Here is a 57,671-nt window from a genome sequence, read left to right on the forward strand (position 1 = left end):
TATATATTATATAATAAGAGTCAATATTAGCAAACACTGACGAAAGCGAAGTTTATGGCGATGACGAAGATATCCCAACTTGATGCAAATGATGGTCGGGCTGAGTTGATGACTGATGAAGATGTCATTGCTCGTATTTTTGACCATATCGACAATGGTACCACTGACAGGGGGCAATCCAGCTGGAAGGAGCCAGCGGTGAATTATCAATCCGTAGATCGGCTGGATGCTGAACTCGCTCTGTTACGCCATCGCTGGATTGTATTCTGTCCTTCTTCCACACTGGAAAAATCGGGCGATTATATCGCAAGGGATGCTGCCGGGATTCCGTTAATCGTTGTCAGGGGAAGTGACGGAGAAGTGCGCGCCTTTCGCAATGCCTGTCGACATCGTGGGGTCCAGGTTGCGAAAGACGAGGGCTGTACCAGCGTGTTTGTCTGCCCTTATCACGGCTGGTCCTATGGCACTGATGGATCGCTGCGCAGCGTACCGAATGGCGATGGATTTCCCGGACTTGAAAAAGAAACCCGGGGCTTGGTGCGGGTGGACTGTCTGGAACAGGCGGGATTGATTTTTGTCAGGCAAAACGCCGGCGCAGATCGAAGTGAAAGCGTGCCAGATATGCCGGACTTGATCCCGGACAGTTTCCGCGTCGTTAAATCAGAAGCAATGGAAATAGAGGCAAACTGGAAACTGCATCTGGAGAGCGCACTGGAGGGGTACCATATTCGTTCTACCCATCAGACAACATTCTTTCCGGTTCAATATGATAATCTGACCGTTGTTGAAGCATTCGGTGAGAACAGTCGTATTGCCTTTCCCTATCAGGCGATCGAACGATTGCGCGGTAGGCCAAAAACGGATTGGTCAGCAAACGGCCGAATAACCTATGTTTATCACCTCTTTCCCAATGTCATTATTTCTACCTTCCCTGACTGTATGCAGGTCGTTGTGATTGAGCCTCTCGGGCTAGAACGAACACGGCAGCATATGTTTCTTTTGACCGATTGTGCCGAAGGTGGGGAAGTGTTGGAAGCGGTCTTCAAAGGACAGGAATTTGCTGCCAAGGGGGCTATCGAAGATCGTGATGTCGTAATGTCGGCCCAGCGCGGCCTGAAAAGCGGTGCCAATGATTTTCTGGAATTCGGCCTTTTTGAAAGCGCGATTGGCCGATTTCACACGGTACTGAAGCGGGAGATAGAAATTCCTGCTTTCTAATGGCAAAATTTTTGGAACTATAGACCAACACCATATAGGCCCCAAAGATTGCAGTTATCTTCAATCTTTACTGCCCAACTTTAACGTCGGCTTTTGTGCCCTGCCGAAAAAGTTGATAATATTCAATACGTTCAATGTTCGTTTAATCCTGAGAGCAGACATTGGAAAAACCGGCTGATGCACTGCACCAGCCGGTCCCCCGTTCCTCTCCCGAGAACATCATATCACTTTGATTAAAATTCAAAGCGGACCCGTATATTACCCGAGTGAGATTGGTAATCAGAGGCGAAGCGGCCCTGATATTCAGCTCCGATGCTGAACCCGTCTTTGTTGACGAGGTTAAGTCCAGCACCAAGATCAAAGCGGGATTCAGAAGGTTCTGCTGAGTTTAGACGAAAGATGTCGCGCCCGGCATTGAAGCTTCCGTTAACGCCCAGACCATCACCGATAAAGTCATAGACATAGGCGACGTTGGCGTAAGGCACGATGGACAGGTCTTTGCTGTCATCTACCTTACCGGCCAAACGCACACCCAATGAACCTTCGAGGAAGTCTGTACGATCCGTATCCAGAGTTAGCCCCAAACCACCAGTCTCGGTCAACGCATCCTGCGACAGGCTGGCATAGCGCAGTCCGGCATGCGGTGTAATCGAGAACGATCCCGTCTCGAGCGTATAACCACCGTTAACAGCGGCGATAACACCATCTACATTCGATTCACTGGAGATCAGACCGGTAACAGCGTTACGGCGACTATCAACATCGCTGAACGAATATCCCAGTTCGGCATTCACAAAGGCTGCGCCGAGATCCAAACCAGCATAACCAGATATCTGATAGCTGTTTATGTCGCTCTGAGCACCAACAACACCATCTGAATCCACGTCGATATCAGAATAGTTGAGCAACAAGCCAACAGTCAGTTTCTCGTTCAATTTGGTGTCGAGTCCAAGGGTGAAGCCCAAAGCATCGCCATCATAACCAACCGCGCTTTGACTTTGCGCGTCCCGGTCAGAAGTTCGGTAAAATGCCTGGCCCCATATTCCGGTTGCATCACCATCTAAACGGCGTGAGAGCAAGGAACTTGAGAAACGCTGGGTTTCAAAGATTTCCCGTGCAACACCATCATTGATAGCGGGCAACAAGCCAAGCGCCGATGCTTCAAATGCCGCCAGATCAGCCGAACTGTTTAGGCTGTTTGCCACGTCACCGGCCAAACGATTGTTGGACAATGCCGATGTCAGGGCACCTCCAAAAGAAGAAATATTGGCGTCAGCACTCACTGCGGACAGATCAACAGCGGTTGGTGTTACAGTAACCGAACCCAGTTGCACTGTATAATCAAGCAGGAAGTCATCATCTGCCACATTCACGGTTAAGCCGTTATCGGTGAATGTACCTGTTTCCGTAACCACGTTTATCGGAGCGCCAATGGTGAGATTTGTGATATCCGTTGGTGTTTCAATGTTGATCACACTGTCCGCACCAAAGCTGCTATCGCCATTGATGGCTAAGCTGTCATTTCCCAGTTCGAACGCTAGTGTTCCATTGGAGGTAAAGTCACCATCAACGGCCCGAATGCCGGAAATGGCCACTTCTGCTCCGCTATCTACAGTAACATCGACACCGCTTTGCACATCACCGGCCAAAGTCGACAAACCGCTTGCAAAAGAAAGGCTGTCGGCAAAAGCAGAACCGATAAAGTTGCCATTAAGCGCGCCGCCATTTTGAACGAATGTCAATCCGCCCAATGCTGTCGATGCATCAACCGCATTTGTCCCGGCCAAGGTTCCGCTGTTGGTGAAAGTGCCTGTAAAATCGACATTTTCGATCAACAGAGCCGGAGCCGTTTCCGAAGTGATAACGCCGCTATTATCAATGTCGCCATTGACCGTCACGCTTGTCCCAGCACCCGCACCGTTGAACAATCGCAAACCGGCAGTCGCGCCAGATGCCAAAGCATCGCCGCGACCGGAAATCGTTCCCGCATTGGTCAATGAGATATTTCTCACGTCACCGTCCGCATTGCCGAGTTGCAGAGACACACCAGACCCCTGATTGCCGGTTCCGGCATCAATGACACCGCTTGCAAGGTTGTTCAGGGTGAAGTTATTGGCGGTACTGTCGGCATAGACCGTACCGTTACGCTGGTTGCCGGTTCCGAGAATAGAACCCGAGTTGTTTACAACCAGGCCCGTGCCATCAATGTTCAACGCACGGCTGCCTGATGAAATAGTACCGGCGTTATTCACAACAGCGCCGGTGAAATCACCACCGCCTGCTGGCGTTGCGTTGCCGAAATACAAGCCATTTTGAACACCAGAGATGGTGCCGCCCGCCTGATTATCGATGGTGCCCGAGAACGATACTCCGTTTACAAAACGGATACCAGCGGTTGTCCCGCTATCGCCTTCGCTATCGATGGTTCCCGAATTGGTGATGTTGCCCGTGAACAGACCAACACTGCTTCCGTCCAACACTCCGGCATTGCGAGCGCGTTCGAATCGCACTCCATCACCAGCAGCGGTCAGACCAGCGCCGGCGGTACCGCGACCCTGAATGGTGCCCGTGTTGTTAATGTCGAAAGCGTTACCAGCTGCCGAAAGCTCGGTTGAAAAACCAGCACCTTCATTGCCGGCGCCTGCATCAATGATCCCGCTGTTGTTCAGGATAAAGTCTTGCGCAGTGCTATCTGCATAGACCGTGCCATTACGCTGGTTTGCGGTGCCAATAATTTCACCGCCAGCAAGGTTGTTCACAACCAGGCCCGAGCCATCGATGTTCAGTGCGCGACTGTCGGATGAAATCGTACCTGAGTTATTGACAATGCCGCCGGTGTGATCGGCAACATTACCAAAATAAAGGCCGTTATTTGCACCAGAAATAGTACCGCTATTATCCAATGTGCCTTGAAATCCAATGCGATTGGCAAAACGGACGCCAGCGACAGGGCCTTGATTCGATTCAGAAACAATGCTGCCGCTATTTGTGATGTCGCCGCTATAGATATATTCAGGAGCTAATCCTGGGCCAAAAAAACGCAATCCGTCGCCGGCTGTTCCGCCGGTCGGGGCTGATTGACCACGACCTTGAACGGTGCCGTCGTTGACGATCGAACCGCCGCGTGGGGCGCCGCCGCCGCCGACTTCAATCGCGATTCCTGCGCCTTCCACGCCGGCATCGATCAGGCCGGTTGCACTATTGTTGATATTGATATTGTTCGATGTACGGTTGCCGTAAACTGCGCCATTACGCTGGCTGTCGGTGCCACGGATAATACCATCATTATTCAATGTCGCATCGGTACCGTCAAAATTGACGACCCGCGAATCGGCTTCCAAAACGCCGGTCACGCCATTGTTGATCACCGCACCGGTCGTGCCCTGGTTTAACTGAATTGTCTGGGTCACGCCTGTGGTACGCAACGTGCCGTCATTGCTGACGGTTACATCATTATTGTCAACAACAACTACCGGAGCGCCGATGACGGTGCTTGTAACACCAATGCTGGCGGTAATGATTTCGCCCTCTGCGTTGCTGGTCACGGTCATGTTATCGCCGTTGTTAATGATTTGCTGCGCATGCGCTGGCAATGCGGTCATCGCGATGATCAAAGCAGCAGCGGATGCCGAATAGCGCAGGGATAGGGGTCGGGACGCGGAACGGTTAGATATTCCGTTTTGGTTGGAATCGGGGGTCATGAGTTTGTATCTCCAAAAGTTTGCAAAATGAGCTGGCCGGACGGGAATGCCGATCAGGTGAGGCAGCCTTTAAAGAGACAATTTGGACAGCTCCAATTCCAATATGAATTGACTGATATTACCAAATGTAATCGTTATATTATTTATTTATATCAATATCTTATGCTCTATTCATGCATAACAAAGACGCCCGGTAAGAGCACATGATTGAACATAGTTTTGCGGTTCAAATGATTATCGAGCCGGCCTAGAATAGCCGACCGTCGATCACCAAATTTTAGACTATTTAGGTGGCGATAAACGAGATCACATCTTTGGGAAAAGTCTGTTTAACAGCATCGACTATCGGTGGAATTAAAGAAGACCGCGGACAGCCAGTGCGGTGCGCAAAAGCGATTGTGCGATTAAATCGGTCGGAGTCGATTTTGATAAAGCGACAATCCGTTTCATGATTGGTATATCGCTGCACTGCCAATGCAGGCATTAAGGTACAGCCAAATCCGTGCGCAACATATTGGACAACGGTTTCCATGCTAGTGGCTCTCAGGTCCGCCGGAATATCTGCGCCGACAGCGCTGTCCTGGCAGAGGCTGAGCGCCTGATCACGCAGGCAATGCCCCTTATCCAAAAGGATCAGCTCGCTAAGCGGCAAGTCGTCTTCGCTCACCGACGCCGAATTTGCCAAAGGATGATCTTTCGGGGTCACCAGATATAGATCTTCGACAAATAGCGGTACGGTATCAATGCCTTCAACGTTGACGGGAAGAGCAAGCATCGCCGCGTCGATGTCCTTGTTTAGAATTTGTTCAATCAATTGTTCCGAGAACGCTTCGCTAAATACCATATTGATGCCATCACAAGATTCTCGCAACGCCGTACACAGCAGCGGTACCGCATAAGGCGCCAATGTCGGGAAAAACCCAAGCTTGACGGGAATGGTAAGCGGATCCTGACACGCCCGAACAACGTCGGCCATATCCCGCATTTGACACAGGACATCTCGCGCGGAATCGAGCACTTTTTGACCTGCCTGGGTAATTTTTACGCCATTTTGTAATCGCTCAAACAGAACCAAGCCGAGCCGCTCTTCAATTCTACGTACTTGATTGGATAACGCTGGTTGCGTGACGTTACATTGAAGCGCTGCACCTACAAAACTGCCCAGTTCATCAATAGTTGTCAGATATTCAAGATCACGCTGGTTCACTAGAATATAAGTCATGAAAAACTCCCTCAATCACATTCCGGCCGATCAAAAACTAGGTCCCTGATGACCAATGTTCGTGCGAGAAGAGTTTTAGGTTACATTAGTGTTTTTCTAATGCCCGCATTTGCGCCCATCGCCGACGCTAGCCGCCGATTTCGAAAACCAAATATTAGCGTTCTGCAGGCTTTGATCTTCTCGATGAGGAGATTGAAACGCAAAATCTTACATATGACATTCAAAAGCTATATCCATGGAACAAGGGAAAGCTGATCGGACAAAAGGCACCGCTGAAACAACAAGAGGTCAGGGCCATCAGGTTTCCGTTCCCAATATAGCTGAAGAACTTTCGAATGTGGCCCTTTGGTGCGTCGATCCAGTTCTAACAGCTCCATACCTTTGCCAAACCATTCGCCGAACGCCTGATCCTTGGTATAATGGATACGTCCAGTGACCATTATGATGGCGCCTTTGGTGACGTGTTCAGCAACACATTTTCCCATGGCGTTGAAGCGGGTAATACGATGCCATTCGGTATCCTGTTGGCGTTCGCCTTCGCTGTCTTTGCAGGACCGAGTTGTTGAACGCCGTGAACCACAGTGATTATGGCCTGTCCGGTTCAGTCTGGACCCGTGATCTGACCCGTGCCCATCAATGGGTGCGGAAGATTGATTCCGGACAGGTCGCGGTTAATGCCCATGCGGCAGTTAGCCCGGAAACGCCCTTCCCCGGCTTCTGACGAATAGTCGTGTGCTCTAAGAAGATGATGCCAGCACTGCGATAACGGCGATGTATGTCCGCCGTCGAGATATTCCAGCCGCTACGCTGGCGTCCGCTATCGGTACAAAACGAACGTTCGAAATCCGCCTTCTTGAAGTGATATTGCTGATTGATTGAATTGCACCTCTGGCCTTGTTAAGGCTTGAAGGGCTGAGGGGGAGACTGGAATTCGCAAGAAGCTATTTCTTTGGGCCGCACTGCTGGTTCTAGGCCTCGGACTGCCATTTACTTTGCAGAGCCTTCCTGTCATCGGCGGAGTCGATCGGGCTGTTCATGATCTTTACCGGTTTTGGGTAGCGCCAGAGGCCGCCAACGATCCTGATATCACTGTCTTGCTTTACGATGATGCTGTTGCCCGCGAAACCGGAAAAACGACCCCTATTGATCGTGCGTTGCTTGCAAATGCGCTCCGCGAAGTTGAGCTGGCCGGGGCCCGAGCTGTCGGAATTGATATGATCTTCATTCAGCCTTCGGATGATGAATCGGTGTTGATAGACCGGCTGAAGCAGATGCAAATCCCTGTTTACATGGCCTATGCTGATCCTGAATCCGATCGGGCGGCATATTGGGATGGATCCGTTGCTGACGATGCTTCCGAATATCAAATCGACTTTTGGAAACGTATTGGCAACCCCAAAGTCCAGCGCGTGTCTCCAGCAATTGGCGTCGATGAAACCGGCATTGCAAGACGATGGCCGAGCCTGAAGCCAGGAGGAAAACCAACTCTGGCGGCGGCTCTTGGTGCTTCGGAAAAACAGTCCACAAACTATGCTGGAGCGATCGCATTCTCTCGGTTAACCGCAGCCGAAACGGAAATTGGCTTGCAAATCGCAACAGACATGTTCCCAACGCTTCCGATAGATGTCGTATCCGATCCGGACCTCGCGGAATTTTCCCGGCCGCTGCTTAAAGACCGACTGGTCCTGATAGGCGCAGATACTTTCAACTCCGACCAGCTTTCGACGCCAGTTACGCGGTACACAGATCAAACAACTATCGCTGGCGTTGCCGTTCACGCCCATATGTTGCGACAAGTGCTTGATCGCAACTTTCCGCCGCCTCCGCCGTGGTGGGCTATTTTGGTGCTGGCTCTTGTTCTTGCCTTTGCCGCTGCAGCTACCGCCACAATCGAACGCCGTCCGGTTACGCTACTATTGATAATTTTTGTGCAAACTGTTGCGTTGGGACTGTTGCCGATCATTTTGCATTACGCGGGATATGACATACTTTATTTGCCGATTTTCGGATTGTTGTCAGCTTGGCTGACTGTCTTTTTGATTGTCGGCTATGCAGTTCGATCCCGAACCTCGACCGAACGGGCCTTTGCACGCGGTGCATTAGGCAAATTTCTGCCCGAGAACGTTGCGCTTGAAATACTGGAAAAACCTGAAAAGCTAAAACTGGAGGGAGAAGAGCGTCCGCTTTTCATGCTTTTTACCGATTTGGAAGGTTTTACGCGGTTCAGCCATGCTCGACCTCCGCAAGAAACGGCCCGTATTCTTAATCGCTATCTGGAAGAAATGAGTCAGGTTATTCTGGATCATGCCGGCACTATTGACAAGTTTGTCGGAGACGCGATTGTTGCGTTCTGGGGAGCTCCACTGAAGGAGGAAAAAGACGGCCGCAACAGCGTTGCATGTGCCTTGGCCCTTCACAAAACAGCAGAGCGGTTGAGAGCGGAATTGACTGTTGGTGAAGAAAAGCTGGGTCGCACCAGGATTGGCTTGCATTTTGGCCAGGCAACTGTCGGAAACTTTGGTGGGGAACGCAGAATACAATATACTGCAATGGGTGATGACATGAATATTGCTGCCCGTCTTGAAGGGGCGAACAAATATCTTTGCACAGACATATTGGTCAGTGAGGCAGTCAGAGAGCAAGCACCTGAACATTCCTATCGTCCGATGGGTGCAATTTGCTTATCAGGTGTTGCAACGGCTTTACGTGTTTTCGAGCCTGTAGATGATGATCGCAACGCGTACACATCAGACCTGACGGATGCCATGATCGAGATCGAAACAAGAAACAGCGGAGCCGGGCAACATTTGCGTGATCTGGCGGCCAAACACCCGGAAGACATGGCAATTGGAGCATTGATTGACAGGATTGATCAGCTAACATTGGAGAAACCCTATGAACTTGGCGGAAAATAACAACAGGCCGTACGTGCGTGAGATAAGAGTGCGATTGCAGTTCATGGGCGGTGTTGCGGCTTTAAGTCTGATTGTCTCTGGCTGCACGACATCAACGTCCAATGTTGAACCCGTTGTCGCCGCGGAAGAGGTAGCCCTGCCTGCTCCGGTCCAAAGTGATCAGACGGTTGGAATAGAAGAGAATAATATATGCGGGATGGCCGAAGATGAAGCATCCGAGAAAAAAATCACTATTTTGCAGGCGTCTGGCGGAATTGAAACACGCTGTGTTCCGGGGACGAAAATTGCCGATAACGCTTCAATCTGCTTGAAGGAGCTCGAAAAAGTCACGATCTTGAGAAAATCCGATACCCGGTCTCTGGAAGGTCCCGGCTGTTTCTATGTTGCAACCGGGAACAGAGATGCAGCAACAGCAGCAAGACTATCCAAGTTCATCAACTCCAGAGGTTCATCACGAGCCCGCACCGGAGCCATTAGAGGCGAGAGGGGTATTCGCAGGATGCCGGCAACGAAGGCAGTTAGACGGACAGTTGATCTTGGCGAGGTCGTGGTAATCCGAGGCAGCGAGTCAGCCTTAAAGCGTTACAAGCTTAAAGCGACGATTTTAACCGGAACCAAAATCTGCCTAAAACCAAAAGAAAGCCTGACGGTTTTGCGAAAAAAGGGCGGGGTGCTTAACTTGAAAGGCCCGGGGTGCAATATTTTCCGTCGCTCTGGAAAAGTGGAGAATGTCGCAGGTGTGTCGGCTGGAGATTAGAGCGCCACTCTGGTTTCTTGTGCTCACGAACAGAGGCGTCTGCATACGAGAGGTGATTGAGCACAAAAAAGCGGACAGCAGTTCAAGAAATGAAACCTGTCGAGCGTGGGATTGTCGGGGCAGGTAGCGTGCTTACCGAGAATGCTGATCTTCATCGCTCTTCCCTGATTCTGCAGTCTAATGCCACATTTTGATTTGCCGGAATTGTCTCGTCCTCACTAACCCTTTGGTGGGACAAAACTCAGCATCTTCAAACATGAATTTCTCTATGCTTTGTCCGTCAACTGCTTCGTGTGAGTCGTGGATTTTACTTCCCGCGAACCTGAATCAATGCGCCTGCGAATTTATCCGATAGGCGGATAGGGGTATTATAGAGGCAGTATTAGGAGGTCATTTGCGCAAACTTGGAACGAGAACAGGGGTCAACCATCAAATGGGATGTGTTGAAAAAATGGTTGGATTACAGGTTCAGATTTCACGGAGGAAAAAGAAAATGCGCGTTCAGAAGGTCAGTCTTATAGCAATGCTGGCAGCAAGTGGGTTCGTTGTTCCCCAAGCTGCCAATGCTCAAACAACCGATGCAGCGGAAGCCGATGACGGAAATATAATCGTCGTTACGGCTCGTGGCAGAGAAGAGAATATTCAGGAGGTGCCGTTGGCGATCACTGCATTTGATGCCAGTGAAATCGACAGTAGAGGTATTCAGGAGCTCGACGACGTGGCGCGCTTTACGCCCGGCTTCAGTTTTGAGGATTTTTCAGGCGGTTTCGCTCAACCGGTGATCCGCGGCCAGGCTCAAACGCGCGTAACCGCGCTGGAAACAAACGTATCCACATTTCTGGATGGCGTTTACATACCACGTTCGTGGGCCGTTGACCTGGGCACGACAAATCTGGAGCGTGTGGAGGTGGTCAAGGGACCGCAGAGCGCTCGTTATGGTCGTAACGCATTTGCCGGTGCCATTAATTATTTGCCGAAAAAGGCCGAAATCACGGGTGAAGTTTCCGGTGAGCTTGAAGGCACTGTTGGAATAGATGAACGATATGATATCGGCGGATTCCTGAACTTCTCGGTCAATGAGTGGTTTGCTCTTGCCGGTTCGTACAACTATTCAACTTATGATGGTAGTTGGGAAAACTCCCATCCTTTCGCCAATCTGGATATTCCTGGAGCAAGTACCCAAGGCAATGTTGGCGGTTGGAGTAATCAATCTGCCAGCGTTTCTGCCGTTGTCCAACTGGCTGACGGTTTCAAGGTAGAGGCATCTTATAATTATTTTGATGTTAAAAACGAGGCAAGGGCATCGCGTTATATTGCAGATAGTGTCGGCGGAATTTTGGATCCAAGCAGCGTCAGTGCGACGAATACCGGCCTCGTCGGAATAACCAATTGTGGCAGCTTGCGCTTTGGCGCGTTCAGCCCGCTTATTTGTGGTGAGCTCCCGGCTCCCGGTGACACCACGATTGTCGATCCGCGCAGCTTCGGTTCGCAGGCGCAGACTGGTATTTTCCGTGCACATATCGAAGCAGAAATCGTCGACAACTTGACTCTCAATTACACGTTTGGGAACGTGAATGGTGATGTGAACATCGGTACGAGCGGTGAACCAGATCCTATTAACTGTGGCACTCTCGTCGGCCCTGCAGGTGGTTTTGCACCATTGTGTAATTTCCAGCAGACACCGGTTGGGGATATCAACTATGATAGCCATGAAGCGCGTCTGACCTATGACGACGGTTCCATCCGTGCTGCGATCGGCGGGTTTTATTCTGACGGTGTCGACAATAGTCGCTTCAGCAGTATCAATATCGCGCCAATAACCGATCCCAATAATATCGTACCGTTTAACGGGACACCGGTGCCTAACTTTAGTTTCAATCCGGGGCCATTTAATATCTTGCTCACCAACGACATGACCACAACTGAAGTCACATCGATATTTGGTGAGTTTCAATGGACGTCGTCAAATGGAGCGACCCGTATTGGCGTCGAAGGACGGTATTCAGAAACCGAAATTACTGCGACAGACAACAGGCGTAACCTGACAGGCAACGATACTTTCAAGTATTTTACTCCCAGAGTTACTGCGGAGCATGACCTGAATGACGAGGTGCTGGTATTTGCATCTGCTGCGCGAGGCGCAAAAGCAGGTGGGTTTAACCTGACCGGCTCGACGCCCGACCGTCAAACGTTTGATCCGGAATTTAACTGGACATACGAACTCGGTGTCAAAAGCACACTTGCCGGAGGAATGCTCACCTTGAACGGATCCGTATTCTACACGGATTGGAGCGATATCCAGGTGAATGCGGCGGATGAAGATCCAACAAACCCCGCTAACCCGAATGTTCCGAGCATCACACAGAATTTGGGAGATGCCAGAGTATTTGGTGTTGAGCTTGCGGCCCGGTTCCAGGCAACAGATAATCTCAGCTTTGATGCCACGTTCTCGCATACCGATGCGAAATATGACAGCAGTACGGTGGATAGCCGCTTCAGTCGCGGTTCTACCGGTCCGTTTGGTACGGCGCCATGTGACGATGTCGTATGTAACACCAACGGGAACGTTGGCGGGAATACGGTTGAGCGGACTCCGCCAACTCAAGCTTCCTTCGGTGCACAATGGGATGGTGAATTTGGTGACGATGACAGCTACTTCATCCGAGCCGATGCCAGTTGGCAAAGCAGCTTCTATGCAGACAGCGCAAATCTGGGTGAAATCCCAAGTCGCTTTCTGGTGAACGGTAGTGCCGGCGTACAAGTCGACAATTTCTCCGTACGAATCTGGGCTCGTAACTTGCTGGACAAGAAATATCTGTCCAACGCATTTGTTGTGTTGCTGCCTTTCGGAAACACATATGGTGAATTCTTTGGCGAACGCAGGTCATTTGGTCTGTCCGGCAAGGTCGAATTCTAAAACAGCTCTCGTTGCGAAGACCTTATCTTCGTTACGCTTTGCCGGGCATCTTGGGGGAGATGCCCGGCAAAATTATTTGAGGCTCCCTGTCGAGATTTCTTGCCAGAACATCTCAAAAAATCTCCTTTCCATGCCATAACCAATAGCTTTCATCATGCTCGCAACTTGATTTTATGGCGGCATTTGAAAAAGGGTGGCGGTGACCGACAGATGAATATATTTGAATTGTGATCGGGGGTTCCGCGGAAACACTTGATAGTTGTCTCGTTTCAGCCGTCCCAAAAAAGATTCCGTCCAGTCCATTCAGGAGAACCGCCATGCAAGAATTGAAAATCTCCAGCCCCGAACTCGGCGACTCCGCCAGTCGTTTCCTGAAAAAAGATACCCACAAGATGCTGGCTGGAGGGGAATGGTTTGACGCTGGTTCCGGAGAAAGTTTCGATACTCTGGATCCTGCTACCGGAACCGTTATCGGCAAACTCCAAAGAGGGGGCGAGGCAGATGTCGACAAAGCCGTTGTCGCTGCACGCGCTGCCTTCGAGTCTGGTCCCTGGCCCAAAATGACGCCGATGGAACGCAGCCAGATTCTTTGGAAAATTGCCGACGTGCTGGAAGCAAATATTGACGAACTGGCCGAGTTGGAAACAATGGATCAGGGCAAGGCACTCTATGTCGGGCGCTGGGCTGAAATACCGGGCGCTGTGAACCAGTTTCGCTATTTTTCGGGGCTGGCCACAAAAATAGAAGGAACCACGATTCCCACTTCGATCAACTATCAGCCCGAGGGGAAAGAGGTATTCGCCTATACCCGCAAAGAGCCGATCGGGGTTGTGGGAGCTATCGTACCCTGGAATTCGCCCCTCGTTCTGACAGCGATGAAGCTCGCTCCCGCTTTGGCGGCTGGGTGCACCGTCATCCTGAAACCCGCTGAGAATACCTCGCTGACAGCAGTTCGGCTCGTGGAATTGATGGAGGAAGCCGGTTTGCCGGATGGCGTAATCAACCTGGTGACGGGATTTGGGCATGAGGCCGGGGCGGCCCTGGCCGAACATAAAGGCGTCGACAAAATTGCGTTTACAGGATCGACACGCACCGGGCGTGCCATATTGAATGCAGCGCAAGGTAATTTGAAACGGGTGACACTGGAACTTGGCGGTAAATCGCCGGTTATCATCATGCCCGATGCTGATCTGGAGGCCGCGATTGGTGGTGCTGCGAATGCCATCTTCTTTAACGGCGGTCAGGTCTGTATTGCCGGATCCCGATTGTATTGCCACCGGTCGATGGTCGATAAAGTCGTTGAAGGCATTTCCGCAATCGGCCAGCAAATCAAGCTTGGTCATGGCATGGATGCCGAAACCCAGATGGGGCCACTGGTATCGAAGGAACATGGCAGCAGGGTTGCGGAATATATCGAGGACGGCAAAAAGGCCGGAGCTTCAGTGGTTTGCGGCGGTGAAACTGCGGGCCCCAATGGTAGCTTTGTCACTCCCACCGTTCTGACGGATGTCACGCCGGACATGCGGATCGTGCGGGAAGAAGTTTTTGGTCCGGTGCTGGTCGTGACACCTTTTGACGATGCCGACGAGGCGATCGCAGCGGCCAATGACAGCGATTATGCTCTGGCCGCAGGCGTCTGGACGGAAGGTTTGAGCAACGGACTGCGCTTTGCCAATCGGTTGAAGGCCGGGACGGTCTGGATCAACGGGCATGCCATGTACGATGCCGCGTTGCCGATTGGCGGAATGAAGCAATCCGGCTGGGGCCGTGACAGCGGACAGGCGGCACTGGAAAATTACCTCGATTTGAAAACGGTCTGCGCGATTATCTGATCGGTCGCACGGAACCGGATAAAGATTATTCGACTTGTCCCGGGAAATGGGTTTGGTGATTTTCCGCGTACCAGTCGGCGATTTCTTCTCTTGTTGCCCACCAGACGCCGTCCAGTCCCTGCGCATATTCGATGAATTCCCTCAGGGCGCGAATGGTGTACGCGCGGCCAGATACGTGCGGGTGCAGCCCGACATTCATTATCCGTCCGGTCTTTTCGCCTTCCTTGTGCAGAACGGTCAATTCCTCAATCAGCAAGTCGCGATATTCATCCGTTGTCCGCGCGTTGCGGGTTAATATGGTGAAATCATTGATGACGTTGGAATAGGGCGTGGCCACAATCGGGCCGGCATCCGTGCGGATCATGTAAGGCTGATCATCATTCATGATGTCGCAGTAAAATTTAAAACCCTCCTCCACCAATATGGTTGGCGTATTCAAGGTGCCGCGCAGAGATGATGATAGCCAGCCTTTGGGCCGTTTGCCGGCGTGCTTCTCGTACATCTCCACCGAACGACGGATAATGTCGCGCTCGGCATCGATATCATCATGAAAATCGGTCAGCAGTTCACCCTGCTCATGATTATGGGCAATCAGTTCCCAGCCCCGTTCCAGGCAGGCATCGGTCATCGCCTTGCGCCGTTCAAACGTCACGGCATTGGTTGTACAACCCGCTTTGGCACCAAGTTCGTCGAACAGGTCAAACATGCGCCAGATGCCCACGCGCTGGCCATATTCGCGCCAGCTATAATTGGGATAATCGGGTATCCGCCCGGCAAGAGCATTGGGCAACAACGCCGGACCGCCAGCATAATAGGGTTGATCCGTGTCCTTCACCAAATCCCAGGTTTCCAGATTGAAAGTGAACATCAACGCCACTTTTGCGCCATTTGGCCATTTCAGCGGTGCGCGCTCGGGCAAAGGTACATAATCATAATCAAACATCTGAGGATCTTCCTAAAATTCTTCCATCAAACGACCAAAGCCGTCGACCTGATCGCCTATACCGTTTTGTCGCAACGCATTCCAATAAGTTGCCGTGTTGATCGCAATCACCGGTTTGCCAAGATACATTTCGGCAGCTGCGGCCAGGCGCATCATCGATAAATTTGTGCCGACCTGAACAATCGCATCCACATCATCACCGTCCAGTTTTTGCAGTTCATCGCGCAATGTCGATGTCGGCACTTGGGCGATGGCTGTCCAGCTCGGGCATCGCAGGCAGGTATCGCGGACGACCTCTATTCCATGATCGGCCATAAAATGGGCAACATGTGCATTGGCGCTGGGATAATAGGGTGACAGCACGACAATCTTCTTGATCCCGCCATATGCATTGAAAGCTTCGATCAGTGATTGGGAACCAGTGCACAGTTTTAGCCCGGCTTCGCTTTCGATATTCTGGCGCCACGTCTGGGCCCCTTCTGCCCCGCCGTAAAAGGTGACCGCGGACATACCCATTACCAGGTAATCAGGATTGCAGGTCAGCACCCCGCGGACAGCATCCAGCGTGTTGCGGGAAATCTCGAGCGTACCTGCCATGAAAGTTTCGTCAGATATGGCCTGGGCATCTTCTACCACGATGCGGCTGTAATGATTGGTCACGCCGCGGACCCGCAAGTCGTCAAAATCCGGCTGCACCACGGTATTGGTCGACGGCCCCAGCACGCCGAACAGTTTGCGGTGGCCCAGAGCATCCGGATTGGGGCGTGGGTTCAAAGGCATCAGGCGACCTGTTTTTCCTGCTCCAGGCTTTCGATCATCGACTGACGCAACAGGAACCCGCGGCGTGCTTCCGGGTCATCGTGAACCCGCTGCATTTCGGCTTTGCGCCGACCATGCTCGCCGCTTTCCCCTTCCGCCAGATATTCCATGTTCCGGATCGTCTGTGCCTGAATGAAATCATGGGTCGTCGTGTGCCGCTGTCGTTCAAAAATACCCAGTGACTGGTCGGCATCTGCGCCGCTATTGTAGATACGATCAAATTTGTCGCACAGATTAAATGCATCGTGGATTCCGCTGTTCATCCCAAATCCGCCTATCGGATTATTGAGATGGGCGGCATCGCCAATGATGGCAACGCGGTCGTGCATGAACTTCTTGGCAACCCTTTGATGGACGCGGTAAATCGTCCGATGCGCTGTTTCCACTGCTTCTCCGTTGCCAAGCAGGCGGCCAAAAACATCATTTTTTTTCTCATCCGCCAGAAGTTCTGCGTCGGGTTGATCTTCCCTGGCAGGCACCAAAACTCTCCAGAGTGAGGGCACTTTCAGCAACACCATCCACTCTTGCGGGTCAGAAACATAATTGACGTGGCACAGATTAGGTAGTTTTTCTTCCAGCGGTTCCGTGGTCGTGAAGCACAGGAATTTTTCTGGATAGGTAAATCCGTCAAAGTCAGTATCCAGCCATTTGCGAATGATGCTGTTCGATCCGTCAGCTCCAATCAGATAATCCGCCCGAATTTGCACAATCTCATGAGGCGTTTCTGCGTAGACGTCGACTCCGGTCTGGTCCTGGTTGAAACCGACAACGCGATGATCAAATCGTACATCGGTGCCGGGCAGATCTCTGACACCGTCTGACAGCATGCGCGATAGATGATATTGTTCACATTGGATACGATAGGGAAAACGCGTTTGATCGGCAATTTCTGTCATATCGAAATCAATGACCGCTCCGGTCTTGCGTTCGCGAAAGTGATAGACCGGCGCTTTCAGACCCTGTTTGATAAGCCTTTCGGTAATTCCAAATTGATCGAGCATTTCAAGCGTTGGGGGATGGAATGTCGAGGCTCTCAGATCGAGGGCGCAATCAGCGCCGGATTCCAGCAAGATGACATCAATGCCCTTGCTGGCGAGGTAATAAGCAGCCACGCTTCCCACCGGGCCAGCGCCCGCTATGACAATCTGCGTTTTCAGATGCTGCATTTAACTACTCCAGCGTTGATCCGGAACTGGGCATGGAAAATGAACCAGCCCGCGGAACAATTTATTGGCCCAATCTGCGTCCTGCGGTAACGATCTTGCCAAAACTATCCGTCGAGTGGATATTGAGGCGTCCGATCCCCAGTTTATTTTTCTGGCAGACTAACAGGGAGTCACATTCAAGAGGATATTGAACAATGGCTTTAAACAAACGTCCCCTCAGGGAAGTGACGCAGCAGGATATCGATGACTATGCCCGAGACGGCGCCGTTTGTCTGCGCAGTGTTTTGGATCGCGACTGGATTGATCTGCTGGAACCGATCGCCCGGGAAGTCATAATCGATAAAAAGGATGTCGGCCTGTTGCCTACGATTCCGGGCCGGTACATGGCGCGCTGCATCGAGGAATATCGCAAATTTGTTTTCGAGTCACCCATTGCCGAAGTCGCCGGACAAGTGATGCAGTCCAAAGAAATCCGGTTCTTCTTCGATGAGTTTTTTGCCAAGCCTCCCCAATCAGATGCCAAGACTCTCTGGCATTGCGATCGCATGGGATGGCCCGTCACCGGTACGATGGTGCCATCAATCTGGATTCCTCTGACTCCGATTGTAAAAGCCAATTGCCTGGAAGTTCTGGCTGGAACACAACATGATGATGTGCCCTACTGGCTCTTCTCGCCAAATGCGCGTCAAATGATCAAACCTGACGATCGGGTTCCGCATCCTGAAATTGAAAGCAAGCGTGGTGATCCGGATCTGAGATTCCTGACCTGGGACATGGAGCCAGGTGACTTGCTGATCGTTCATCCATGGGTCTTGCATTATTCGTCCGGCAATCCGACCGATGACTGGCGCGTTGCGATTTCGGAGCGGGTCTTTGGCGACGATATTCGCTGGGCGCCGCGTCCCGATTGCGTCAATCTGGCGGGGGTCAGTTTTGATGAAATGCTGGAAGGTGAAAAACCTAAAGGCAGTCATTTCCCGCTGCTCTGGTCAGAAGATGGGCGCGCAGATGGCGATGCTCATTTTCCGGCCGGCTTTGCAACGCGGTGGCCCAAACGCGAAATGCAGGGCGTGAACGAATATAAGGCTTTCAGGGAACTAAAGGTGAAGGAAGACGCTGGAGAACTGTCCGGTAAAGACACTGCTCCGGCAAACTAGAGATTTGAAATTTCAATGGGAATAGCGGCAAAATTGCGCGCACGGTTGCAACAGTCCGAAATTGTCGTGGCACCCGGCGTATATGATGCACTGAGTGCATATCGGGCCGATACCGCCGGATTTGAGGCGGTATTTGTATCCGGTTCGGCATTGGCAGCAACACATCTCGCCCGCCCGGATATCGGATTGCTGACCGCCAGCGAAACTGCCGAGATCGTGGCGCGGATCGCGGATCGCATAGCTGTTCCGATGTTTGTCGATGCTGATCAGGGCTTTGGGAACCAGTTCAGCGTCGCTCGCACGGTTCGGGCGCTGGAGCGTGCCGGAGCCGCAGCCATCCAAATCGAAGATCAACAGGAAGTAAAACCAGCTGCCAAGCCTTTGTCGCGGCCGCTGATTGCCAGCGAAGCCATGGTCGACAAGATCCGGGCGGCCCGTGATTGTCTGCACGATTCAGAAACAATCATCAGTGCGCGGAGTGACGCGATGTCCACAGAGGGTTTTGAACGGGCTCTGGACCGGGCTCACGCCTATGCGGACGCCGGGGCTGACATGATATTCGTCGAATCATTGACCACACGAGATCAGATGGAACGATTGGTCTCTGAAATGGGCGGGAAAGTACCATTGCTTCACAACCTGCTCCGCGCTGATGATGAGGTGACGGATGCACAAACCGTCGAAGCAATAGGTTTTAGCGTGGCTCTTTTCCCCGGTACGGCGCTGGCGGCTGTTGGTGCTGCGCTGGACGATGGCTTCGCAAAATTAATATCTACCCCCCGGCTCGACATGGCCGGATCTGCCGTCGATCGGGTCGGTGCAGCGGAATATCTAAACCAGAGGAAACGTCCATCATGAAACTTTTCTATTCCCCGTTTCACACCTTTGTTCACAAGGTTCTCGTGACCGCGCACGAGTGCGGCCACTGGGACGATATCGATTTCATTCCGACCTTTCCGTTCAAGAATCTGGACGGGGAGGACCAAGGGGATGCTTACAGCATTGTGGAGCTAAATCCGCTCGGCAAGGTGCCGACGCTGGCGACCGGGACCGGCCAGGTGATATTTGGCAGTCAGGCAGCGTGCGAATATCTTGATAGCAATAGCAAAGCGCGCAAGATGTATCCCGCGCCAGGCCCGCAGCGCTGGGACGCGATAACCCGGCTGGCCGTAGGCGACACTATTTTCGAAACGACCGTGCAGATGGTTGCGGAACAATGGCAGGAGCCAGAGCAATGGAACATGCGGGTGTTTGAATCCCTGTGGCCAAAATATATCCGGGCGCTCGACAAGCTGGAAGGTGAAGCGGCGGGCTGGAACGAGTTTGATATCGGTCATGCCGCATTGCTGCACGCGATCAGCTATCTCGGGTTCCGGGCGGAATTTTATGAAGCAAAGGATCCGATCCATCCCAATTTCAACTGGCGCGATGGCCGTCCTGCACTGTCGGACTGGTTTGATCAGGCGATTGAACGTCCGTCCGTGAAAGCACATTATAACAAGGACTTCGCAGGCGATACCAGTGCCGAGCGCTGTCAACAGGCGGTGCGTGATGTGCTGGCCTTGCAAAAGGAACATAGCGCATGATCGACTTCTATTACTGGCCTACGCCAAACGGTCACAAAATTGCAATTGCACTCGAAGAATTTGAACTCGATTATCAGGTCAAATCGATCAATATTCTGAAGGGCGAGCAACATGTGCCCGAGTTTCTGGCGATCAGCCCGAACAACCGGGTTCCGGCCATTGTCGATCATGATGGGCCAGAAGGAAAAGCGCATGCTGTTTTCGAGTCCGGTGCGATATTCCTGTATCTTGCGCAAAAAACTGGAAAATTCTGGCCATCAGACCCCGTCCAGCAGTCGGTTGTGACGCAGTGGCTGTTTTTTCAAAATTCCAGTATCGGGCCGATGTTTGGACAGTGCGGTTATTTTAATGGCTATGCTCAGGAACGTGTTGAACATGGCATCGAACGCTATTGCGGGGAAACCCGGCGGCTTTATGGCGTTATCAACGAGCGGCTGGCAGACAATGAATATCTGGCAGGAAACGAATATTCTCTCGCTGACATGTCGACTTTCCCGTGGATGACCGCAAAGCAACAAAGCCTGCACGACATTGATGTTAACCAGTTCCCGAACGTCCAACGTTGGCTTGCCAGGGTTGGAAAGCGTCCTGCAGTCGGGCGCGGTCTTGCGGTCATGCAGGATGATCTCAAAGTCGGAAATCCTACGGAAGAATCCTTCGAGGCAATGTTTAATCAAAAATAGGCGTGTTAGCGCACGAGGCCATCAAGGATCAGGTTGACGATTTTGGCATCGTCATAGGCGAAGTTGACCTGTCCTGTCCGGACGATCGTAAGGCCTCTGGATGGAACGACATAGACGCGCTGTCCCCCAAACCCGTCAAAGAATACCACATCCTCGGCGAGAAAGGGCGCGCCGTGAATGACCGCCAGCGGGTTTTGCTGGCTGTATCGGCGCTTGGGAACATAGGGCGAGCCCAGCCATGTGTGCAGGCCGTAATTGGGATTGGTTGACGAAGGCTGGACCATGGCCTTGATCCATCGCGCGGAGACAATCTGTTTGCCTTGGAAGGCCCCTTCATTACGGATTAATTCCCCGATCCGTACCCAGTTATGCGGTGTTGTAAATAGCGCTGAGAAATAGTGGGGGGCACCGCCTTCTCGGTCGAGCCAAAGGTCTGCCTTGCCATTGCCAAGGGGACACCAGAGTTTCTGGTTCAGATAATCGGCATAGCTGTCATGGCCGTTTTTCCGGAGCGCGCGTTCCAGCGCTATACCGGCGACCTGGCTATTGACGTTGTTATAGCGAAATTCTGCACCGGGTGCGTCGGCTAACGGATAGTCCAGTGCCACCGCGTTAATGTCGGCTCCCAGCAGCAGTTCCATCGATTTGCCATCAGGATCTGAAAAATCATAAAGCTTCAACCCGCTCTCCATATTGAGAAGCTGTTTCAGCGTAATCTGTCCGCGCGGATCGTTTTTCCACTCGGTGATATAGCGTTCGGCACGATCATCCAGCGACCCGATAATACCTTCATCAATTGCGATCCCGTAGACCAGCGCCAGCACGGATTTGTGCATGGAATAGCTGTCCGTGGGGGTCGCGGCGCTGGCGTCGCCAGTATAGCTTTCGTGCAAAATCTTCCCGTCTTTCAAAATGACGAGGCCGACACCTTTCTGCTCTTTGGAATAACTGGCTGCTGCGGCAACGGCTGTCGCGACACTGGCCGGGATTCTGGCAGCATCATTTGCCAGCGGTCGACGGGTGCAGTTGTCGCCAATGGTCACCGTGGGCTGAAACAGGCCTACATCCAGAACCGTTGCACCCTTCAGAGCTTCTGACGCGGCCGCGATGTCGCGCTGCGGAACCGGATTGTCAGCCGGCGTCATGCACGCGACAAGTGATGAAAGCAGCACTGTCAAGAATATCACCTGTTTCGGGCGCATCATTATCTAGTCCCTTGTCACTTCAACACCCGCCAGTGGCGCAGGATGTTCTGCAGCTTCAGCCGACTTTAAATGAATATCCAGAAAGTTTATTGTGGTGGCGATCGCGTGATCAAAACGCGCGGCGATAATCGGACGTTGCGATCCAGCTCGCCCGAACAGACCATCAAAATAATGGTCAACCTCTTCGCCAACCCATAGCCACCGTGTACCCTTTGGCGTTGCGGCATATCCGGCCTTGTGCAGTCGCCAGTCATCGATGAATCCCGGCAATATATCTGCGGTGCCGGTCACGGTCAGGCTCGGCACATCAATGGATGACCAGCCATCACTATCGATCACCTTGCTGACAGGTCCGGGAGGTGAAAAGGCTATAAGCGCATCAACACCCGGAATCTTGCGGTTTGGGCGAGTGCCATCCGGTTCCGTCGCCACAGCGCCCGCACCCAGCTGCGCGATGAGCGCGCCGTAGCTATGGCCGAGCAGTGCCATGCGGGTTTTGTTCATCTTGATTTTATGCCTGTCCAGCAGAGTAACCAGTGATTCGGGGACAGTCGCAAGATAGGCCAATTCAGCATTGCGGGTCTTCCATACGGTTTCCGATTTTGGTTTGGGATCAAGTGCCAGTATTTCCGCATCGAGATGTGTCGGCGCAAGGATGACGTAACCGGCTTCCGCGATCGGCTGGAGCATATTGAGGTAACGGTCGGGGCTTGAAAATGCGCCGGCAGAAAAAATTATCACCGGAAAGCAACCTGACCGGGATGGTGAGAATATCGTAACCGGAAAACGATGACCATTGCCAGTCGTGAGTTCCGTCTGAACCTCAACCGCAGTGGATGCAGGCGCCGGACCGGATGTCTTGTCTGCTACCGGACCCGCAAGCGCCGGGCCGGCATGGACCAACAGCAATAGCCAGGCAGCGCGGCCAAGCAGACTGCGCCGTTCGATCATCTCGTACCCGTAAGATCACTGACGATCGTCTTGATAATCGCCCCCGTACGTTCATCCAGCTGGCTCTGCATTGCTTGGTCAGGTTGATAGGTGTCTACCGCATCGGCAACGTCGATCCCCTTGTCGGCGAGTATTTTTTCAAGCACCATCTGCCGGTCGGTCAGCACGCAGATCTCGCGGGTCAGACTGATCAGGGCGCGACCAAGATTGTCTATGTGTCTGGGCCGCAGCAGATCGCCGTCGGGAAAGTTGAAGCTGGTGGGATTGTCGCGATTTGGCGTGCTCATGCCGGTTTGCGTCCTTTCACAACATGCGGATAGGTCCCTTCGGCGGTCACGTCGACAAAACCGACCTTCCTTGCGACTTCGGCGAGGTCGAGGCTGGCAGTTTCGCGCCAGAACGGTTCGCCGCCATATTTGGCACCGCGATCTGCTTTCCACACACTCAGCTTGTCGAGATCGGCATAGCGAGTGGCATCTGACATGATCATGTCGCCGCCGGGTTCGAGCACACGAAATGCTTCGGCAAATACCTGTTCCACAACATCGGCAGGAATTTCGTGGATCAGAATGTAAGATGCCACCAGATCAAAGCTGGCATCTTCAAAGCCGCAATTTTCTGCTGCCCTTTGATAAAGCTTCCAGTTCCAGCCATTGGCATTGGCGGTGCGATAGGCGTGCTCCAGCATTCGCGCGGACAGATCGATACCGGTGATTTGCGCGTCTGGATAAGCATTCGCCAGCCCGCATGTGAAATGCCCACTCGAACAGCCCATGTCGAGAATTCGTTCATAGCTGTCACGCGGTGCCATTGCCGCAACCGCGTGGCGCTGCTGGAAAATCCCGCCCGGAAAAAAGCGAGCCACCATTTTCTTGTGAATTATCTCACCATGAACGTAACCCATGTGTTCGTGGCCATCCCAACCGCCGCTTGTGCGGTGGAAATGTACACCGTCCCAGTAAGCGGGAAGTTTCAGATCAGGATCAAGCTCCAGACTTGCCGGGCCATTGGTTGTTGCATCCAGGGTGGATTGCAGGTCCGGCAAGATCTCTTCAAATGCTTCGATCGCAATCTGGCCGTGGTTGCGCCCATGCCAATCGCCCATAAGGCGCTGCGTTGCATAAGCGGATGATTCTGACAGCGCGCTATTGATCGTCTGGTCACGGGCATCGAGGTCATCCGGCAGATTATCTGTGTTGATCTTTTCGGCAATCTCTCCACCTACTTTTTGCAGGACCGGTCCTGCGGCAATGCCCATCTGCGCAAGAAAATCGACCGAGGCACGGCCTCGCTGCTTCAATTTTGGGTCATGAAGTTCCATCATGATTTCTCCTCTTGATTGGGTTCACTGGCAGAGCTGCTGCGGAAACCATTAGCTTGCAATTCCTCTTCTGTCAGCTTGTAGCCTGACAAAATCCATACGGCGACAAGTCCAAAAATTGCTGGCAACCAGCTCACGGACATCAACAGAGCCGTATCGACATTTCCGCCCTGCGGTACGTCGAAGGGGAGCTTGTTGTTAAAGCCTGCAATTGAAAGTGCGAAACCTACTATCAGGGGACCGACGGCACCGGTGAGCTTCTCTACAAAACTGTATAGCGAGGTGAAAGCGCCCTCTCGCCGCACGCCCGTTCGGTTAGCATCGGCATTGATAATATCTGTTAGCATCGACATCGCCATGACCACATTGCCGGTAAAGGCGATTCCCACTAAAGAGCCGCGCAGAACGATCGACCAAACGGGTTCGCCTTCGCTCGCGAGTGACCAGCTCAGTGCGTATAATATGTTCACGCTAGCCGCCAGATAGTAGGTGTTTTTCTTACCATATAACTTGGAGAACTTAATCAGCAACGGAGCAAATATAATTGTTGAGATCGTAACCGTTGTACCGAATATCGCCAAAACGTTGAAGTCACGTCCCAGGCTCTGCACAAAGAAATAGGCAAATGCCGCGCCGGATGTCTGCACGCCGAGTAATTGTGCAAATTTTACACCAATCAGACGCAGGAAGTGGCGGTTGCTGCGAACTGCATTAAACTCGTCGACAATTTGCGCAGCATTGCTTTTGGTACTTTTTGCCTCTCCCTTGGTGAAACGCGCGGAACCAGTGGCGAAATAGGCGATCAGAGTACTGATCAAGATCAGTACCGCACAGCCAATACCCACAATCGCATAGCTCGATGGTTCGGTTTTCCCGAGCGCTTCAAGTACCACTTTCACTCCTGCGGTCGCGATGAATGAACCAAGTGAAATAAACACCATGCGATACGCGTGGATGGAAGAACGCTCATGGTAGCTGTCGGTCATTTCCGCTGGCATCGACATGTAGGGAATATTGTAGATTGTGTACGCGAGCGCGTAGAAACTTAGAACGATGAAGATGTAAAATGCGGTGAGATACTGATTCTCGAAGGACGGTGCTGTAAAGATCAATGCAAAGCTGACTGCCCCGGCAATCGCGCCCCATAACAGAAACGGCCTGCGTCGTCCTCTGGACGAATCATGGCGATCACTCCAGACGCCAACGACCGGATCAGTGACCACGTCGATTAGCTTGGCAAGGAAGATGACGAGACCTGCCAGCCACGGTTCGATCTGCAGGATACTTGCGGTGAAAAGCAATATCAAACCGGAAACGCCATTCATCAATATGGCGATGCCGAACGCCCCGGATCCCCAGCCCAGTTTCAGGGAAACGGGAAGTGTGCCGTCGGCCTGGCCAGACGGGGTGTCGATCACGGTTGCCATATTCGACTAGTTCCTCTCTTGCGGAACCGGTGCGGTATCGCCCGGTCCTCTCTCGATCGCATCAATGATCAGGTTGGGAATGTAACTATTGTCCCATGGTTTGTCCTTCGTCGGACGTCCGCCTGTTCGCACGATGACCAGTTTCTGTGATGGTACAATGTAGACGACCTGGCTGCCATTGCCGTCAAACAGAAACAGATCTTTGTCGGCATAGGGTTCGCTGTGCAGGGTTTTTCCCGCATCAATCGACGGATTCAGCGGACCGCGGCCTTTGACATATTTACCGGCAATCCAGACACCGAGACCAGCATGCGGATTTTCAGCGCTGGCGGCGCGCATTTTGCTGACATAGCCTTCGGGGAGCAATTCTTTGCCTTCCCAGAGACCATTGTTGAGCAACAAGATGCCCAGTCGCGCCCATGTCTGGCCAGGCAACTGGATGCAACATCCCGAATGTGCCGTGCCGCCAGGCCGGTTGACCCAGACAGTGCCGCCTTGTGCGCCAATCGGGATCAGAAGCGCATCGCTGACATAGTCGTGGTAGCGCTGGCCCGTCGCGCGTTCGATCAGCGGCGCTACCAGCTCCGAATTGGCATTGGCATATTCATACCGGCTACCCGGTTCGTTGACGAGCGGATATTCATTGATGATCACCTCGTCATGGCGCGGATGCAAATAGGCCCGGTTAAGCACGTGCTCTGGTCCTTCGCCAAATCCCTGCGGCAACAAGCCGGTACGCATGTCGAGAAGATGGCGTATACGTATTTTTGATTTGCCGGGATCATTTTTCCATTCGGTGATGAAATCGGCGACAGGCTGATCGAGTGATTTCAGATGGCCCTGCTGGATAGCACGTCCGATAATAATCGCCGTCAAGGGCTTGGCCAGTGATTTTGAATTGACCAGATAGTTGCGGTCAGCTCCCGCGAAATAGCTTTCCATGACCAAGGCTCCATCATGCCAGACGAGAAAAGTTGAACTCTTGCGCTCCTCCGCAAATTTTTCCGCCTGAAGCAGGGCGTCAATCCCGATACGTCCTTTCGCGCTCGGCAGCGGCAGATAACTGGCGACGCCGCGCACATGTTCCAGTGGATCATATGCAGGAAGCCCGCCGCCCTCGATCGCAGCACTTCTTTGTGCTTCAAAGCGTTTCATATAAAGCGCTTCGTCGGCGGCCGGGTCCTCTGTTGGAGTGACAGCAACGGTGTCCTGCGCAGTTGCACAGCCTGCAATGACAAGGGCGAAGGGCAGAATCAGAAGTTCGGGTTTAGTCCAGAAGGTCAATGGTTACTCCTCCATCTTCGGTTTCGGCCAAGCGCCAGATGGCGTGCGCGGCGGCCAAATCCTGTGCGGACACGCCCAGGGATTTGTAGATGGTAATCTCCTCGTCGCTTTGGCGTCCGGCGGTTTTTCCATCTGCTACGGCTCCAATTTCGCCGACAATATGGTCTTCCGTCACCACGCCGCGCTCAATAGCGCCCAGCAATTCTCCGGCTGCGGCCATCGCCGCATCATGATAATCTACATAGAATCGCGACCGTGCTACCGACGCGTCATCGACTTCGGCGGTGGTGGGAATGGCGGAACCGACCAGATTGATATGCTGGCCGGGACCCAGATCCGCACCCAATAATATTGGTTTTTTGGCTGACGTGGTCGTGCAGATAATTTGCGCTTCGGCAACAGCACCGGCGGCACTGTCATGAGCGATGGTTTCGATGCCTGTCGCTGCTGCGACAGCTCCGGCAAAGGTCTCCGTGCGGGTTTGGTCACGGCCCCAAATGCTGATATGATCAATATCGCGCACGGCCCGCATCGCGTGGACGTGGCGCATAGCCTGTTCACCATTGCCCAGGATAGCCAACCGTGTTGCATTTTTGCGTGCGAGTAGATCGGTGGCCAGAGCGCTGGCCGCAGATGTTCGTATCGCGGTGAGCGAGCTACCCTCAATCATCGCTAGCGGGATGCCTTTTACGCTATCAAACAGCATCACCATTCCGACATGCGTGCCCAGAGGATCGCCATGAGGTCGGTCATATTTACACACCAGTTTGATTCCGAAACATGCCGGATCACCCAGTGTTCCCGGCATGATCGCCAGTTTCCCGGCCGCGTCCGGCACCGGCATAAACTGTCGGATGGGTAAAGTGACGTCTCGGCGCGAAGTGGCAATCATCGCCTGTCGCATCACGTCCACGCAAACACCAACCGGCAAAAGACGTTCGACCTGGGATTGCGTAATGATACGCATCAACCGGCGTTCCTTGGTGGCAGAAAGCGCATTTTATCCATCACTTCCTGAACATTATCCGGTCGGTCGAACGGTTCCGGCATGGGTTCTCCAGGCTTGCGATCCTTGCCAATTGCGTAAAACCAGTCTTCCAGCCCCGGGGGAAAGAAAACCCAGAACATTTTCATGTCTATGTCGCCGGTATTCTTGATCCAGTGTGTGCAATTGCGAGCGAACAGGATGGTCGTGCCGGGAACGAATCTCGAAACCTCACCATCAATATCCACTTCACCCGTGCCTTCGTAGACAAAGACAAGTTCGTGATTTTGTTTATGCCCGTGCTCGCGCACCATACAGCCAGGGGGCAAAAGCTGAATCCCGCTGGAAAAGGTATCATAGGGCATGTTGTCCGGCGTCAGATTGACATCGACATAGCCGCGTGACGGCATGGGTTGCCAAAGCGAACGTCCGCCATCCGGTCCGATTATGACCGATTTTCCCTTGGTAATGTCATCCGCCATGACGATCTCCTATCGCGTCAAAAATTCCCGCACGTGTTTGTTGTATATTTCTGTTGAGACAATCGGACTGAAATGTCCGCCGCGATCCAGTAAATGTGTTTCTGCACCTTCGATCAACTGTCCCATCTCTTCGGTAAATCCCGGAGGGGTGATCTGGTCATCGGCAGACCCGATGCACAATGTTGGTGTTTTGATATGATGCAGGCGGCTGCGCAGATCATGCGTGTAAACCGCATTGATCCGGGAAAGCTCGACCTCGAGTCCGGGGAATGCCGCCAGACGTTCTTCCATGAATGCCCGTGCCGATGCCATTTGCGGTTGCAGATGGGAACTGGGCATGGCGAGATATGTGCCCACCGTGAGATAAGCGAGTGGTCCGCAACTGATCAGGATTTCCCGCCGCGTCCTGAACAGTTCGGTGAGATAGGTGTCGGGACCAGCCCAGCTGCATGAAAGAACCAGCTTTGCCAGTCGGTCCGGATGGTCGAGCGCGATATGTTGGCCGATTGCGCCGCCAGTGGAATGTCCCACAAGACTGGCCTGCGCAATGTTCATGGCGTTCATCAGCGCAAGCACGTCTTTGGCCATATGTTCGGCGCCGTAAACAACCTTGTCCGGTGTGCTGTTGCCGCAACCGCGATGATCGAATGTGATCACACGAAAGTCTGTCGCAAAGGCCTGTATCTGGTTGTTCCAGAAAGCGCCGCGCCCGCCAAGGCCGGCAACAAGAAGTAAATCCGGTCCGCTGCCGGTGATTTCGGCATGGATTTCAGCATCACCGACATCAATGCGCTGGGTCTCGGTTGGAATTACGCTCATAGGGCCATGAACACCGTCTTTGTGTTGAGATAATTTTCGAGGCCGTCCTTGCCATTTTCCCGGCCAATGCCGGACTGTTTGTAGCCGCCGAGCGGAACATCCCAGTCGGCCCCCATGACGGAGTTAATGCACATGATACCGGCCTTGATCTTGCCGACCATGCGATGGGCGACAGAAATATCCCTGGTCCACACCGCGCCTGCCAGACCAAATTGCGTGTCATTGGCCAGCGCCAGCGCTTCTGCCTCTGTCTTGAAACTTTGAGCCACGAGGACCGGGCCAAAAATTTCTTCCTGCACAATCTTCATGTCATTATTGGTCTGGTCAATGACGGTTGGTTCAAGGAAATACCCTTTCTCACCATGACGCACACCGCCCGATGCGATTTCTGCACCCTCTTTTTGTCCCGCTTCGATATAGCCACTCACGCGCTCAAATTGCTTCTCCGAAACCAGCGGACCCATCGTGCTTTCATCATCCAGGCCCGGTGCCAGCTTCATGGATTTGCCGAAATCCGATATGCCCTTGATGACCTCGTCCTTCACATCTTCATGCACATAGATGCGCGATGGTGCGGTACATGTCTGGCCGCTATTGAAGAATATTCCCATTGCGGAAGCGGGAATGGCTTTCTCCAGATCCGCATCAGGCATGATGATGTTCGGTGATTTTCCGCCCAGTTCAAGAGTGAGTTTTGTAAGGTTCTCCGCTGCCGCATGGGCAATGATTTTTCCGGTGGCCGTGGAGCCGGTAAACGCGATTTTGTCGATACCGGGGTGATTTACCAAGGCATTTCCAACCGAGTGGCCATAGCCCGTGACGATGTTCAGCACGCCTTCGGGCAAGCCCGCTTCCAGTGCGATTTCCCCGAGCCGCAGAGCAGAAAGCGAAGTGTCTTCTGCGGGTTTTAGCACTGCGGTGCAGCCTGCTGCGAGTGCTGGCCCCAGTTTCATTGCAGCCATCACCAGCGGATAATTCCAGGGCACCACCAGCGCAACCACGCCAACCGGTTCTTTCACCGTGTAGACATGGTGATCGCCAGGCAGGTTTATGGTGTGGGTGGTGCCCTGAATCTTGTCTGCCCAGCCTGCATAATAGCGGAACGCGCCGATGGATGCGGCGACATCTCCGCGCGCGAAATTGATCGGCTTGCCATTGTCGAGTGTTTCCAGTTGCGCCAGTTCTTCGGCATGTGCCTCCATCAAATCCGCGATTTTGTGGATGACCCGCGAACGTTCACCCGGCTTCATCTCTGGCCATGCCCCGCTCTCAAAAGCGGCACGCGCTGTGACGACAGCATGGTCGACATCTGTATGACTGGCATTCCCAATGCCAGAAATCCGCGAACCGTCAGCAGGGTTGATAACATCGATTTGCGCCTCGGTTCCGGCATCGAGCCATTTACCACCGATCAGCAGTTTCTGATCCCGGTCAATGAAAGACCGGGTTTCGGGAGCGAGATTGATCAAGGCCACTAAAGAGACTCCGTTTCGATTTTCTGTATCATAATGCGATATGGCTTCAGGGCCAGTATCACGAGTGCCAGTCCGACAAGCATGGTGGCAGGCGGCGCAAGCGCGAGTGACTGGTTGATTGCATCAGGCGAGCCAAAGACATTGTCGGTGAGCCATGCGACCAGCAAAGGTCCGGCCGAATAGCCGAGAAGATTTGCGATCAGCAGATAGACCGCGATGACCTGCGCGCGCATGCGGTTGGGGGTGATCAGCGGAAATGTCGATACACCGGCACCAAAAGGCACTGTGCCAAAGAACAGGACGAGCGCCAGCAACCCCAGTGCCAGCCATGGAGAAGTCACCAGCGGGAAAGCGATGGCAAAGGGCAGAGCGCACAGGACAGCCATAATCGGGAGCCGAAGCGTCGCGTCCTTGCTGCCGCGGCCAAGCATGCGTTCGGCCGCAAAGCCGCCTGCGATCACGCCGGCAACACCACCGAACATTACGACGGGACCGAAAAACTGGCCTACCTCGAGTTGCGTCCATTCGTGGACCCGGATAAAATAGCTTGGTGCCCATGCGCCGATGCCAAATTGTGCGCCGGCAAAGCAAGAGAAACCAAAAAAAAGCGGCAGAAAAACTCTGGCATTATCCTTGATAAAGCTGATGATTTCCAGCGCGGGTGGAGCGTCTTCGGCCGCGAGAACCACATTGCCTTCCCGCCTTACCGGTTCGCGGATCAAAAGGAGGAAGAGAAAGACCGGGACGCTGAGCAGCGCAACAGCAAAAAATGTCATTTGCCATGGCTGAAAGGTTCCAAACGGCAATGTCGTAGGCCCCATTTCAACCAGTTTCGCATAGAGATATCCGCCAATCACGAGCGCCAGTCCAGAGCCCAGAAAGCCGGTGCCGGTAAACACGCTGATCGCGGCGGGAAGTTTCTCTTTCGGAAAATAGTCACTCAGCATTGAAAAGCCTGCCGGAGACAAGGTCGCTTCCCCGACACCCACCAGCATGCGCGCGAAGAACAGAAAAACAAAACCCATCGCCATGCCGCTGCCGAACGTTGCCGCAGACCAGACAAGGACACCGGCCAATATTACCCATTTTCTATTATAATGATCTGCCAGCCAGGCTAGCGGAATTGCCATGACGGCATAGAGAAGCGCAAAGGAAAACCCCTGTAACAGGCTGATCTGAACATCCGATAGCCCGAGATTTGCCTTGATCGGGTCGACCAGCAGATTGATGATCTGGCGGTCGATATAACTTACGATACCGGCAAAGGAGAGTGCTGCCACGACCAACCACGAACGAACCGGCGACCAGCTCGCGCTGTCGCTTGAAACTTCCGCGACCGTTTCATTGGGTTTGATTGGTGGTGCGACTGTGGTCATATATGTGCAAGCTTATGATTTCATTGCTTCCGTGACATTACAAGAAGCGTGTTTAACCGTCAGCCGGATAACAAGTTTGCTACTCTCGCCTTTGCATCCATGCTACCGCATCACAACAGGATGACAATGGAAGCGAGCACGTCAAATCACGGAGAAAGCGATCTGCTGGAAAAGCTCATTGCTATCTGCGGTGCAGATGCGATCAGTACCAGCGATGCGGACCTGCGTTTTTTTTCCCAGGATCTGTTTTTTGAAGGCGCACTGCCGATTGCCGTGGCTAGTCCGTCGACCCCTGCAGCGGTTGTCGAAATAGTGCACCTTTGCCGGACATCAGGACTTTCGATTTTCCTGCGTGGCGGCGGCATGTCGTATACGAAGGCGTTTCAGCCGACTCACGATAACGCAATCATGCTCGATTTCTCGAATCTGTCGGCCATCCGCGAAATTTCTGTGCAGAATCAAAGTGTAACAGTGGAATCGGGTTGTACCTGGGCGGCACTGGATGCCTCGTTGGCCAAGCATGGCCTGCGCGCCCGGTTCTGGGGACCGATGTCGGGCGGTTCGGCAACAGTCGGCGGCTCTATGAGCCAGGGCACGGTGACATTTGGTTCAGGCACAACCGGTGCATCGGCCAATGCCGTGAAAAGTTTTGAAATCATATCGGGTGCCGGAGAGCTAATCCGTACGGGTTCGGATGGATCAAAAGGAACTTCGCCGTTCAATCGCAATTTCGGACCCGACCTTACCGGAATTTTTGCCAATGACGCCGGCGCTCTCGGTATCAAGACTGCTGTCACGCTCGAAACGGAACCCCGTCCGCCGCATGTCAGCGGCTTGTCCTTTGCCTATGATGATTTTGACAATATGGCCGAGCTGTTTTCTGAATTGTCTGCCCGGCGGCTCTCCTCGGAAATGATTGCGATGGATGGCGACGTTGCGCGGCAAAACGCCGGACCGGCCAATCTCGTTGAAGACGCAAAGGCGATGTGGCGTATTGGCAAAGCAGCGGGCAATCCGGTCGCTGCTGTTGGCCGGATGGCGAAGATCGCAATGGGAGGTCGCCGTTTCCTGGACAAAGCCAAATATACCGCTCATTTTGTTGTGGAAGGCCGGGACAAGGCAGAATTGAAAAGCCGGATCAACGCCATTCGCGGCTTTGCCAGATCAGGCACGGAAATCGTCAACACGGTTCCCTTGATGACGCGGGCTGATCCTTTTCCCGTACTGCCCGTGACTCATCCAGATGGCCGCCGGATGCTGCCCATTCACGGGGTATTCCCAGCTTCCGCACTGCATGACTTTCACCTGGACTACAGCGCGCTCAAAGCCCGCTTTTCTGAAAAAATGGATGCTGTTGATGTAACCGTCGCCGAGTTTTTCGCCGGAATTGCCGGAGTTGGATTGCTCTACGAACCGGTCTTTTACTGGCCAGATGCGCTATACGAATATCATCGCCGCCGTACGCCCGAATATCTGGATGGCCAAATGTCTGTCTATCCTGAAAATCTGCCTGCCAGAGAGCTGGTTGGAGAGTTTGTAGAAGCTTTCAATATCCTTGTTCATCGGCATGGCGGTGGCCACTTTCAGATCGGACGACTTTATCCCTATGCCGAAAACCGGGAAGGCGGAGCTGCGACGTTGCTGCGTGACCTGAAGCAGGCACTGGACCCTGACAATATCATCAACCCGGGAGCTTTGGGACTTTGATCAACAAGGAATTGAACATAGCAATCATCGGTGGCGGTATTGGCGGTCTGACTGCGGGTATCGCACTGCAAAAGGCCGGATTTGCTCCGCGCATTTTTGAACGCGCGCCTGAATTCGGGGAAGTCGGAGCCGGCATATCCATGTCACCCAATGCGACTTTGGGGCTCGAATCACTGGGTTTTGCTGACTTTCTGAACGGCCATGCGAATGAACCGCTCGAACAGCGATTATATCATGGGGAAACCGGAGAATTGTTGCAGGCGATCGATCGCCGGGATTGCAGGGACACCTACAAAGCTGCCTATTGCCAGCTCCATCGGGCCGATCTGCTTAACATGCTGATTGACGGGTTTGGCCGCGAGAATTGTGCCATGGTCAAGTCACTCACTGCTATTGAAAGCGGTGATGATGGGGTGACGCTGACATTTGAAGACGGAACCAGCGAACGGGTCGATGTGGCGATTGCGGCGGACGGACTACGGTCTGTTGTGCGTGATAGCCTGTTTGACAATGAGCCTCCTGAGTTCAGCGGTCATGTCGCTTGGCGCGCACTTGTTCCGGCCGAAAAGCTGAGCGCGCTGTCGGTTGACCGGTTCAATATCAATCATCTGGGGACCGGCCGCAACATTGTGAGCTATCCGGTTCGCGGAACACAATTGGTCAATATTGTTGCTCTGACCAAGGCCGATGAGTGGGCTGAGGAAAGCTGGAACGCCAAAGCCGAGAAAAGCGAGCTGGCGCAGCATTACGAAGGCTGGGCAGACTACGTGCAGGATTTGCTGGAAGCGATTCCGGGCGATGAGTTATATCGCTGGGGACTATTCGTTCGCAAACCGCTGGACACATGGATTAGTGGCCGGACCGCTTTGCTGGGCGACGCGGCGCATCCCATGCTGCCCTACATGGGGCAGGGGGCGTCATGCGCAATCGAGGACGGCGTCATTCTTGGCCGCGCCTTTACGGCTGCGAACACACCGGATGAAGCGTTGAAAATATATCGAGATACACGGATCGAGCGGGCATCGCTTTTGCAACGCGAATCCAATCTTGGTGGCGAAAGATTGCAGGCGATCAATCCCGATGCTTTTCGCGACACACCGATCAAAAACGAAGATTCCCTGGGTATCTTTGCTTATGATCCTGTGACCGTTCCGCTGGTTGTATAGCTTATGCCGGTTTGGTCGCGATCAAAGATTGCAGGAAATCATTGGTTACCGCTGGCCCTTGCTCCACGGTGAAACCGGTCGCTTCCAGGATGCCCTTGAAATCACTCGCCACAAAGGCAGGAGAATAAGGTTCGCAATTGTCGCGGCTGTCATTGTCGATCATGAAGCGATAACCGGCAGGCACCTGGCCCTTGTCATTATTTGGAAATTCCAGAATCGAAAAGACACCGCCGGGTCGTAAAATCCGGAACAGTTCGGCGACAATTTCCTTCATCTTTTTGACCGGTACTTCGTGAAAAAGAATGTAAGCGAGTATCATGTCGAAATGATCGTCCGGATAGCCGCTATCTTCGGCCAGCGCCTGTTTGAAATGGACATCCTTGCCCTGTTGAACGGCCCGCATGTGGGCATAGCGGATGAGCGGTAAACCGACATCCAGGCCCCAGACTTCGGCGTCTGGATACAGGTCTTTCAGTACCGTTGTAGATTGGCCAATGCTGCAGCCCACATCCAGAATGCGTTCGATCTTGCCATCGGCTGGCTTTGTCGTTTTTTCTGCATGCTCAATGTGCAGCTCATCCTGATCGTTGAAGCCTTCATAGAAGATTTTGGTACCGTAATGGAAAACGGCACCGCCCAGGGGATCATCCGTATAGCCACCTGGCTGACAGTGGATTTCACAGCGTGTATATTTCGGGGGCTCGAAAGACGGGTCATAATGAATATTGTCAGGGTGGGATTTCTCCGCCGCATCCATATCGGCCATGATCTTGTCGGCATTGCGGAAGAAGCTTTTGCGAGTCCCGCGCCACATCATTTCCTGCTGAGAGCGAACAAAGCGCTGCCAGGTCGGCGTAAATGGCACTTTTGAAAAAACCTTCTTGATCTCGTCGAGGGACAATTCTTCGCCGTCAGCCGGTTTTTTTACTTCACCGCTTTCCAACGCCTTGCCCAGCGCCGCTTCGCCATTGGCTGACATAACCGGAAAACCCTTTTGAATGGCAAATTTCCGAAATGAAGTCACAAATTCCAGATAGCTCTCATCCGCCAATTTTGTCGGGCGAGGCAAGACGCCAATATGTCCACGGTCCATCGATAAACTCCTTTTAGATATCTGCTTTTTCAGCCAGATCATGGGTGGGGCGGCGCAAAAAGGCACCGAAAATTCGTTCAACGAACGCATCCCGTTCCACGGCCCGCGCCGCTATTTCTGCTTCGTCAGGCAAATGCGCTTCAATTTCTTCGCTGACCTCAATGCCTTTCGCAGCGAGAATTTTTTCGAGCACGATCACGCGATCATGATGGGTCCAGACCGTTGCCGATAATTCCAACAGGGCGTCGAGCAGATTGTCGATGACAACATTCTCGAAATAGACGCGACCATTGCCGCCAATCTCGTCACCCAATTCTTCAGGAACTTCCATTTTTTGCGACTCATCATTCATTTTCTATCACCCGGATCATCTTGCTTAGGTTATGCCTGTCAGCAGTCGATCGCTCAAAGGCGACCATAATTATATCCGCGCAATGGATATGAATAACAGTCAGAGTAACTTATCACAGGAAATCGGCAAGGGAGAGGATATGACCAGCACATTCGACAATTATGCCGATCTATACGGTTTCGCTGCAGAACAGCCTGAGAAATTCTGGGGACAGGTGGCCGAAAAGCTTAGCTGGACGAAGCCGTGGGACACGCTGGTTGGCCCCGGCGACGGGCCTATCCCGCGCTGGTTTGGCGGTGGCGAGCTGAATGCCTGCTATAACTGCGTCGATCGTCATGTTGAAGCGGGTTTTGGCGATCAGACCGCGATATTTTATGAGAGCCCGGTAACCCGGATATCCGAGCAGCTCAGCTTTGCAAGTCTTCAAAACGCAACGGCAAGACTTGCCGGTGCGATGCAGGCGCGGGGAGTGACAAAGGGCGAACGCGTCCTGATCTACATGCCCAATTCGCCACAAGCGGTGATTGCGATGCTGGCTTGCGCACGAATCGGAGCGGTTCATTCAGTCGTGTTTGGCGGTTTTGCCGCGAAGGAGCTGGCTGTGCGTATCGATGATGCCACACCCAAGCTGGTGATTGCCGCATCCTGCGGTATCGAAGGCGCGAAGATATTGCCCTATCAGCCGATCCTCGAAAATGCTTATGAACTGGCGGAACACAAGATAGATGCGACCATCTATTGGCAGCGAGAACAGAACGAAGCAGATCTGGGGGCGGAGACCAATCTGGACTGGGCACGGGAACTCGCCAAAGCATCGCCGGCTGCATGTGTTCCTGTCGCTGCCACCGATCCGCTTTACATTCTTTATACATCCGGAACGACGGGACAGCCCAAAGGCATTGTTCGGGATACCGGCGGATATCTGGCGGCGCTCACATGGACGATGGAGGGCCTGTACAACTGCCCGCCGGGCGAGACCTATTGGGCTGCCAGCGATGTCGGTTGGGTCGTCGGTCACAGCTATATTGTCTACGGTCCGCTCCTCAACCGCAATGCGACGGTGATTTTTGAAGGAAAGCCGGTCGGAACACCCGATGCCGGAATATTCTGGAAAATTATTGCAAAGCACAAAGTTCGCAGTTTTTTTACAGCACCGACAGCCATTCGCGCGATCAAGCAGGTCGATCCGCAAGGTAATCTGGCTTCCGGACATGATTTTAGCGCGCTTCAAGCGGTCTATCTCGCGGGCGAGCGCACGGATCCCAGCACGCTGGACTGGATCGGGAAGCTGCTTGGAAAGCCGGTTGTGGATCATTGGTGGCAAACGGAAACCGGCTGGGCGATATGCGCCAATCCGCTGGGTATAGAGGAATTGCCGCTCAAACCGGGATCGACCAGCGTCCCGATGCCGGGTTGGCAGATCGAATGTCTGGGTGATGATGGCAAGTCGGTAGAAGCCAATGAAACCGGTGCAATTGTGGCAAAACTTCCGCTTCCACCAGGTGCTGCCACCACGCTCTGGAACGCTGAGGATCGCTATGTCGATGCCTATCTCGAGCGCTATGAAGGCTATTATCTTTCCGGGGATGCCGGATATATTGATGAAGACGGGTTTGTATTTGTGATGACGCGGATCGATGATGTGATCAACGTCGCCGGACACCGGCTGTCGTCATCTGCGATAGAAGAAGTACTGGCCGCAAACAGGGCCGTGGCGGAATGTGCTGTCGTTGGCATCCACGATGATTTGAAAGGTCAGGTGCCTGGAGGTTTCGTGGTGTTGAAAGCTGGTGCAGATCGTGATCCGGGCGAACTGGCGCAAGAGCTTGTTGCCGATGTCCGGCGAGAAATCGGTCCGGTTGCTGCATTCAAGCAGGTTCATGTTGTCAGCAAATTGCCCAAGACCCGATCAGGGAAGATCTTGCGCCGTAATATCCGGCAGATTGCCGATGGCGAGGAACCAAAAATACCTGCGACGATTGAAGATCGTGCAGTGCTCGATGAGTATTTCAAGCTATTTGATCAAGGAACCGGTGCCGAATGAGTGGAACAGATCTAAGAGCGAAACTGGCAGGCGACAATATTATCGCAGCACCCGGTATCTATGATCACATGAGCTTGCTGATGGCCAATGAAATGAGCTTTGATGCGCATTATGCATCCGGCTATTGGGGCACGGCCTCTGCCATGGGAGAACCGGACGTCGGAGTCGCAGGCTATAGTGATTTTCTGCGTATATTTTCTGGCTTTGCGGCCAAGAGCAAAGCGCCGATCATTGCGGATGCAGATACCGGTTTTGGCAGCCTTGCCAATCTTGCGCATGCGGTAAAAGGGTATCAGACAGCCGGAATTGCCGCGATGCAGATTGAGGATCAAGGCTTTCCCAAAATCTGCGGTCATGTCGGCCAGGCTGTTTCGGTTGAAGCGGAAGAGATGATCCGCCGGATGCATGTGGCGGTAGAAGCCCGGGGAGAAGGCGATATCTTGATTATTGCCCGTTCCGATGCGCGCAGAACCGAAGGCCTTGATTCTGCGATCACCAGATTAAACGCTTATGCGGACAATGGCGCGGATATCCTGTTCCTGGAAGCGCCGAAAAATCTGGATGAAATCAGAGAGGCTGCGAGCCGGGTCAGCAAGCCGTTGCTGGTCAACGCTGCCCATGGCGGATTCACGCCAATCCTGGCTCCGGCTGATTATCAGGCACTGGGTGCAAAGCTCGTCATTTATCCCGCTGGCGCACCGCTGGCTGCAGCGCAAGCAGCGAAGAATTTCTATGCGAACCTGAAATCCGGTGATGCCAATGGCGACGGTGTCGGGCATTTTGATTTTGGTGACATGTCTCGTCTGCTCGGTATCGACGACGTTGTCGCGTTGCAGAAAAGGCATGGCGGTGCCTAGGGAGATCAGAGCTGCAGTTAGCGCGGGCAAAGGCGCAGCTCCGGTTATCGAGCAACTTCTGCTGGATGATCCGTTGCCTGATGAACTGGTGATCGCAGTAAAGGCTGCTGCCATCTGCCACACGGATATCGGGATATCCGAATGGTCAGAAACTCCCCGGGTGTTCGGGCATGAAGGCGCCGGGGTCGTGGTGGCAACCGGCGAAGACGTTACCAGGTTTCAAGCCGGAGACCGTATCGTGGCGACATTCGGTTATTGCGGTCATTGCCGTAACTGTGCGGATGACCATCCGGCCTATTGCTTCGACAATATCGCTTTGAACATTGAAGGCCGGCGCGTACGGCCGGCGCTGAAACGTCCGGATGGCACAGAGATTGGTGGAGCCTTTTTCCAGCAAAGCAGTTTTGCAACCCATGCCCTGGTTACAGAGCGAAACGCCATTCTGATGCCGGATGACATGGAATATACGACCGCCGCGCCATTGGGCTGCGGCATCCAGACCGGAGCCGGAGCGGTCATCAATAATTTCGCGGCCCGGGCAGGGCGGCCGCTGCTTGTCATCGGTTGTGGCGCGGTTGGTTTGGCCGCGATCATGGCAGCCAAAATCGCCGGATGTTCACCGATTATTGCCAGCGACTTGCACAGGGACAGGTTGAAGCTTGCGCAAAAATATGGTGCACATGAGATTATCAGCGGCGATGATCCGGAGTTTGTGGAAAAAACACTGGCTGCTTCCGAAGGCGGAGTGTCCTATGCGCTCGACAGCGCTGGCACGCAGAGCACCTTTGAAGCGGCCATTGCCTGTCTCCATCCCGGCGGCAATCTCGGCATCCTGACATTGCCCGGCGGTTTTGAAGACCCTGTCTCACATCCGGGCGGACTGCCTTTCATGACCACCAGCATGACCGGCATAATCGAAGGTGATAGCGTCCCCGACAGCTTTATTCCGTGGTTGATCGAGCAGCATCGGATCGGACATCTTCCCTATGATGAACTGATTACAGAATATTCGTTCGAAGACATTGCTGCCGCGTTTGAAGCGCAGCGCAGCGGGACCGTGATCAAGCCGGTTCTGACTTTTTCCTAATTCAATGCCCAAAGGTAATGATGCATGAGCAAGATTGAAGTCATTCGCACCGAAAATGTGAAAACGATCATGGACATTCCGGTCGTTATCGTCGGAGGAGGTGGAACGGGTCTTTGTGCAGCTTTGGCAGCGCGCGATGCCGGAGCGGAAGTCCTCGTCATCGAGCGCGATCGTCAGCCTCTCGGGACGACAAGCATGTCTACCGGTCTCATTCCAGCGGCCGGTAGCAAAGCACAGATTGCCGGGCAAATCGAAGATAGTCCTGCCATATTTGCGCAGGACATTATTGCCAAGACCAAAGGCAAGGTGGATCACGCGCTCGTCCAGCGTCTGGCAGAACAATCCGCGCGGACGATTGACTGGCTGATGGACGACCATGAGATCGGGTTGAGCCTCGTCGAAGGCTTTACCTATCCCGGACATAGCGCGCTGCGAATGCACGGAATGCCCAGTCGCTCCGGCGGGGAACTTATGGGCGCGCTCGCTGCCGCCTGTGAAACTGAAGGCGTCGATATCCTGACGGATGCCACAGTTGACATACTCTATGTCAATGCCGCCAATCGCGTGATTGCAGTGGCAGCCACCCGCCCTGACGGGGGGCAGGACATTGTCGGTTGCGGCGCCTTGATAATGGCTTCCTGCGGATTTGCCGGGAATCAGGAGATGGTCGCGGATCTGATCCCCGAACTCGAACATGCAACCTTTCACGGCCATCCGGGAAACAAGGGTCATGCCATAGCATGGGGCAAGAAGTTGGGGGCCAGCATGGCTGATCTGAGTGCCTATCAAGGCCATGCCGGGCTGGCTGCGGGATTTGGTATTCCCATACTCTGGCCGTTGATTGTCGAAGGCGGCATTCAGGTGAACCGTGCCGGACAGCGCTTTTCCAACGAAGCTGCCGGCTATTCGGAGCAGGCGGTGAAGGTTCTGGAACAGGAAGGTCATGTGGCCTGGAGCATTTATGATGAAACCCGGCACCAGATCATGGAGCAATTTGACGATTATCAGCAGGCCAAATCAGCCGGCTGTCTGATGACTGCGGCCACCCTTGAAGAACTGGCTGAAAAAGCTGGCGTGGATCTGGCCGGACTAAAAGCCAGCGTGGAAGAAACATGGGCCTTGATTGACAGCGATGCGCCCGACAGATTCGGGCGCAGTTTTGAAGGGAAGCGGAAGTTGTCCCCGCCTTATTATGCCGTACGCGTCACCGGTGCGCTCTTTCATACGCAAGGCGGTCTGGAAGTCGATGGTGATGCGAGGGTGTTGCAAGAAGACGGATCACCCTTTCCGAACCTTTATGCAGGAGGCGGTGCGGCGCGCGGCATTTCCGGTCCCGGTGCAGATGGTTATATTGCGGGCAATGGTCTGCTGACCGCAACCACGCTCGGGCGACTGGCTGGCGAACATGCTGCTCGCCAATCTACATAGACAGGATTTCGAATTAAGCGCCGATGTCGCTGTTGAGACTGGCGGTGATGGCCCGGGCTGACTGTTGCATTACGGGCAGGAATTCAGCGACCGCCTGGTCCGGTTTAAGTGCAGATGCGAAATAGATCAGCGCCAGGGAACCCATAAGTTCGTTCTTGGCGTCATTGACCGGCACTGCCAGTGAAGATGTTTTTCCGGGTTCTTCGTTGTAGAAATTGCGCGCCTGCATCGCAAAGCCATCGCTCCGAATCTTGTCGAGCACCACATCATCGGACACCATCAACAATCCCATTTTCGAAGTTTCATTGTCGGTCGCTTCCCAGGCTTCGATTATGGTCTGACGTTCTTCGTCCGAACAATGGGCCAGATAGGCCTTGCCGGTCGCACATTCTGCTATCGGAAGAGTATAGCCTGGATAGTAATTCGAGAAAGTCAGCGATGTCATTTTATGGGTGGAGTCACGCACCATCATCCGGGTGCCAACCCGTGTTGCCAGCGAGACCGGCCAGCTGACTTTGCGACAAAGTTCTTCCAGATGAGGCCGTGCGACCGAGACCAGTTGATCTTCCGCTTGAAAACCAGTGGCGAGGGTTTGGACAAGAGAGGTAACCCGATACTTCTTGCGCGCGGGTTCTCGTTCAATGAGGCCCTCATGTAATAGGGTCTGCACAATGCGACAAGCAGTAGGATAGGGTACATCTGCACTTTTCGAGATGTTCATCATGGTGATCGGACCGTCCCGACTCACCGCGGACAAGACAGCAATTCCGCGTGAGATCGCTCTAACTGGTACACCGCGCTCCATATGACCTCCCTATCCGTCAGGCGGATAGATAAGCCAGTTATCGTGCATCTAGCAAGTGCTATTATCCGGCGGAAAATTCGCCCATCCGTCGGGATGAATATGAAGCCTTCAATTGTTGTTGTCACAACTGTATTCAATAGCGGCAGGGCCGTGGTGATACACGCAACAGAAAGAAGCTGACCGACTATGCCGCAGGAAATTATCGTTGCCGATATTGGCGGAACGCATGCGCGGTTCGCGATTGCGGTGGTCAGGAACGGCCGGGTTATCCAGCTCGACAACCAGATCACCATGAACAGCGCCGACCATGCCAGTCTTCAAATCGCCTGGGCAGCCTATAGCGCAGCCATTGGGCGTGACCTGCCGGTCGATGGTGCCATTGCCGTTGCTGCACCGGTGGGTGGTGATGTGCTGCATTTGACAAATAGCAGCTGGATGATCCGCCCCCAGCTCATATGCGAAACACTGAAGCTTGAGCGTTTCAGCCTCGTCAATGATTTTGGCGCTGTCGGGCATGCTGCGGCATGGCCGGGTGACGATCAGTTTGAACATATTTGCGGTCCGGAAAGTCCGATAAGCGAAAAACACTCCATCACCTTGATTGGACCCGGAACCGGCCTGGGTGTGGCCCATATTTGCCGGAAGGGCGATAAATATCACATCACTGAAACGGAAGCAGGCCATATTGATTTTGCGCCCCGAGATGATTTTGAAGACCGTTTGCTGCATAGCCTGCGCAAGCAACATGGCCGGGTATCGGTAGAACGCATCGTCGCCGGGCCGGGGCTGCAACTGCTCTACCGCATGGTCGCGGAAATGGACGGGCAACAGCCGAAACAGCTGGATGACAAGGCTTTATGGCAATTGGCATCCAGTGGAGAAGACAGCCTGGCAGCGGCGGCTTTTGAGCGGTTCTGCCTGTGTCTGGGAGGATTTGCCGGTGATATGGCGCTTGCGCATGGCACGGATGCAGTGGTCATCTCGGGCGGACTCGGCAACCGGATTGCGCATCATCTGCCTTCATCAGGCTTTCACAGTCGGTTTGCTGCAAAGGGGCGCTTCGGGGGCCTGATGGATCAGATTCCGGTGAAACGGTTTTTACGTGAAGAGCCAGGCCTATATGGTGCAGCCGTGGCATTTCTGAAAGAACATGAGATAACAAGACCGGCGGGAAACAGTAAATGACGTCTCCCTGCAACAATATTTGCAAGATTGACGAACCCAGCGGCTATTGCATTGGATGTGGTCGTACCATGGCGGAGATAGCGCAGTGGCCCGGAGCCTCGAGCGACCAGAGGCAGCAGATATTGTCGCTGTTGCCAGCGCGAATGCAGGCAATGGCCGAGAACAAAATTTCGCCGGACTGATGGAATGAAGGTTCGGGCTGCTTGTTATTTTCGCGCTGTCGGTCCGCTATTTTTCTGACGCGAAAGACAGGCATGGCAGGGACTTGCACAATCTTTCTTTGAAGGGGCACCATCGCGTTCCAGCGGTATCGTTACTTCCCGGACTTCACCCTCGGAATTGCACAATTCCAGCGTCATCATCCCGCTGGCAGGAGCGGCTGGAAATGCCGCCAGCGTCATCAATGCCAAAGCCGCCGGCAAACTTGTCGTTCCCGCCCTTCTAAATCGCTTCATCATCTGGGCTCGTTTCCGCTTCATCATCAATCAGCACCCGGTGGGCTGCGCCTTCGAGATCTTCAAACTGGTCGTTGTGCATTGCCCAAAAGAAGAACGCCAGTCCGCATAGCCCCATAAAAAGCGCGACCGGAATCAAGATTGCGAGGCCACTCACTTTGCCGCTCCGCGAAGTCGCAGGGCGTTGCCGACGACAATCAGCGATGACATTGACATCGCTATTGCGGCGATGAGCGGTGTCACCATGCCGGCAATGGCCAATGGGACGGCAAGAATATTATAGCCGATGGCCAATGCGAAATTCTGGCGAACATTTTGCATTGTTTTGCGGGCCACTTTCACTGCAATGGCTGTAGGCAATAGCGAGTCACTGGTGAAAACGGCATCGGCGGCCTGCTGGCCGACATCGCTTGCTGATCCTGGAGCAATAGAAACATAGGCAGCTGCCAGCGCAGGGCCATCATTGAGGCCGTCCCCTACCATCAAGACATTGCAACCGGACTGCGTCAGACGCGTGATCGCCTCGACCTTGTCCTCCGGACATGCGGATGCCTGCGCGGTAATGCCCAGTTTTCGCGCCACAGGCGCCACAGCTTCGAGCTTGTCGCCGGAAAGAATGGACGCTGACAGACCCATTTTACTAAAAAGATCCACTGCCAGCCTGGCATCGGGCCGTAACTCGTCGTTGAGATATATAATCTGCAGGTCGTCACCGATCGTCAGTTCGGTTGTAATCTGCTGCATAGCTTTTTCTGCACGCCCCAGCCGAACCGATTTGCCTTGCCAGACGCCGTTTACGCCTTCTCCGGGAACCTCTGAAATATCTTCAATTTCCGACAAAGGCATGATTTCTTCCTGCACCAGCGCCTTGCGGAGAGCCTGGCTGACAGGATGACGACTGGATTGGGCCAGGGTCAGCGCCACAGCTTTTTGTACGGGGGACAGGCTATCAAGATTTTCGGGCAGCGCGGCCCCCATTGTCAAAGTTCCGGTCTTGTCGAAAACCACCCGGTCTGCCTGCGCGAGCCGCTCGAGGGCGCTGCCATCTTTGACCATGACACCTTGCCGCATCAATGCACCAGAGGCCACGACCTGAGCAGCAGGAACCGCAAGGCCCAGTGCGCAGGGGCAGGTGATGATCAGTACTGCGACCGCTATCAATAGCGATTGATGCCATCCTGCTCCGGCGATCATCCAGCCGATGAACGATAAAAGGGCCAGACTATGTACAGCAGGGGCATAATAGCGCGAAGCGCGGTCCGATACCCGAATGTAGAAAGACCGGTGCTGACCGGCTTCATCCATCAATCGGGCTATGTCCGAAATGCTCGTATCTTGCCCTGCGGCGGTGACCCGGACATTGACAGGTCCGGTGAGATTAAGTGTTCCGGCAAGTACGCTGTCACCTTCACCGCGCATTTGTGGATCGCTCTCACCGGTTAGCATCGATATGTCAAAACCGCTGCGACCTTTCATCACGATGCCATCAGCAGCCAGATTCTCACCCGCTGCGACATGCATGATCATATCAGGCAGAATATCCTCTGCTTTGGTCCAGCGCGTCGTGCCATCGTCCTGCACAATCATCGCGCCGGTTGCGGTTTTCTTCAGCAGCGCTGAGATACCCTCTCTGGCGCGATCCTTCATCATTCCATCAAGCACGCGTCCGGTCAGCAAAAAGAAAATCAGCATGACCGCACCATCGAAATAGGCATGAGCCCCGCCCGTTGCCGTTTCATAAAGACTCAAGCCGGTGGCCAGCAATATGCCGATGCTGATCGGAACATCCATATTGGTGCGCATGTATCGCAGCGCCATCGCCGCCGAAGCGAAAAAGGGGCGTCCGGAATAGGCGATGACAGGAACAGCGATCAGTGCCGAGAGCCAGTGAAACAGATCTTTGGTAACGCCTATTGCGCCCGACCAGACACTGACCGACAGCAGCATGATGTTCATCATGCCAAATCCGGCGACAGCTAATGCGCGAAGCAGGCGCTCGGTATCGCCGCGATCTTCTGCCAGCGGATTGTCGGCCAGCAATTGTGCTTCAAAGCCAAGTTTCTCGATTGCCGAAAGCAAGGCGTCTCCGCCCAGTTCAGGCTCGTGTGAAACCGCGACTTGCTTGGTAGAGAAATTGACGCGCGCGGTGACGACGCCGGGAATTTCAGCCAGCCCCCGTTCGATTTTTGAAATACAGCCGGCACAGCGCATGCCAGGCACGACAAACCGGCTGTCCTCGCACAACATGGCGACGTCCAGATCACGGGATGCCAGCGCGGCGGTCACTTTATCTCATCCAGAAAGTTAAACGCTTGTCCGTCTCGTAACGCACGGACTTTCAACTTCCAGCGACCGGCAGGGACGGCTTCGATACTGCGATATTGTCCTGGCGCGGTTTCCCCGAATGTCAGTTCGAACGTTTCAGTTCGTCCGACCGGATGAGAAACTTCTGCAGACAATGTCATGGATTCCAGCGGGTTTTGATCCTCTGCAATTGCCGAAAAAATCAACTGTTCACCGGATCGTGAAGCTTTGGAAAAGGACCAGCCGTGACTCGCCTGTTGCCGGCCCTCCTCGAGCCATTTATTATAATTCTGGCTGGCGACATAGCTGTTGTCGACCACAGTTCCGCCAAAAGACGAAACCGCGAAACGCGCCATCAGCATGTTGACCGCGAAGATGACTCCGAAAAAGGCAATAAACATCCAGGTGGCGTGAAAGCCATTTATTCTGCGGGGCGTGGGTTTGGGTTTGCTCATTCTATTTTTCCGGTCGTTCAAAGAACAGTGTTTCGGTATCGCTCGGTGTTTCGTCGTCAATGCCCCGAACGCTCATGTTGAATTCCGATCGCGATTGGTCGTTTGACGGTGCGGCTACAAACAGCCGCAATTTGGCTACGCTGTCCGCGGGCACAGTCGTTTTTATCATGCTTTGGCTTGCCGGTCTCTGGTTTCCGCCAGACCAGATGGTCGCTCCGTCGAGACCGGAAATCGAAACTTCCATTTCGCGCGGTCGATTTTCCATATTGCGAATCTTGGCGGTGTAACTGTTTCGGATATCGCCTTCCGAAAGCTGGACATAGACCGGATTGCGATCATGCTGCACAGCCAGATCAAGACGGGTGCGATTGCCCAGCGCGAACAGCATGCCGAGACCGATGCCGGTCCACGCCGCAAAATACAGGATTGTCCGGGGGCTGAGCAAGGTTTTCCAAACGGGTGGAGTCGGTTCACCGACTTGCTCGCGTTCCGCATTGTCAGATGTGATATAGTCGATCAATCCACGTGGACGCCCGACCTGTTCCATCACCTTGTCACAGGCGTCGATGCACAGCGCACAAGTGATACAGCCGATTTGCGGCCCTTCGCGAATATCGATGCCGGTCGGACATACGGCGACACATTGATTGCAATCGATGCAATCTCCAAATTCTCCGGGATTCGCCTTTGCCTTTTTCATGCTGCCGCGTGTTTCGCCGCGCCAGTCCCTGTATGTGACCAGCAGGGAGTTTTCGTCCATCATCGCAGTCTGGATACGAGGCCACGGGCACATGTAGATACACACTTGCTCGCGCATGAAACCGCCAAAGATGAACGTCGTTGCGGTTAATATCCCTACCGTTGCATAGGCGACAGTTGCGGCTTGCCCGCTCCAGAAATCAACCACCAGTGTTGGAGCATCTGCAAAATACATGATCCAGGCACCGCCAGTCCAGAAGGACAAAAAGAGCCAAACCGACCATTTGGACAGACGTTTGCCAATCTTCTTTGGTCCCCAGGGCGCATCCTGCAACCGGAACTGTGCATTGCGGTCGCCGTCAATCCAGCGTTCGACATGCTGAAACAAATCGGTCCATACGGTTTGCGGACAGGAATAACCGCACCATGCCCGACCCACTGCCGATGTGACGAGGAACAGGCCGATACCTGCCATCACCAGCAATCCCGCGACATAGTAAAACTCGTGCGGCCAGATTTCGATCCCAAACATGTAAAAGCGGCGATTGGCCAGATCTACCAGGACCGCCTGGCTGGGTGCATAAGGTCCCCGGTCCCAGCGGATCCACGGCGTCACGTAATATATCGCCAATGTGACCGCCATGATCACCCACTTCATCCGCCGGAAAAATCCGTCTACGGCTTTGGGATAAACGCCCTTGCGCTTTTCATAAAGCTGCAGTTCCGGATCGAGAAGTTCGTCAGGACTGCCCATCATCGGCACTTTCGGTCATACCGGTTTCGCTTTCGGCCTGTTCTGCAGGTTGCGGATTGGCTTCACCACCGCCCAGAGAGTGAACATAGGCGGCCAGCATACGGATGGTAACCGTATCGAGCCGCTGGTTCCAGCGCGGCATGACACCATATCTGCTGTTGACAATGGTCTCTGTCAGGCTGTCTCGATCCGTCCCGTACAGGGAGATGGAATCCGTTAGATCAGGGGCACCCTGGATGCGATCACCTTTGCCGTCAGCTCCATGGCAAATTGCACAATTGGCTTCGAAAAGCACGGCCCCGCGCTGCGCCGCACGGCTGGTTTTTTCTTCGCCGGTCAGCGTGCGGACATGGGATACCACATCCTGAATTTCATTGGGCTGCAATATTCCGTCCTTGCCAAATGCGGGCATCAGGGAAAAGCGGGTCTCGTCATGATCCGGCTGCCGAATGCCATGCAGCAATGTATATTCGATGGCTTCGAGATCGCCGCCCCACAACCATTCATCATCGTTCAGATTGGGATAGCCTTTTGAACCGGCTGCACCTGAGCCGTGACATTGCACGCAATGAACCTTGAAGGCAGAAGCGCCGCCCTGAACGGCCTGTTGCATTAATTCGGGATTATCCGGGAGCTTCTGAACGGCAGTGCGTTCGATCGCTGCATGAATGGGTGCCAGTTCTGCATCCCGTTCAGCCAGTTCTGCATCCAGTTCTCCGAGACTGGTCCAGCCAAGCGTGCCTTCGGTTGCGCTGTTGACCATGGGCCACGCAGGATAGAGAACGACATAAACAAGAGCCCAGATTATTGTCGCATAAAGCGTCCACAGCCACCAGCGCGGCATCGGCGTGTCCAGTTCTTCGATACCGTCCCATTCATGGCCGACAGTTTCGGTTCCGGTGGGTTTGTCGATATATTTATTCTCGGTCATGGTCGGCCCCTTCTTCCTGGCCATCGTCAAAGATCATATGCGCGAGGTCTTCATGCGTCCGGCCCGAACCGGGGCGGAACGTCCAGCCGACGAGGCTGAGAAACAGGAACCCCATGAAAACCAGGCCCCAGCTATCGGCAAAGTGGCGCAGGTCCTCGTAGTTCATCGCGGTTGCTCCTGGGCTTCACCCGTTTCGAAATCGACCAATGTCCCAATCATCTGAAGATAGGCGACCAGCGCATCCATCTCGGTCAGCTTGTCAGGATCGCCATCAAAGTCGCGAACCAGCGCCTTGGGGTAGCGTTCCTGCAATTCTGCTGCACTGCCAAATTCGTCCGCTTGCAGTACCAGGTCTTCATTGGCCCTGGCCATGGCGTCTTCGGTGTACGGAACGCCCAGTCGATATAGCGCCCGCAAGTGAGCGGTCATGTCACCGGCTTTCAATTCGCGGCCTGCGAGGAACGCATATGGCGGCATGATGGATTCCGGTACAACGCTGCGCGGATCGATCAGATGTTGGACATGCCACTCATCCGAGTAGCGCCCGCCTACGCGTGCCAGATCCGGCCCGGTCCGTTTCGAACCCCACTGGAACGGATGATCATACATGCTTTCTGCTGCCAACGAATAGTGACCATAACGTTCCACTTCGTCCCGGAAGGGACGGATCATCTGGCTGTGACAGGTATAACAACCTTCGCGGATGTAGATGTTGCGCCCCGCGAGTTCGAGCGGTGTATAGGGCCGCACACCATCCACTTCCTCCACCGTACTGTCGATCCAGAACAGCGGCGCAATTTCGACAATCCCGCCGATAATCACAGCGATGAAAGAGAAGACCGCAAGCAAAGTGACATTGCGTTCGATTTTTTTGTGTTTTTGCGTGAGACTGGTCATGATTTTCTCTCCCTCACTCGGCCGGTACGGCGGTTATGGGTTTGTCGGCGGCTTCGTCATAAGGCGTCTCCGTCATCGACTTTTCATCACGCACCTTGCCGGCGATCGTCATCCAGACATTGTAGACCAGCACCGCAGCACCAGCGAGGTAGAGCAGGCCGCCCGCTGCGCGGATGAGATACATCGGCAACATCGCAGAGACCACTTCGCTGAATGAATAGACAAGATAGCCATCGTCACCATATTCGCGCCACAACAAGCCCTGCATGATTCCGGCAACCCACATCGACGCGGCGTAGAGAACGATGCCAACGGTCGCGAGCCAGAAATGCCAATTCACCATGCGCAAGCTGTAAAGTCGCGGACGACCCCAAAGGCGTGGAACCAGATAGTAAAGAGCTGCGAAGGTAATCATCCCGTTCCAGCCCAGCGCTCCGCTGTGCACATGTCCGATGGTCCAGTCGGTATAATGGGACAGGCTATTGACTGCCTTGATCGACATCATCGGCCCTTCAAATGTGCTCATCCCGTAAAAGGCGAGGGCAAGGACCATCATGCGGATGATCGGATCGGTCCGGATTTTGTCCCATGCGCCGTTCAGCGTCATCAGGCCGTTGATCATCCCGCCCCAGCTTGGCATCCACAGCACGATCGAAAAGACCATGCCCAGCGTTTGTGCCCAGTCGGGCAACGCCGTGTAGTGCAGGTGATGCGGACCGGCCCAGATATAAAGGAAGATCAGCGACCAGAAGTGGATGATCGACAGCCGATAGCTGTAGACCGGGCGCTCGGCCTGCTTGGGCACGAAATAATACATCATGCCAAGGAAGCCCGCGGTCAGGAAAAAGCCAACGGCGTTATGTCCGTACCACCACTGGGTCAGGGCATCCTGCACTCCGGCAAAGGCGCTGTAGCTTTTTGCACCCAACAAGCTGACCGGCATCGCCAGGCCGTTGACGAGATGCAGCATTGCAACCGTGAGAATGAACGCCAGGAAAAACCAGTTTGCGACATAGATATGGGGTTCGGACCGTTTGGCAATCGTTCCGATATAGACCGCCGCATAACTCACCCAGACGATGGTCAGCCAGATATCGACATACCATTCCGGTTCGGCATATTCCTTGGATTGGGTAACGCCGAGCAGATAGCCGGTGGCGGCCAGCACGATAAACAGCTGGTACCCCCAGAAAACAAAACGGGCGAGGCCGGGGAAGGCCAACCTCGCCCTGCAGGTGCGCTGGACGATGTAGAAACTCGTCGCGATCAGCGCATTGCCTCCGAAAGCAAAAATAACTGCAGAAGTATGGAGCGGACGAAGCCGCCCGAAAGTCGTGTATTCCAGGCCCAGATTGAGAACCGGGAAGGCGAGTTGCAGCGCGATGTACAAACCCACTAGAAACCCTGCCATGCCCCAAAATATGGTTGCGATAACGCCCCATCTTATGGGGTCATCATCATAGATGCCCTGATCGGCAGGGGCATTGATAATACCACGGCCAATGGCGGCATAATCCGCCTTGCTGATCGTAACCCACAAGCCGATCAGGCAGGCTATGACGATAATCGCCATGTGAATGGCGAAACCGCCGTCGACAGCTAGAACCATTGCGGCAAATGCCAGAAATGCTAACGCCAGCCAGCCGCTGGCCCTCATCAAAAGAATATCCATATTGTCCTTCCCCGTTTCGGCGACACCGCATGCCGCTCTCCACGCAAAGGACTCTGGAACGCCGTCAGAACGAAAACATTGATCCAAATCAAAGAAAAAAATTTACTGTTAACAATGCCTCGAAAGCGATGCCGGGCGACGCTTTGGTCGCCCGGCAAAACGGCAGATTTTGGTTTAGATGCGGCTTGTCGCCGTCTCTCTAGTCGAGGTAAAAGTTCACGGTGGTGACCACGCGCACTTTTTTATACGGCGTATCGGTCACACCGTAACCACCGCCATCACCATCCCGGCTGTTGATCGAAAAATAACCCTGGGTCGCAGATTTGATACCGCCGACATCGGTGCCGCTATCCTTGGCAAATTGCTCCGCCGACTTGCGGGCATCCTTGGTCGCTTCGGCAACCATTTCCGGTTTGATTTCGTCGAGCTTTGTAAACGTGTAGCTCATCCCCGAACCATCTTCGAGAACGACCCCGCGCCGCACCAGATCAAACTGGCGTGCGACAGCTGCCTGCGCTTTTTCAATATCATCTGTCCGCAGGGAGAGCCGTTGGCGGATCGTGTATCTCGGAATCCCATTGCTGCTATACTGGTTCACATTGGCACCGGTCGGTTTTAGTGCATCCGCCTTGAAACCGAGTTCTTTAAAGAAGACCGTGATTGCCGCCGTATCCTGATCCATGTCTTGCTGGGCGGCCTGCAAATTGGTGCTCTGGGCCGAATAGGCGATGGTCCAGGTTGCCAGATCGGCAGTGACTTCCCGTTCGGCCAGGCCGCGCACGGTGACGCTGCGATCGGCCATTTTGGCGCGCAGCAGCCCGTCGCCCAGCAAATAGCCTCCGACAATAAGTCCCAGTGTCAATATTCCCGCACTGGCCAGCCAGACATTGTTTTTCTTGTCCAGAAATTTTCCGTTCTCACCATTCTCCGTCATATCTCTTTCGCTTTCCCATCTTGCCATCTAAACAGATTCCAGCAACCCGGTTCGGCTTTGCGACGTCTGCGATGAACCGTTTCTGAATAGCGATGAATGGAGTTTTATCCCAAAATGGCGATCCAATATCTACACAGCATGCTGCGCGTTACCGATCCTGACGCCACGATCCGGTTCTTCAATCTGCTCGGTCTCGAAGAAGTCCGGCGCTATGACAGTGAACAGGGCCGGTTCTCGCTAATCTTCCTGGCTGCTCCCGGACAAAAGGATGTTGCAGAAGTAGAATTGACCCACAATTGGCCGCCAGAAGATGGCAGCGCACCGGAACAATATGACGGTGGACGAAATTTTGGGCATCTCGCCTATAGCGTCGACAATATTTATGACCTTTGCCAGAAACTGATGGATGCCGGCGTGACGATCAACCGCCCGCCTCGTGACGGACACATGGCATTTGTGCGATCCCCGGATAATATCTCTGTGGAGCTGCTGCAGTCTGGTGAGAACCAGCCGGTTCAGGAACCTTGGGCAAGCATGGAAAATATCGGTGAGTGGTGAAGTTCGGCCTATGCCTTGGCGACATCGCCTTCGTGTGATCCCGGGCGTTCGGTCAGATCAAAACTGACCACCTGATTGCGGCCATTATTCTTTGCATTGTATAGGCGTCGATCCGCAACCGCCATTACCGATTTTAACGACGCGCGCCTGGGAATTGAGGAGATACCCGCGGAGAAGGTCACGGGCTGTTCGATTTCCGGAACGGCTTCATGCACTGCTCTGATCAAATCCTCACAGACAGCCGTCATGACTGATGCCGCGTTTTCGCTGCGCATCATCCGCTCGTCTACCTGAAACAGCAACGCAAATTCCTCTCCGCCAATTCGGGCGGCAAAATGATCTGTTTCGGCGAGTTTTCGGCCAACAACCCGTAACACTTCATCACCGATCTCGTGCCCGTAACGGTCATTGACCCTTTTGAAGAAATCGATGTCCAGTATCGCGATATGGCTATACTTCCGGTTGGAAAGATTGTCCTTGAAGGCGCTTTCAAAGGCGCGGCGGTTGCCTATCGATGTCAGGCCGTCTGTTTCGGCAAGCAGGGTAAGCTCAACCTGTTTTCGAAGCGTGTTTTCATGTTTGCGCCGCAACTTCATGATCCGGGTTGCAACACCAAAAGCCAGGACGATTGTTTCCAGCACCAGTGCGAAATAGAGCCCGTAGTCCAGCTCGTGAATGCCAATGTACACGTCCATCCCGCGCGCAATCCGATCCAGGCTGAATATGATGATCGGCGTCCATGCAGCGATCTGAAACCAGATCGCCTTGCTGCCCCGCCGCAAGGCATGGCCCATAGTATAAAGAACAATCAGCAGATAGGGGAGGAACGAAGCATGATAGAAGTTACGGATATTCGTGTCATATCCATGGGTGGTTTGAAAAATCCAGGCCGTTACAAACACTGGCAATACCGCTGATACCAAAAGTAGCGGGCGCAGCCATCCTGCGATTTTCCCGGTCTCGACAAAGCGATCGAGGAAGAAACCGCTGGCGGCGATAGCTATTGCAAGCGTCCAGTAGTTGAGCAGGAATTTGGTCGTTAGAGTTGTTTCGGGGAATACAAGGAACATTAACCCGGACGAACTGAACGTATAGACGACCGTCCCCATGATCATGACGCTGTGCCACAGCATGAAACTGTACCGCAGGGCGCCGTAGAAAAAGACATTATAGAAAAACGGCATTATCGCCATCCCGCACAGCAATGCAAACATCGCCGATAGCGGCAATTTGAGATCATCCCATTTCTGTTTCGAATTGAGCTGCAACAAGGTGATGGAGCTTGCGACCCTCGGATTGTCGAGCGACACATAGACTGTTTCAATCCGGTTTCTGATCGAAGGGTCTCCGGAGCGCGGTATTTCCAGTCCGTAGTGGCCTTTGGGCCGCCAACTGTTGATGACTTCCTGTTCCGAAAAATAACGGGATTCTATGCTGCCATCCCGCAATACCGCATGGACAGCCATCGATGTCAGACCATTATTGTCACCCTGAATCTCGACAGCACCGGTTGGAATCCGGCTGGCTTCGAAAGGAAACCTTATCCAGAGTTTTGATCCGGAGAAATCAAATTTCTCAGATGAACAGTCGAACTTGTGACTGGCCGCAACAACATCGGAAATCTGGCCATTGAGCGCAGTCCCCATTGTGCACAGGTCATCGGACAGACGGACGGATGCATTCGCCGGTATCGACAAACAGAAAAACGCGATAAATGCAGCAAGAATGCGCAAATTTTGTCCTTCCGGATTCGATCCTCAACAAGCATTGTGAACTAATGTAAAATCCTTATTTTACAGTTAAGCATCGACAGCATTGTCTTAAGCGCGTAATTTGCCAAAATGCTTGAAATAATCAGAATCCCCGTGCTGTCCGACAATTATGTCTGGCTGGTCCATGAGTCCGTTTCGAAAGAAACAATGGTCGTTGATCCTGCTGTGGCCGATCCGGTTCTTGAGGAAGCTAAAAATCGTGGTTGGAAAATCACGCAAATCTGGAACACGCATTGGCACCCCGATCATACCGGTGGCAATGCTGCGATACAGGAAGCGACGGGTTGCCATATTACCGGGCCAGAAGCCGAGAAGGAACGCATTCCGACGCTTAACACCATGGTTAGTGGCGGAGACACCGTTCGGCTCGGCGACGTTGTTGCAGACGTGATCGATGTGCCAGCCCATACCGCTGGGCATATCGCCTTCCATATCCCGTCCGAGGACGCGATTTTCGTCGGGGATACGCTGTTTGCAATGGGGTGCGGACGTCTTTTTGAAGGAACGCCGTCCCAGATGTTTGAAAATATGCAAAAACTGGCAAAGCTGCCCGGTGAAACGCACGTCTATTGCGCGCACGAATATACCCAGAGCAATGGGGAATATGCGCTGGTGGCCGAACCTGAAAATCAGGCGATCCGCGATCGCATGGATGCCGTTCTCGCCGCGCGTGCGGTAGGAGAAGCAACTGTCCCGACAACCATTGCACTGGAACGGGCGACCAATCCCTTCATGCGGGCGGAATCTATTGCGGAACTGGCAGATCGCCGGACCGCAAAGGATAACTTTTAGCCGGAAATTTCGTTTTTACCGCTTTTTATGTTACATAGTTTCATTGATGGGGGCATCACCAGGAGAAACACAGTGAAAAAGATGATTTTCGCACTACCCATGGCACTGATTTTGGCCGCACCTGCAGCGAATAGCGGCGTCAAGGAACTCACGCTTAACGAAAAAGATCAAACGAGATTCGATAAAAAGATTGAGGGGCGCGTCGCTGGAGAACCGGTCAGTTGTATCAGCCGGATCGATCAGAAAAGGCTGACAGTAGTTGGTGACAAATATCTGATCTATCAACGCAGCAGCAATCCAAAGACTATCTATATCAACGAACCCTATGGCGGATGCCGGGATGCCGAAGATAACACGTTGGTGACCAAGCGGTTCAGTTCCAGATTGTGCAGCGGAGAAATTGCCGAAGTAACAGACCTGTCGACCGGCATTCACTATGACAGCTGTTCCTTTGGTCGCTTCGTTCCCTATACCAAAGAGGAAAGCTGATATCAGTCTTCGGTTGAGACGGATCGCGATCTACTTCTTGTAGAGGGAATCCAGTCTTTCCTGATAGCGTTCCCGAATGACGTGACGCCGGATTTTCATGCTGGGCGTCAGTTCTTCGTTTTCGATCGCAAATGGCTCATCTGCAAATTCAAATCGCCGGATCTTTTCGGTAACAGACAGATTTGTGTTGATGCGGTCAACCGCTTCGCGGACTGCTGCCTTGAATGCGGGGTTTGCCTGCAGTTTCAGGAAATCGTAAGTCTTGCCTTCATTGCGGGACCATTCCAGTGCCCATTCCGGGTCCGGAACAACCAGGCCCACCATATAGGGGCGCTTGTCGCCAACGATCATGGCCTGCAGAATTTCCGGTTGCAAAGTCAGCATTCCTTCAAGCTTTTGGGGTGCGACATTTTCGCCCTTGTCGTTGACGATAAGGTCTTTTTTGCGGTCGGTGATTGCGACACGGCCGGCTTCGTCAATCAGGCCAATATCACCGGTATGCAACCATCCATCCTTGATGACCTTGTCTGTTTCCGCCTGATTGCGCCAATATCCTTTCATCACCAGTTCGCCGCGGACCAGGATTTCGCCGTCTTCGGCAATCTTGACTTCCGTATCGATCATCGGCGGGCCGACGGTATCCATTTTCAGGCCGGTGCGGGGACGGTTGCAGGCAATGATGGGGCCCGACTCCGTCTGGCCATAGCCTTGCAGCAATGTCAGGCCCAAAGCCTGGAAAAAGACGCCAATATCGGGATTAAGTGGTGCGCCGCCCGATACCATAGCCTTGATCCGACCGCCGAACCGTTTCTGGACCTTTGGACGCAAGGTCCGATTGAGGAACAATTCCATGGGCTTGTCCCGTTTCCGTTTCTTGCCGTCCGCTTCCCGTTCGCCAATGGCCAGAGCTTTACCCAGCAGGTAATTTGGCATCTTGCCCTGCTTTTCGACGGTCTTGATCAGACGCTGGCGAAGGACTTCAAAAAGTCGGGGG

The 57,671-nt window shown here is 53.6% G+C and carries 52 protein-coding genes (1 of these 52 cut by a window edge); 20 read left to right on the forward strand and 32 right to left on the reverse strand.

The features are described from left to right. The first annotated feature begins 60 nt into the window (after positions 1 to 60). Entirely contained in the window at positions 61 to 1,218 is a 1,158-nt protein-coding gene (locus tag ABJI30_RS01960; protein ID WP_348015211.1) for an SRPBCC family protein, read from the forward strand. Positions 1,219 to 1,451: 233 nt separating this feature from the next. Here ABJI30_RS01960 and ABJI30_RS01965 read toward each other — a convergent pair whose 3' ends face one another. The 3 genes from ABJI30_RS01965 to ABJI30_RS01975 all read right to left on the reverse strand — a co-directional run bounded on the left by ABJI30_RS01965 (position 1,452) and on the right by ABJI30_RS01975 (position 6,779). Beyond that, complete coding sequence (locus ABJI30_RS01965) at positions 1,452 to 4,919, reverse strand: autotransporter domain-containing protein (protein WP_348366651.1); 3,468 nt, start codon at positions 4,917 to 4,919, stop codon at positions 1,452 to 1,454. 286 nt (positions 4,920 to 5,205) lie between these two features. Further along, entirely contained in the window at positions 5,206 to 6,141 is a 936-nt protein-coding gene (locus ABJI30_RS01970) for a LysR substrate-binding domain-containing protein (protein ID WP_348015231.1), read from the reverse strand. Between the two features lie 227 nt (positions 6,142 to 6,368). Then, positions 6,369 to 6,779 (reverse strand): single-stranded DNA-binding protein, encoded by a 411-nt coding sequence (locus ABJI30_RS01975; RefSeq protein WP_348015631.1) that lies wholly within the window; start codon positions 6,777 to 6,779, stop codon positions 6,369 to 6,371. Between ABJI30_RS01975 and ABJI30_RS01980 the strand changes: the two genes are divergently transcribed. From ABJI30_RS01980 to ABJI30_RS02000, 5 genes are all read left to right on the forward strand, one after another. After that, complete coding sequence (locus ABJI30_RS01980; RefSeq protein ID WP_348015632.1) at positions 6,713 to 6,862, forward strand: aldehyde dehydrogenase family protein; 150 nt, start codon at positions 6,713 to 6,715, stop codon at positions 6,860 to 6,862. The two genes, ABJI30_RS01975 and ABJI30_RS01980, sit on opposite strands and share 67 nt — an antisense overlap. 271 nt (positions 6,863 to 7,133) lie before the next feature. Beyond that, on the forward strand, positions 7,134 to 9,056 hold the full coding sequence (locus ABJI30_RS01985) for an adenylate/guanylate cyclase domain-containing protein (RefSeq protein ID WP_348015232.1): 1,923 nt from the start codon (positions 7,134 to 7,136) through the stop codon (positions 9,054 to 9,056). Further along, positions 9,037 to 9,813, forward strand: coding sequence for a hypothetical protein (locus ABJI30_RS01990; RefSeq protein ID WP_348015233.1), 777 nt, complete (start codon positions 9,037 to 9,039; stop codon positions 9,811 to 9,813). Before ABJI30_RS01985 ends, ABJI30_RS01990 begins: the two co-directional genes overlap by 20 nt. 493 nt (positions 9,814 to 10,306) lie before the next feature. Then, entirely contained in the window at positions 10,307 to 12,730 is a 2,424-nt protein-coding gene (locus ABJI30_RS01995) for a TonB-dependent receptor (RefSeq protein ID WP_348015234.1), read from the forward strand. A 317-nt stretch (positions 12,731 to 13,047) separates the two neighbouring features. Further along, positions 13,048 to 14,562, forward strand: coding sequence for an aldehyde dehydrogenase family protein (locus ABJI30_RS02000; protein ID WP_348015235.1), 1,515 nt, complete (start codon positions 13,048 to 13,050; stop codon positions 14,560 to 14,562). A 25-nt stretch (positions 14,563 to 14,587) separates the two neighbouring features. Here ABJI30_RS02000 and ABJI30_RS02005 read toward each other — a convergent pair whose 3' ends face one another. Genes ABJI30_RS02005 through ABJI30_RS02015 form a run of 3 tightly spaced genes read right to left on the reverse strand, consistent with a single transcriptional unit; the run spans position 14,588 to position 17,490 of the window. Then, complete coding sequence (locus ABJI30_RS02005; protein ID WP_348015236.1) at positions 14,588 to 15,505, reverse strand: polysaccharide deacetylase; 918 nt, start codon at positions 15,503 to 15,505, stop codon at positions 14,588 to 14,590. A gap of 12 nt (positions 15,506 to 15,517) precedes the next feature. Beyond that, on the reverse strand, positions 15,518 to 16,285 hold the full coding sequence (locus ABJI30_RS02010; RefSeq protein WP_348015237.1) for an arylmalonate decarboxylase: 768 nt from the start codon (positions 16,283 to 16,285) through the stop codon (positions 15,518 to 15,520). Further along, entirely contained in the window at positions 16,285 to 17,490 is a 1,206-nt protein-coding gene (locus tag ABJI30_RS02015; RefSeq protein ID WP_348015238.1) for an NAD(P)/FAD-dependent oxidoreductase, read from the reverse strand. The genes ABJI30_RS02010 and ABJI30_RS02015 overlap by 1 nt, the downstream gene beginning before the upstream one ends. 194 nt (positions 17,491 to 17,684) lie before the next feature. On the opposite strand from ABJI30_RS02015, the gene ABJI30_RS02020 reads away from it, so the two are divergent. The 4 genes from ABJI30_RS02020 to ABJI30_RS02035 are packed head-to-tail and all read left to right on the forward strand — an operon-like array spanning position 17,685 to position 20,916. Beyond that, positions 17,685 to 18,647 (forward strand): phytanoyl-CoA dioxygenase family protein, encoded by a 963-nt coding sequence (locus ABJI30_RS02020; protein ID WP_348015239.1) that lies wholly within the window; start codon positions 17,685 to 17,687, stop codon positions 18,645 to 18,647. A gap of 15 nt (positions 18,648 to 18,662) precedes the next feature. Beyond that, positions 18,663 to 19,505 (forward strand): isocitrate lyase/PEP mutase family protein, encoded by an 843-nt coding sequence (locus ABJI30_RS02025; protein WP_348015240.1) that lies wholly within the window; start codon positions 18,663 to 18,665, stop codon positions 19,503 to 19,505. Then, positions 19,502 to 20,233 carry a glutathione S-transferase family protein gene (locus tag ABJI30_RS02030; RefSeq protein ID WP_348015241.1) on the forward strand — a complete coding sequence of 244 codons (732 nt, stop codon included), beginning with the start codon at positions 19,502 to 19,504 and terminating at the stop codon, positions 20,231 to 20,233. The genes ABJI30_RS02025 and ABJI30_RS02030 overlap by 4 nt, the downstream gene beginning before the upstream one ends. After that, positions 20,230 to 20,916, forward strand: a complete 687-nt coding sequence (locus ABJI30_RS02035) for a glutathione binding-like protein (RefSeq protein WP_348015242.1) — start codon at positions 20,230 to 20,232, stop codon at positions 20,914 to 20,916. Before ABJI30_RS02030 ends, ABJI30_RS02035 begins: the two co-directional genes overlap by 4 nt. 5 nt (positions 20,917 to 20,921) lie before the next feature. Here the strand turns inward: ABJI30_RS02035 and ABJI30_RS02040 are convergent, their stop codons facing one another. Genes ABJI30_RS02040 through ABJI30_RS02090 form a run of 11 tightly spaced genes read right to left on the reverse strand, consistent with a single transcriptional unit; the run spans position 20,922 to position 32,241 of the window. Further along, positions 20,922 to 22,121 (reverse strand): serine hydrolase, encoded by a 1,200-nt coding sequence (locus ABJI30_RS02040; protein ID WP_348015243.1) that lies wholly within the window; start codon positions 22,119 to 22,121, stop codon positions 20,922 to 20,924. 3 nt (positions 22,122 to 22,124) lie between these two features. Further along, positions 22,125 to 23,072 carry a hypothetical protein gene (locus ABJI30_RS02045; protein ID WP_348015244.1) on the reverse strand — a complete coding sequence of 316 codons (948 nt, stop codon included), beginning with the start codon at positions 23,070 to 23,072 and terminating at the stop codon, positions 22,125 to 22,127. Continuing rightward, positions 23,069 to 23,359, reverse strand: coding sequence for a hypothetical protein (locus ABJI30_RS02050; RefSeq protein WP_348015245.1), 291 nt, complete (start codon positions 23,357 to 23,359; stop codon positions 23,069 to 23,071). The genes ABJI30_RS02045 and ABJI30_RS02050 overlap by 4 nt, the downstream gene beginning before the upstream one ends. Beyond that, positions 23,356 to 24,396, reverse strand: coding sequence for a class I SAM-dependent methyltransferase (locus ABJI30_RS02055; RefSeq protein WP_348015246.1), 1,041 nt, complete (start codon positions 24,394 to 24,396; stop codon positions 23,356 to 23,358). Before ABJI30_RS02055 ends, ABJI30_RS02050 begins: the two co-directional genes overlap by 4 nt. Further along, positions 24,393 to 25,820: an MFS transporter gene (locus ABJI30_RS02060; protein WP_348015247.1), complete on the reverse strand. Its 1,428-nt coding sequence runs from the start codon at positions 25,818 to 25,820 to the stop codon at positions 24,393 to 24,395. The genes ABJI30_RS02055 and ABJI30_RS02060 overlap by 4 nt, the downstream gene beginning before the upstream one ends. Before the next feature lie 6 nt (positions 25,821 to 25,826). Then, positions 25,827 to 27,104, reverse strand: coding sequence for a serine hydrolase (locus ABJI30_RS02065; protein ID WP_348015248.1), 1,278 nt, complete (start codon positions 27,102 to 27,104; stop codon positions 25,827 to 25,829). Further along, positions 27,088 to 28,071: an ornithine cyclodeaminase family protein gene (locus ABJI30_RS02070; protein WP_348015249.1), complete on the reverse strand. Its 984-nt coding sequence runs from the start codon at positions 28,069 to 28,071 to the stop codon at positions 27,088 to 27,090. Before ABJI30_RS02070 ends, ABJI30_RS02065 begins: the two co-directional genes overlap by 17 nt. Then, positions 28,071 to 28,571 (reverse strand): cupin domain-containing protein, encoded by a 501-nt coding sequence (locus tag ABJI30_RS02075; RefSeq protein WP_348015250.1) that lies wholly within the window; start codon positions 28,569 to 28,571, stop codon positions 28,071 to 28,073. The genes ABJI30_RS02070 and ABJI30_RS02075 overlap by 1 nt, the downstream gene beginning before the upstream one ends. Positions 28,572 to 28,580: 9 nt before the next feature. Continuing rightward, positions 28,581 to 29,390: an alpha/beta fold hydrolase gene (locus tag ABJI30_RS02080; RefSeq protein ID WP_348015251.1), complete on the reverse strand. Its 810-nt coding sequence runs from the start codon at positions 29,388 to 29,390 to the stop codon at positions 28,581 to 28,583. After that, positions 29,387 to 30,865 (reverse strand): aldehyde dehydrogenase family protein, encoded by a 1,479-nt coding sequence (locus ABJI30_RS02085; protein WP_348015252.1) that lies wholly within the window; start codon positions 30,863 to 30,865, stop codon positions 29,387 to 29,389. Before ABJI30_RS02085 ends, ABJI30_RS02080 begins: the two co-directional genes overlap by 4 nt. After that, positions 30,865 to 32,241: an MFS transporter gene (locus ABJI30_RS02090; protein WP_348015253.1), complete on the reverse strand. Its 1,377-nt coding sequence runs from the start codon at positions 32,239 to 32,241 to the stop codon at positions 30,865 to 30,867. The genes ABJI30_RS02085 and ABJI30_RS02090 overlap by 1 nt, the downstream gene beginning before the upstream one ends. A gap of 120 nt (positions 32,242 to 32,361) precedes the next feature. On the opposite strand from ABJI30_RS02090, the gene ABJI30_RS02095 reads away from it, so the two are divergent. Both ABJI30_RS02095 and ABJI30_RS02100 read left to right on the forward strand, forming a co-directional pair. Beyond that, the gene (locus ABJI30_RS02095) at positions 32,362 to 33,948 is read left to right on the forward strand and encodes an FAD-binding oxidoreductase (RefSeq protein WP_348025361.1); all 1,587 of its coding nucleotides are present in this window, start codon (positions 32,362 to 32,364) and stop codon (positions 33,946 to 33,948) included. Beyond that, positions 33,945 to 35,114, forward strand: coding sequence for an FAD-dependent monooxygenase (locus ABJI30_RS02100; protein WP_348015255.1), 1,170 nt, complete (start codon positions 33,945 to 33,947; stop codon positions 35,112 to 35,114). The genes ABJI30_RS02095 and ABJI30_RS02100 overlap by 4 nt, the downstream gene beginning before the upstream one ends. 1 nt (position 35,115) lies before the next feature. Here the strand turns inward: ABJI30_RS02100 and ABJI30_RS02105 are convergent, their stop codons facing one another. Continuing rightward, positions 35,116 to 36,207, reverse strand: a complete 1,092-nt coding sequence (locus ABJI30_RS02105) for a class I SAM-dependent methyltransferase (RefSeq protein ID WP_348015256.1) — start codon at positions 36,205 to 36,207, stop codon at positions 35,116 to 35,118. A 13-nt stretch (positions 36,208 to 36,220) separates the two neighbouring features. Beyond that, positions 36,221 to 36,559: a hypothetical protein gene (locus tag ABJI30_RS02110; protein WP_348015257.1), complete on the reverse strand. Its 339-nt coding sequence runs from the start codon at positions 36,557 to 36,559 to the stop codon at positions 36,221 to 36,223. A gap of 139 nt (positions 36,560 to 36,698) precedes the next feature. Here ABJI30_RS02110 and ABJI30_RS02115 point away from each other — a divergent pair, with 139 nt between their 5' ends. From ABJI30_RS02115 to ABJI30_RS02130, 4 genes are read left to right on the forward strand one after another with little or no spacing between them, the layout of a single operon-like run. Beyond that, positions 36,699 to 38,603: an AMP-binding protein gene (locus ABJI30_RS02115; protein ID WP_348015258.1), complete on the forward strand. Its 1,905-nt coding sequence runs from the start codon at positions 36,699 to 36,701 to the stop codon at positions 38,601 to 38,603. Further along, the gene (locus ABJI30_RS02120; RefSeq protein ID WP_348015259.1) at positions 38,600 to 39,460 is read left to right on the forward strand and encodes an isocitrate lyase/PEP mutase family protein; all 861 of its coding nucleotides are present in this window, start codon (positions 38,600 to 38,602) and stop codon (positions 39,458 to 39,460) included. The genes ABJI30_RS02115 and ABJI30_RS02120 overlap by 4 nt, the downstream gene beginning before the upstream one ends. Next, positions 39,447 to 40,547 carry an NAD(P)-dependent alcohol dehydrogenase gene (locus ABJI30_RS02125; protein WP_348015260.1) on the forward strand — a complete coding sequence of 367 codons (1,101 nt, stop codon included), beginning with the start codon at positions 39,447 to 39,449 and terminating at the stop codon, positions 40,545 to 40,547. Before ABJI30_RS02120 ends, ABJI30_RS02125 begins: the two co-directional genes overlap by 14 nt. A gap of 24 nt (positions 40,548 to 40,571) precedes the next feature. Next, positions 40,572 to 41,975: an FAD-dependent oxidoreductase gene (locus tag ABJI30_RS02130; protein WP_348015261.1), complete on the forward strand. Its 1,404-nt coding sequence runs from the start codon at positions 40,572 to 40,574 to the stop codon at positions 41,973 to 41,975. A 13-nt stretch (positions 41,976 to 41,988) separates the two neighbouring features. Here the strand turns inward: ABJI30_RS02130 and ABJI30_RS02135 are convergent, their stop codons facing one another. After that, a complete protein-coding gene (locus tag ABJI30_RS02135) occupies positions 41,989 to 42,780 on the reverse strand; it encodes an IclR family transcriptional regulator C-terminal domain-containing protein (protein WP_348015262.1) in 792 nt (263 codons plus the stop codon). 186 nt (positions 42,781 to 42,966) lie between these two features. On the opposite strand from ABJI30_RS02135, the gene ABJI30_RS02140 reads away from it, so the two are divergent. Further along, entirely contained in the window at positions 42,967 to 43,965 is a 999-nt protein-coding gene (locus ABJI30_RS02140; RefSeq protein WP_348015263.1) for a glucokinase, read from the forward strand. 206 nt (positions 43,966 to 44,171) lie between these two features. Here the strand turns inward: ABJI30_RS02140 and ABJI30_RS02145 are convergent, their stop codons facing one another. From ABJI30_RS02145 to ABJI30_RS02190, 10 genes are all read right to left on the reverse strand, one after another. Further along, positions 44,172 to 44,423, reverse strand: coding sequence for a hypothetical protein (locus ABJI30_RS02145; protein ID WP_348015265.1), 252 nt, complete (start codon positions 44,421 to 44,423; stop codon positions 44,172 to 44,174). Beyond that, entirely contained in the window at positions 44,407 to 44,577 is a 171-nt protein-coding gene (gene ccoS, locus ABJI30_RS02150; RefSeq protein WP_348015266.1) for a cbb3-type cytochrome oxidase assembly protein CcoS, read from the reverse strand. The genes ABJI30_RS02145 and ccoS overlap by 17 nt, the downstream gene beginning before the upstream one ends. Beyond that, positions 44,574 to 46,667, reverse strand: coding sequence for a heavy metal translocating P-type ATPase (locus tag ABJI30_RS02155; protein WP_348015633.1), 2,094 nt, complete (start codon positions 46,665 to 46,667; stop codon positions 44,574 to 44,576). The genes ccoS and ABJI30_RS02155 overlap by 4 nt, the downstream gene beginning before the upstream one ends. 35 nt (positions 46,668 to 46,702) lie before the next feature. After that, positions 46,703 to 47,179: a FixH family protein gene (locus tag ABJI30_RS02160; protein WP_348015267.1), complete on the reverse strand. Its 477-nt coding sequence runs from the start codon at positions 47,177 to 47,179 to the stop codon at positions 46,703 to 46,705. A gap of 1 nt (position 47,180) precedes the next feature. Then, positions 47,181 to 48,632, reverse strand: coding sequence for a cytochrome c oxidase accessory protein CcoG (gene ccoG, locus ABJI30_RS02165; RefSeq protein ID WP_348015634.1), 1,452 nt, complete (start codon positions 48,630 to 48,632; stop codon positions 47,181 to 47,183). After that, positions 48,619 to 49,563, reverse strand: a complete 945-nt coding sequence (gene ccoP / locus ABJI30_RS02170; protein ID WP_348015268.1) for a cytochrome-c oxidase, cbb3-type subunit III — start codon at positions 49,561 to 49,563, stop codon at positions 48,619 to 48,621. Before ccoP ends, ccoG begins: the two co-directional genes overlap by 14 nt. Next, a complete protein-coding gene (locus tag ABJI30_RS02175; protein ID WP_348015269.1) occupies positions 49,550 to 49,729 on the reverse strand; it encodes a cbb3-type cytochrome c oxidase subunit 3 in 180 nt (59 codons plus the stop codon). Before ABJI30_RS02175 ends, ccoP begins: the two co-directional genes overlap by 14 nt. Then, positions 49,726 to 50,460, reverse strand: coding sequence for a cytochrome-c oxidase, cbb3-type subunit II (gene ccoO / locus ABJI30_RS02180; RefSeq protein WP_348015270.1), 735 nt, complete (start codon positions 50,458 to 50,460; stop codon positions 49,726 to 49,728). Before ccoO ends, ABJI30_RS02175 begins: the two co-directional genes overlap by 4 nt. Before the next feature lie 13 nt (positions 50,461 to 50,473). Then, positions 50,474 to 52,132 carry a cytochrome-c oxidase, cbb3-type subunit I gene (ccoN, locus tag ABJI30_RS02185; RefSeq protein ID WP_348015271.1) on the reverse strand — a complete coding sequence of 553 codons (1,659 nt, stop codon included), beginning with the start codon at positions 52,130 to 52,132 and terminating at the stop codon, positions 50,474 to 50,476. 199 nt (positions 52,133 to 52,331) lie between these two features. Continuing rightward, positions 52,332 to 53,066: an SIMPL domain-containing protein gene (locus tag ABJI30_RS02190; protein WP_348015272.1), complete on the reverse strand. Its 735-nt coding sequence runs from the start codon at positions 53,064 to 53,066 to the stop codon at positions 52,332 to 52,334. A 114-nt stretch (positions 53,067 to 53,180) separates the two neighbouring features. Between ABJI30_RS02190 and ABJI30_RS02195 the strand changes: the two genes are divergently transcribed. Beyond that, positions 53,181 to 53,624 carry a VOC family protein gene (locus ABJI30_RS02195; RefSeq protein WP_348025362.1) on the forward strand — a complete coding sequence of 148 codons (444 nt, stop codon included), beginning with the start codon at positions 53,181 to 53,183 and terminating at the stop codon, positions 53,622 to 53,624. Between the two features lie 8 nt (positions 53,625 to 53,632). Here the strand turns inward: ABJI30_RS02195 and ABJI30_RS02200 are convergent, their stop codons facing one another. After that, complete coding sequence (locus tag ABJI30_RS02200; protein ID WP_348015274.1) at positions 53,633 to 55,357, reverse strand: diguanylate cyclase; 1,725 nt, start codon at positions 55,355 to 55,357, stop codon at positions 53,633 to 53,635. Between the two features lie 108 nt (positions 55,358 to 55,465). Between ABJI30_RS02200 and gloB the strand changes: the two genes are divergently transcribed. Beyond that, positions 55,466 to 56,188 carry a hydroxyacylglutathione hydrolase gene (gene gloB / locus ABJI30_RS02205; protein ID WP_348015275.1) on the forward strand — a complete coding sequence of 241 codons (723 nt, stop codon included), beginning with the start codon at positions 55,466 to 55,468 and terminating at the stop codon, positions 56,186 to 56,188. Positions 56,189 to 56,260: 72 nt separating this feature from the next. Further along, positions 56,261 to 56,677 carry a hypothetical protein gene (locus tag ABJI30_RS02210; RefSeq protein ID WP_348015276.1) on the forward strand — a complete coding sequence of 139 codons (417 nt, stop codon included), beginning with the start codon at positions 56,261 to 56,263 and terminating at the stop codon, positions 56,675 to 56,677. 30 nt (positions 56,678 to 56,707) lie between these two features. On the opposite strand, the gene ABJI30_RS02215 is transcribed toward ABJI30_RS02210, so the two are convergent. Continuing rightward, positions 56,708 to 57,671: the 3' portion of an AMP-dependent synthetase/ligase gene (locus ABJI30_RS02215; RefSeq protein ID WP_348015635.1), read on the reverse strand. 794 nt of this gene lie beyond the right edge of the window; only the last 964 of its 1,758 coding nucleotides appear in the window; the start codon falls outside the window, past its right edge; its stop codon occupies positions 56,708 to 56,710.

Origin of the sequence: Parasphingorhabdus sp., assembly GCF_039968395.1 — a bacterium.
Lineage (GTDB): Bacteria > Pseudomonadota > Alphaproteobacteria > Sphingomonadales > Sphingomonadaceae > Parasphingorhabdus.

What these genes read in the sequence shown, in the direction of transcription:
- ABJI30_RS01960 (WP_348015211.1), top strand. Translation starts at nt 61, where the DNA reads ATGACGAAGATATCCCAACTTGATGCAAATGATGGTCGGGCTGAGTTG.
- ABJI30_RS01965 (WP_348366651.1), bottom strand. Translation starts at nt 4,919, where the DNA reads ATGACCCCCGATTCCAACCAAAACGGAATATCTAACCGTTCCGCGTCC.
- ABJI30_RS01970 (WP_348015231.1), bottom strand. Translation starts at nt 6,141, where the DNA reads ATGACTTATATTCTAGTGAACCAGCGTGATCTTGAATATCTGACAACT.
- ABJI30_RS01990 (WP_348015233.1), top strand. Translation starts at nt 9,037, where the DNA reads ATGAACTTGGCGGAAAATAACAACAGGCCGTACGTGCGTGAGATAAGA.
- ABJI30_RS01995 (WP_348015234.1), top strand. Translation starts at nt 10,307, where the DNA reads ATGCGCGTTCAGAAGGTCAGTCTTATAGCAATGCTGGCAGCAAGTGGG.
- ABJI30_RS02000 (WP_348015235.1), top strand. Translation starts at nt 13,048, where the DNA reads ATGCAAGAATTGAAAATCTCCAGCCCCGAACTCGGCGACTCCGCCAGT.
- ABJI30_RS02005 (WP_348015236.1), bottom strand. Translation starts at nt 15,505, where the DNA reads ATGTTTGATTATGATTATGTACCTTTGCCCGAGCGCGCACCGCTGAAA.
- ABJI30_RS02010 (WP_348015237.1), bottom strand. Translation starts at nt 16,285, where the DNA reads ATGCCTTTGAACCCACGCCCCAATCCGGATGCTCTGGGCCACCGCAAA.
- ABJI30_RS02015 (WP_348015238.1), bottom strand. Translation starts at nt 17,490, where the DNA reads ATGCAGCATCTGAAAACGCAGATTGTCATAGCGGGCGCTGGCCCGGTG.
- ABJI30_RS02020 (WP_348015239.1), top strand. Translation starts at nt 17,685, where the DNA reads ATGGCTTTAAACAAACGTCCCCTCAGGGAAGTGACGCAGCAGGATATC.
- ABJI30_RS02025 (WP_348015240.1), top strand. Translation starts at nt 18,663, where the DNA reads ATGGGAATAGCGGCAAAATTGCGCGCACGGTTGCAACAGTCCGAAATT.
- ABJI30_RS02030 (WP_348015241.1), top strand. Translation starts at nt 19,502, where the DNA reads ATGAAACTTTTCTATTCCCCGTTTCACACCTTTGTTCACAAGGTTCTC.
- ABJI30_RS02035 (WP_348015242.1), top strand. Translation starts at nt 20,230, where the DNA reads ATGATCGACTTCTATTACTGGCCTACGCCAAACGGTCACAAAATTGCA.
- ABJI30_RS02040 (WP_348015243.1), bottom strand. Translation starts at nt 22,121, where the DNA reads ATGATGCGCCCGAAACAGGTGATATTCTTGACAGTGCTGCTTTCATCA.
- ABJI30_RS02045 (WP_348015244.1), bottom strand. Translation starts at nt 23,072, where the DNA reads ATGATCGAACGGCGCAGTCTGCTTGGCCGCGCTGCCTGGCTATTGCTG.
- ABJI30_RS02050 (WP_348015245.1), bottom strand. Translation starts at nt 23,359, where the DNA reads ATGAGCACGCCAAATCGCGACAATCCCACCAGCTTCAACTTTCCCGAC.
- ABJI30_RS02055 (WP_348015246.1), bottom strand. Translation starts at nt 24,396, where the DNA reads ATGATGGAACTTCATGACCCAAAATTGAAGCAGCGAGGCCGTGCCTCG.
- ABJI30_RS02060 (WP_348015247.1), bottom strand. Translation starts at nt 25,820, where the DNA reads ATGGCAACCGTGATCGACACCCCGTCTGGCCAGGCCGACGGCACACTT.
- ABJI30_RS02070 (WP_348015249.1), bottom strand. Translation starts at nt 28,071, where the DNA reads ATGCGTATCATTACGCAATCCCAGGTCGAACGTCTTTTGCCGGTTGGT.
- ABJI30_RS02075 (WP_348015250.1), bottom strand. Translation starts at nt 28,571, where the DNA reads ATGGCGGATGACATTACCAAGGGAAAATCGGTCATAATCGGACCGGAT.
- ABJI30_RS02080 (WP_348015251.1), bottom strand. Translation starts at nt 29,390, where the DNA reads ATGAGCGTAATTCCAACCGAGACCCAGCGCATTGATGTCGGTGATGCT.
- ABJI30_RS02090 (WP_348015253.1), bottom strand. Translation starts at nt 32,241, where the DNA reads ATGACCACAGTCGCACCACCAATCAAACCCAATGAAACGGTCGCGGAA.
- ABJI30_RS02095 (WP_348025361.1), top strand. Translation starts at nt 32,362, where the DNA reads ATGACAATGGAAGCGAGCACGTCAAATCACGGAGAAAGCGATCTGCTG.
- ABJI30_RS02105 (WP_348015256.1), bottom strand. Translation starts at nt 36,207, where the DNA reads ATGGACCGTGGACATATTGGCGTCTTGCCTCGCCCGACAAAATTGGCG.
- ABJI30_RS02110 (WP_348015257.1), bottom strand. Translation starts at nt 36,559, where the DNA reads ATGAATGATGAGTCGCAAAAAATGGAAGTTCCTGAAGAATTGGGTGAC.
- ABJI30_RS02115 (WP_348015258.1), top strand. Translation starts at nt 36,699, where the DNA reads ATGACCAGCACATTCGACAATTATGCCGATCTATACGGTTTCGCTGCA.
- ABJI30_RS02120 (WP_348015259.1), top strand. Translation starts at nt 38,600, where the DNA reads ATGAGTGGAACAGATCTAAGAGCGAAACTGGCAGGCGACAATATTATC.
- ABJI30_RS02125 (WP_348015260.1), top strand. Translation starts at nt 39,447, where the DNA reads ATGGCGGTGCCTAGGGAGATCAGAGCTGCAGTTAGCGCGGGCAAAGGC.
- ABJI30_RS02130 (WP_348015261.1), top strand. Translation starts at nt 40,572, where the DNA reads ATGAGCAAGATTGAAGTCATTCGCACCGAAAATGTGAAAACGATCATG.
- ABJI30_RS02135 (WP_348015262.1), bottom strand. Translation starts at nt 42,780, where the DNA reads ATGGAGCGCGGTGTACCAGTTAGAGCGATCTCACGCGGAATTGCTGTC.
- ABJI30_RS02140 (WP_348015263.1), top strand. Translation starts at nt 42,967, where the DNA reads ATGCCGCAGGAAATTATCGTTGCCGATATTGGCGGAACGCATGCGCGG.
- ABJI30_RS02145 (WP_348015265.1), bottom strand. Translation starts at nt 44,423, where the DNA reads ATGATGAAGCGATTTAGAAGGGCGGGAACGACAAGTTTGCCGGCGGCT.
- ABJI30_RS02155 (WP_348015633.1), bottom strand. Translation starts at nt 46,667, where the DNA reads ATGTTGTGCGAGGACAGCCGGTTTGTCGTGCCTGGCATGCGCTGTGCC.
- ABJI30_RS02160 (WP_348015267.1), bottom strand. Translation starts at nt 47,179, where the DNA reads ATGAGCAAACCCAAACCCACGCCCCGCAGAATAAATGGCTTTCACGCC.
- ccoG (WP_348015634.1), bottom strand. Translation starts at nt 48,632, where the DNA reads ATGGGCAGTCCTGACGAACTTCTCGATCCGGAACTGCAGCTTTATGAA.
- ccoP (WP_348015268.1), bottom strand. Translation starts at nt 49,563, where the DNA reads ATGACCGAGAATAAATATATCGACAAACCCACCGGAACCGAAACTGTC.
- ABJI30_RS02175 (WP_348015269.1), bottom strand. Translation starts at nt 49,729, where the DNA reads ATGAACTACGAGGACCTGCGCCACTTTGCCGATAGCTGGGGCCTGGTT.
- ccoO (WP_348015270.1), bottom strand. Translation starts at nt 50,460, where the DNA reads ATGACCAGTCTCACGCAAAAACACAAAAAAATCGAACGCAATGTCACT.
- ccoN (WP_348015271.1), bottom strand. Translation starts at nt 52,132, where the DNA reads ATGGATATTCTTTTGATGAGGGCCAGCGGCTGGCTGGCGTTAGCATTT.
- ABJI30_RS02190 (WP_348015272.1), bottom strand. Translation starts at nt 53,066, where the DNA reads ATGACGGAGAATGGTGAGAACGGAAAATTTCTGGACAAGAAAAACAAT.
- ABJI30_RS02195 (WP_348025362.1), top strand. Translation starts at nt 53,181, where the DNA reads ATGGCGATCCAATATCTACACAGCATGCTGCGCGTTACCGATCCTGAC.
- gloB (WP_348015275.1), top strand. Translation starts at nt 55,466, where the DNA reads ATGCTTGAAATAATCAGAATCCCCGTGCTGTCCGACAATTATGTCTGG.